Source organism: Bacillus sp. T17B1 (assembly GCF_026796395.1).
GTDB classification, from domain to species: domain Bacteria; phylum Bacillota; class Bacilli; order Bacillales; family Bacillaceae; genus Bacillus; species Bacillus spizizenii_A.
Genome location: NZ_JALAYA010000007.1, coordinates 1 through 57,671 on the forward strand (window position 1 = coordinate 1; position 57,671 = coordinate 57,671).

General features: G+C 45.5%; 60 protein-coding genes, 3 pseudogenes and 1 riboswitch (1 of these 64 running past the window's edge). Of the genes and pseudogenes, 50 read left to right on the forward strand and 13 right to left on the reverse strand.

Annotated features, from left to right (window positions below; genetic code table 11):
• Positions 1-265: 265 nt before the first annotated feature.
• From MOF34_RS04415 to MOF34_RS04445, 6 genes are all read left to right on the forward strand, one after another.
• On the forward strand, positions 266-1,702 hold the full coding sequence (locus MOF34_RS04415) for a PTS mannitol transporter subunit IICB (RefSeq protein ID WP_268398747.1): 1,437 nt from the start codon (positions 266-268) through the stop codon (positions 1,700-1,702).
• Positions 1,703-1,726: 24 nt separating this feature from the next.
• A complete protein-coding gene (locus tag MOF34_RS04420; protein WP_268398749.1) occupies positions 1,727-2,158 on the forward strand; it encodes a PTS sugar transporter subunit IIA in 432 nt (143 codons plus the stop codon).
• A gap of 1 nt (position 2,159) precedes the next feature.
• A complete protein-coding gene (locus tag MOF34_RS04425) occupies positions 2,160-3,281 on the forward strand; it encodes a mannitol-1-phosphate 5-dehydrogenase (RefSeq protein ID WP_268398750.1) in 1,122 nt (373 codons plus the stop codon).
• 87 nt (positions 3,282-3,368) lie between these two features.
• A complete protein-coding gene (locus tag MOF34_RS04430) occupies positions 3,369-4,433 on the forward strand; it encodes a tartrate dehydrogenase (RefSeq protein ID WP_268398752.1) in 1,065 nt (354 codons plus the stop codon).
• 131 nt (positions 4,434-4,564) lie between these two features.
• Positions 4,565-5,143 (forward strand): signal peptidase I sipU, encoded by a 579-nt coding sequence (sipU, locus tag MOF34_RS04435; protein ID WP_268398754.1) that lies wholly within the window; start codon positions 4,565-4,567, stop codon positions 5,141-5,143.
• Positions 5,144-5,359: 216 nt separating this feature from the next.
• Positions 5,360-5,752 carry a 3-hydroxyacyl-ACP dehydratase FabZ family protein gene (locus MOF34_RS04445; RefSeq protein ID WP_268398756.1) on the forward strand — a complete coding sequence of 131 codons (393 nt, stop codon included), beginning with the start codon at positions 5,360-5,362 and terminating at the stop codon, positions 5,750-5,752.
• A gap of 35 nt (positions 5,753-5,787) precedes the next feature.
• On the opposite strand, the gene MOF34_RS04450 is transcribed toward MOF34_RS04445, so the two are convergent.
• The gene (locus MOF34_RS04450; protein ID WP_268398758.1) at positions 5,788-5,952 is read right to left on the reverse strand and encodes a hypothetical protein; all 165 of its coding nucleotides are present in this window, start codon (positions 5,950-5,952) and stop codon (positions 5,788-5,790) included.
• 132 nt (positions 5,953-6,084) lie between these two features.
• On the opposite strand from MOF34_RS04450, the gene MOF34_RS04455 reads away from it, so the two are divergent.
• The 10 genes and pseudogenes from MOF34_RS04455 to MOF34_RS04500 all read left to right on the forward strand — a co-directional run bounded on the left by MOF34_RS04455 (position 6,085) and on the right by MOF34_RS04500 (position 13,485).
• Positions 6,085-6,834 (forward strand): phosphoglycolate phosphatase, encoded by a 750-nt coding sequence (locus tag MOF34_RS04455; protein ID WP_019713339.1) that lies wholly within the window; start codon positions 6,085-6,087, stop codon positions 6,832-6,834.
• A gap of 206 nt (positions 6,835-7,040) precedes the next feature.
• Positions 7,041-7,814: a 5-oxoprolinase subunit PpxA gene (gene pxpA, locus MOF34_RS04460; protein ID WP_268398760.1), complete on the forward strand. Its 774-nt coding sequence runs from the start codon at positions 7,041-7,043 to the stop codon at positions 7,812-7,814.
• Positions 7,815-7,830: 16 nt separating this feature from the next.
• Positions 7,831-9,045, forward strand: a complete 1,215-nt coding sequence (locus tag MOF34_RS04465) for an NRAMP family divalent metal transporter (protein WP_268398761.1) — start codon at positions 7,831-7,833, stop codon at positions 9,043-9,045.
• Positions 9,046-9,085: 40 nt separating this feature from the next.
• Complete coding sequence (locus MOF34_RS04470) at positions 9,086-9,316, forward strand: hypothetical protein (protein ID WP_237708007.1); 231 nt, start codon at positions 9,086-9,088, stop codon at positions 9,314-9,316.
• A pseudogene (locus tag MOF34_RS04475) lies at positions 9,313-9,836 on the forward strand (D-glutamate cyclase family protein). Before MOF34_RS04470 ends, MOF34_RS04475 begins: the two are co-directional and overlap by 4 nt.
• Positions 9,837-9,862: 26 nt before the next feature.
• Positions 9,863-10,585, forward strand: a complete 723-nt coding sequence (gene pxpB / locus MOF34_RS04480) for a 5-oxoprolinase subunit PxpB (protein WP_268398763.1) — start codon at positions 9,863-9,865, stop codon at positions 10,583-10,585.
• Between the two features lie 2 nt (positions 10,586-10,587).
• The gene (locus tag MOF34_RS04485; protein ID WP_268398844.1) at positions 10,588-11,595 is read left to right on the forward strand and encodes a biotin-dependent carboxyltransferase family protein; all 1,008 of its coding nucleotides are present in this window, start codon (positions 10,588-10,590) and stop codon (positions 11,593-11,595) included.
• 14 nt (positions 11,596-11,609) lie between these two features.
• Positions 11,610-12,362: an IclR family transcriptional regulator gene (locus MOF34_RS04490; protein WP_029316985.1), complete on the forward strand. Its 753-nt coding sequence runs from the start codon at positions 11,610-11,612 to the stop codon at positions 12,360-12,362.
• A 63-nt stretch (positions 12,363-12,425) separates the two neighbouring features.
• Entirely contained in the window at positions 12,426-13,067 is a 642-nt protein-coding gene (locus MOF34_RS04495; RefSeq protein WP_019713345.1) for an SGNH/GDSL hydrolase family protein, read from the forward strand.
• A 172-nt stretch (positions 13,068-13,239) separates the two neighbouring features.
• Entirely contained in the window at positions 13,240-13,485 is a 246-nt protein-coding gene (locus MOF34_RS04500; RefSeq protein WP_268398766.1) for a YczI family protein, read from the forward strand.
• A 2-nt stretch (positions 13,486-13,487) separates the two neighbouring features.
• Here the strand turns inward: MOF34_RS04500 and MOF34_RS04505 are convergent, their stop codons facing one another.
• Positions 13,488-13,778, reverse strand: a complete 291-nt coding sequence (locus tag MOF34_RS04505; RefSeq protein WP_019713346.1) for an antibiotic biosynthesis monooxygenase family protein — start codon at positions 13,776-13,778, stop codon at positions 13,488-13,490.
• Positions 13,779-13,929: 151 nt separating this feature from the next.
• On the opposite strand from MOF34_RS04505, the gene pbpC reads away from it, so the two are divergent.
• The 4 genes from pbpC to MOF34_RS04525 all read left to right on the forward strand — a co-directional run bounded on the left by pbpC (position 13,930) and on the right by MOF34_RS04525 (position 20,941).
• The gene (gene pbpC / locus MOF34_RS04510) at positions 13,930-15,936 is read left to right on the forward strand and encodes a penicillin-binding protein 3 (protein WP_268398768.1); all 2,007 of its coding nucleotides are present in this window, start codon (positions 13,930-13,932) and stop codon (positions 15,934-15,936) included.
• Positions 15,937-16,037: 101 nt separating this feature from the next.
• Positions 16,038-16,940: an aldo/keto reductase gene (locus MOF34_RS04515; RefSeq protein WP_268398770.1), complete on the forward strand. Its 903-nt coding sequence runs from the start codon at positions 16,038-16,040 to the stop codon at positions 16,938-16,940.
• Between the two features lie 187 nt (positions 16,941-17,127).
• A complete protein-coding gene (locus MOF34_RS04520) occupies positions 17,128-19,218 on the forward strand; it encodes a BglG family transcription antiterminator (protein WP_268398771.1) in 2,091 nt (696 codons plus the stop codon).
• 211 nt (positions 19,219-19,429) lie between these two features.
• Positions 19,430-20,941, forward strand: coding sequence for a class I adenylate-forming enzyme family protein (locus MOF34_RS04525; RefSeq protein ID WP_268398772.1), 1,512 nt, complete (start codon positions 19,430-19,432; stop codon positions 20,939-20,941).
• A 16-nt stretch (positions 20,942-20,957) separates the two neighbouring features.
• On the opposite strand, the gene MOF34_RS04530 is transcribed toward MOF34_RS04525, so the two are convergent.
• A complete protein-coding gene (locus tag MOF34_RS04530; protein ID WP_268398774.1) occupies positions 20,958-21,554 on the reverse strand; it encodes a class I SAM-dependent methyltransferase in 597 nt (198 codons plus the stop codon).
• Positions 21,555-21,704: 150 nt separating this feature from the next.
• Between MOF34_RS04530 and MOF34_RS04535 the strand changes: the two genes are divergently transcribed.
• The 5 genes from MOF34_RS04535 (at position 21,705) to amj (ending at position 25,537) form a co-directional block, all read left to right on the forward strand.
• The gene (locus MOF34_RS04535; RefSeq protein WP_268398776.1) at positions 21,705-22,565 is read left to right on the forward strand and encodes an SDR family oxidoreductase; all 861 of its coding nucleotides are present in this window, start codon (positions 21,705-21,707) and stop codon (positions 22,563-22,565) included.
• A gap of 15 nt (positions 22,566-22,580) precedes the next feature.
• The gene (lyxE, locus tag MOF34_RS04540) at positions 22,581-23,084 is read left to right on the forward strand and encodes a D-lyxose ketol-isomerase (protein ID WP_268398777.1); all 504 of its coding nucleotides are present in this window, start codon (positions 22,581-22,583) and stop codon (positions 23,082-23,084) included.
• Between the two features lie 87 nt (positions 23,085-23,171).
• Entirely contained in the window at positions 23,172-23,723 is a 552-nt protein-coding gene (locus MOF34_RS04545) for a GNAT family N-acetyltransferase (RefSeq protein WP_268398779.1), read from the forward strand.
• 77 nt (positions 23,724-23,800) lie between these two features.
• Entirely contained in the window at positions 23,801-24,223 is a 423-nt protein-coding gene (locus tag MOF34_RS04550) for a pyridoxamine 5'-phosphate oxidase family protein (RefSeq protein ID WP_268398780.1), read from the forward strand.
• A gap of 504 nt (positions 24,224-24,727) precedes the next feature.
• A complete protein-coding gene (amj, locus tag MOF34_RS04555; protein WP_268398782.1) occupies positions 24,728-25,537 on the forward strand; it encodes a lipid II flippase Amj in 810 nt (269 codons plus the stop codon).
• A 44-nt stretch (positions 25,538-25,581) separates the two neighbouring features.
• On the opposite strand, the gene MOF34_RS04560 is transcribed toward amj, so the two are convergent.
• Complete coding sequence (locus MOF34_RS04560) at positions 25,582-25,872, reverse strand: DUF3817 domain-containing protein (protein ID WP_019713357.1); 291 nt, start codon at positions 25,870-25,872, stop codon at positions 25,582-25,584.
• Positions 25,873-26,056: 184 nt separating this feature from the next.
• Here MOF34_RS04560 and lrpC point away from each other — a divergent pair, with 184 nt between their 5' ends.
• The 10 genes and pseudogenes from lrpC (at position 26,057) to MOF34_RS04610 (ending at position 38,496) form a co-directional block, all read left to right on the forward strand.
• A complete protein-coding gene (gene lrpC / locus MOF34_RS04565; protein ID WP_268398784.1) occupies positions 26,057-26,491 on the forward strand; it encodes a transcriptional regulator LrpC in 435 nt (144 codons plus the stop codon).
• Positions 26,492-26,555: 64 nt separating this feature from the next.
• A complete protein-coding gene (locus MOF34_RS04570) occupies positions 26,556-28,742 on the forward strand; it encodes a DNA topoisomerase III (protein WP_268398786.1) in 2,187 nt (728 codons plus the stop codon).
• Between the two features lie 202 nt (positions 28,743-28,944).
• Positions 28,945-30,033, forward strand: a complete 1,089-nt coding sequence (locus tag MOF34_RS04575) for a lipoprotein YdaJ (protein WP_268398788.1) — start codon at positions 28,945-28,947, stop codon at positions 30,031-30,033.
• Entirely contained in the window at positions 30,014-30,865 is an 852-nt protein-coding gene (locus tag MOF34_RS04580; protein ID WP_268398790.1) for a diguanylate cyclase domain-containing protein, read from the forward strand. Before MOF34_RS04575 ends, MOF34_RS04580 begins: the two co-directional genes overlap by 20 nt.
• Before the next feature lie 10 nt (positions 30,866-30,875).
• The gene (locus tag MOF34_RS04585; protein ID WP_268398846.1) at positions 30,876-32,585 is read left to right on the forward strand and encodes a DUF2334 domain-containing protein; all 1,710 of its coding nucleotides are present in this window, start codon (positions 30,876-30,878) and stop codon (positions 32,583-32,585) included.
• Complete coding sequence (locus MOF34_RS04590) at positions 32,578-33,840, forward strand: glycosyltransferase (protein WP_268398791.1); 1,263 nt, start codon at positions 32,578-32,580, stop codon at positions 33,838-33,840. Before MOF34_RS04585 ends, MOF34_RS04590 begins: the two co-directional genes overlap by 8 nt.
• Positions 33,841-33,845: 5 nt before the next feature.
• Positions 33,846-35,957: a cellulose biosynthesis cyclic di-GMP-binding regulatory protein BcsB gene (locus MOF34_RS04595; RefSeq protein WP_268398792.1), complete on the forward strand. Its 2,112-nt coding sequence runs from the start codon at positions 33,846-33,848 to the stop codon at positions 35,955-35,957.
• 96 nt (positions 35,958-36,053) lie between these two features.
• Positions 36,054-36,199 (forward strand): annotated as a pseudogene (locus MOF34_RS04600) (hypothetical protein); the annotation flags it as partial.
• A gap of 56 nt (positions 36,200-36,255) precedes the next feature.
• Entirely contained in the window at positions 36,256-36,705 is a 450-nt protein-coding gene (locus MOF34_RS04605; RefSeq protein WP_268398793.1) for an NUDIX domain-containing protein, read from the forward strand.
• 66 nt (positions 36,706-36,771) lie between these two features.
• A complete protein-coding gene (locus tag MOF34_RS04610) occupies positions 36,772-38,496 on the forward strand; it encodes a pyruvate oxidase (RefSeq protein WP_268398794.1) in 1,725 nt (574 codons plus the stop codon).
• 298 nt (positions 38,497-38,794) lie between these two features.
• Here MOF34_RS04610 and MOF34_RS04615 read toward each other — a convergent pair whose 3' ends face one another.
• From MOF34_RS04615 to MOF34_RS04630, 4 genes are all read right to left on the reverse strand, one after another.
• A complete protein-coding gene (locus MOF34_RS04615) occupies positions 38,795-39,061 on the reverse strand; it encodes a hypothetical protein (protein ID WP_268398795.1) in 267 nt (88 codons plus the stop codon).
• 103 nt (positions 39,062-39,164) lie between these two features.
• On the reverse strand, positions 39,165-40,442 hold the full coding sequence (locus tag MOF34_RS04620) for an Nramp family divalent metal transporter (RefSeq protein ID WP_032728031.1): 1,278 nt from the start codon (positions 40,440-40,442) through the stop codon (positions 39,165-39,167).
• Between the two features lie 229 nt (positions 40,443-40,671).
• On the reverse strand, positions 40,672-40,929 hold the full coding sequence (locus tag MOF34_RS04625) for a GlsB/YeaQ/YmgE family stress response membrane protein (protein ID WP_268398797.1): 258 nt from the start codon (positions 40,927-40,929) through the stop codon (positions 40,672-40,674).
• 77 nt (positions 40,930-41,006) lie between these two features.
• The gene (locus MOF34_RS04630; protein WP_268398799.1) at positions 41,007-41,459 is read right to left on the reverse strand and encodes a DUF2188 domain-containing protein; all 453 of its coding nucleotides are present in this window, start codon (positions 41,457-41,459) and stop codon (positions 41,007-41,009) included.
• Between the two features lie 118 nt (positions 41,460-41,577).
• Between MOF34_RS04630 and MOF34_RS04635 the strand changes: the two genes are divergently transcribed.
• The 5 genes and pseudogenes from MOF34_RS04635 to MOF34_RS04655 all read left to right on the forward strand — a co-directional run bounded on the left by MOF34_RS04635 (position 41,578) and on the right by MOF34_RS04655 (position 44,248).
• Positions 41,578-42,396, forward strand: a complete 819-nt coding sequence (locus MOF34_RS04635; RefSeq protein ID WP_268398800.1) for an EcsC family protein — start codon at positions 41,578-41,580, stop codon at positions 42,394-42,396.
• Between the two features lie 127 nt (positions 42,397-42,523).
• On the forward strand, positions 42,524-42,895 hold the full coding sequence (gsiB, locus tag MOF34_RS04640; RefSeq protein WP_003225126.1) for a glucose starvation-inducible protein GsiB: 372 nt from the start codon (positions 42,524-42,526) through the stop codon (positions 42,893-42,895).
• Between the two features lie 133 nt (positions 42,896-43,028).
• Entirely contained in the window at positions 43,029-43,370 is a 342-nt protein-coding gene (locus tag MOF34_RS04645; RefSeq protein WP_268398801.1) for a cupin domain-containing protein, read from the forward strand.
• Positions 43,364-43,723 carry a YdbC family protein gene (locus MOF34_RS04650; protein ID WP_311766029.1) on the forward strand — a complete coding sequence of 120 codons (360 nt, stop codon included), beginning with the start codon at positions 43,364-43,366 and terminating at the stop codon, positions 43,721-43,723. Before MOF34_RS04645 ends, MOF34_RS04650 begins: the two co-directional genes overlap by 7 nt.
• A 138-nt stretch (positions 43,724-43,861) precedes the next feature.
• Positions 43,862-44,248, forward strand: a pseudogene (locus MOF34_RS04655) (VOC family protein).
• Positions 44,249-44,289: 41 nt separating this feature from the next.
• Here the strand turns inward: MOF34_RS04655 and MOF34_RS04660 are convergent.
• A complete protein-coding gene (locus MOF34_RS04660; protein WP_268398802.1) occupies positions 44,290-45,111 on the reverse strand; it encodes a manganese catalase family protein in 822 nt (273 codons plus the stop codon).
• 85 nt (positions 45,112-45,196) lie between these two features.
• Positions 45,197-46,249, reverse strand: a complete 1,053-nt coding sequence (locus MOF34_RS04665; protein WP_268398803.1) for a TRAP transporter substrate-binding protein — start codon at positions 46,247-46,249, stop codon at positions 45,197-45,199.
• Between the two features lie 69 nt (positions 46,250-46,318).
• On the opposite strand from MOF34_RS04665, the gene dctS reads away from it, so the two are divergent.
• The 9 genes from dctS to MOF34_RS04710 all read left to right on the forward strand — a co-directional run bounded on the left by dctS (position 46,319) and on the right by MOF34_RS04710 (position 56,156).
• Complete coding sequence (gene dctS, locus MOF34_RS04670) at positions 46,319-47,926, forward strand: two-component system sensor histidine kinase DctS (protein WP_268398804.1); 1,608 nt, start codon at positions 46,319-46,321, stop codon at positions 47,924-47,926.
• The gene (dctR, locus tag MOF34_RS04675; protein WP_268398806.1) at positions 47,916-48,596 is read left to right on the forward strand and encodes a two-component system response regulator DctR; all 681 of its coding nucleotides are present in this window, start codon (positions 47,916-47,918) and stop codon (positions 48,594-48,596) included. The genes dctS and dctR overlap by 11 nt, the downstream gene beginning before the upstream one ends.
• 119 nt (positions 48,597-48,715) lie before the next feature.
• Positions 48,716-49,981, forward strand: coding sequence for a C4-dicarboxylate transporter DctP (gene dctP, locus MOF34_RS04680; protein WP_019713377.1), 1,266 nt, complete (start codon positions 48,716-48,718; stop codon positions 49,979-49,981).
• A gap of 148 nt (positions 49,982-50,129) precedes the next feature.
• A complete protein-coding gene (locus MOF34_RS04685; protein ID WP_019713378.1) occupies positions 50,130-51,182 on the forward strand; it encodes an AI-2E family transporter in 1,053 nt (350 codons plus the stop codon).
• Between the two features lie 48 nt (positions 51,183-51,230).
• A riboswitch (cyclic di-AMP (ydaO/yuaA leader) is annotated at positions 51,231-51,361 on the forward strand.
• Positions 51,362-51,434: 73 nt separating this feature from the next.
• Complete coding sequence (locus MOF34_RS04690) at positions 51,435-52,673, forward strand: dicarboxylate/amino acid:cation symporter (RefSeq protein ID WP_019713379.1); 1,239 nt, start codon at positions 51,435-51,437, stop codon at positions 52,671-52,673.
• Between the two features lie 91 nt (positions 52,674-52,764).
• A complete protein-coding gene (locus MOF34_RS04695; RefSeq protein WP_268398808.1) occupies positions 52,765-53,691 on the forward strand; it encodes an ABC transporter ATP-binding protein in 927 nt (308 codons plus the stop codon).
• Positions 53,684-54,451, forward strand: a complete 768-nt coding sequence (locus tag MOF34_RS04700) for an ABC transporter permease (RefSeq protein WP_268398810.1) — start codon at positions 53,684-53,686, stop codon at positions 54,449-54,451. The genes MOF34_RS04695 and MOF34_RS04700 overlap by 8 nt, the downstream gene beginning before the upstream one ends.
• 94 nt (positions 54,452-54,545) lie before the next feature.
• On the forward strand, positions 54,546-54,881 hold the full coding sequence (locus MOF34_RS04705) for a hypothetical protein (protein WP_003225151.1): 336 nt from the start codon (positions 54,546-54,548) through the stop codon (positions 54,879-54,881).
• 129 nt (positions 54,882-55,010) lie between these two features.
• Entirely contained in the window at positions 55,011-56,156 is a 1,146-nt protein-coding gene (locus tag MOF34_RS04710; protein ID WP_268398813.1) for an acyl-CoA dehydrogenase family protein, read from the forward strand.
• Positions 56,157-56,179: 23 nt separating this feature from the next.
• Here MOF34_RS04710 and fbpB read toward each other — a convergent pair whose 3' ends face one another.
• Together fbpB and MOF34_RS04720 are read right to left on the reverse strand one after the other, a co-directional pair.
• Positions 56,180-56,359 (reverse strand): Fur-regulated basic protein FbpB, encoded by a 180-nt coding sequence (fbpB, locus tag MOF34_RS04715; RefSeq protein WP_080010237.1) that lies wholly within the window; start codon positions 56,357-56,359, stop codon positions 56,180-56,182.
• Positions 56,313-56,477: a Fur-regulated basic protein FbpA gene (locus tag MOF34_RS04720; protein ID WP_268398814.1), complete on the reverse strand. Its 165-nt coding sequence runs from the start codon at positions 56,475-56,477 to the stop codon at positions 56,313-56,315. Before MOF34_RS04720 ends, fbpB begins: the two co-directional genes overlap by 47 nt.
• Before the next feature lie 245 nt (positions 56,478-56,722).
• On the opposite strand from MOF34_RS04720, the gene MOF34_RS04725 reads away from it, so the two are divergent.
• Positions 56,723-57,595 carry a cation diffusion facilitator family transporter gene (locus MOF34_RS04725; RefSeq protein WP_268398815.1) on the forward strand — a complete coding sequence of 291 codons (873 nt, stop codon included), beginning with the start codon at positions 56,723-56,725 and terminating at the stop codon, positions 57,593-57,595.
• A gap of 14 nt (positions 57,596-57,609) precedes the next feature.
• Here the strand turns inward: MOF34_RS04725 and MOF34_RS04730 are convergent, their stop codons facing one another.
• On the reverse strand, positions 57,610-57,671 hold the final stretch of the coding sequence (locus MOF34_RS04730; protein WP_019713385.1) for a thioredoxin family protein. Its footprint extends 259 nt past the window's final position; only the last 62 of its 321 coding nucleotides appear in the window; the start codon falls outside the window, past its right edge; the stop codon is at positions 57,610-57,612.

A 57,671-nucleotide genomic window follows, 5' to 3' on the forward strand; every position in this document is an offset into this window, starting at 1 on the left:
TTCTCGCCATAAAAAATCCCCTCCAAGTATAGTGTAACAGCCACTTTTGAAAGTGGGCTTTTTACACTGTCTACTTAGAGGGGATAATATCAATACCAGGAGCCTTTTTATTTTTAAAAAACTGTCACACCCCCGTGCCAAAGTCCTCTTTACTTTCAATTGTATAGGGACTGTAAGCGTTTTAACATAGAGTCAAAGGGAAGACGATTCTCTGAAACACATTTTCATATCTTACAACGACAAACAAAACAGGGAGGATTTATATATGCAGCAGCAAGAACAGCAGCAAGGCGGCATGAAGGTGAAAGTGCAGCGCTTCGGGAGTTATTTGAGCGGAATGATCATGCCGAATATCGGTGCGTTTATCGCGTGGGGCATCATTACCGCGCTGTTTATTCCAGCGGGATGGATTCCGAATGAACAGCTGAATACACTTGTCAGCCCGATGATCACGTATTTACTGCCGCTTTTGATAGCGTATACAGGCGGAAAAATGATTTACGACCACCGCGGCGGAGTCGTCGGGGCGACAGCGGCAATCGGGGTGATTGTCGGGTCGGATATTCCAATGTTTTTAGGTGCAATGATGATGGGGCCGCTTGGCGGTTACCTCATTAAACAGACTGATAAATTATTCAAGGATAAAGTCAAACAAGGCTTTGAAATGCTCATCAACAACTTTACGGCAGGGATTGTCGGTGCGGCTTTGACGATTCTCGCGTTTTACGCCATCGGCCCGGTTGTCCAGACGTTAAACAAACTGCTGGCGGCTGGTGTGGAAGTCATTGTACACGCGAATTTACTGCCTGTAGCCAGCGTTTTTGTGGAACCGGCGAAAGTGTTGTTCCTCAATAACGCCATTAACCATGGAATCTTAAGCCCAATCGGAATCGAGCAGGCAGCCCAAACGGGAAAATCAATTCTATTTCTAGTAGAAGCAAACCCTGGACCGGGGCTCGGCATTTTGCTGGCGTACATGTTCTTTGGCAAAGGCTCTTCAAAATCTACGGCTCCCGGTGCGGCGATCATTCACTTCTTCGGCGGAATTCACGAGATTTACTTCCCGTACATTTTGATGAAGCCGGCCTTGATTCTGGCGGCCATTGCCGGCGGAGCAAGCGGACTCTTAACGTTCACGATCTTTAATGCCGGACTTGTCGCAGCATCGTCACCGGGAAGCATAATCGCATTGATGGCGATGACGCCAAGAGGAGGATACTTTGGCGTATTGGCGGGTGTATTGGTCGCTGCTGCTGTTTCGTTTATCGTATCAGCAGTGATCCTGAAATCTTCAAAAGCAAGTGAAGATGACCTCGCTGCCGCAACAGAAAAAATGCAGTCCATGAAGGGGAAGAAAAGCCAAGCTGCCGCTGCTTTAGACGCAGAACAAGCAAAAGCTGGAGGAGCGTCTGAGCTGTCTCCTGAAAGCGTAAACAAGATTATCTTTGCGTGTGATGCGGGAATGGGATCAAGCGCCATGGGGGCATCCATCTTAAGAAACAAAGTGAAAAAGGCGGAGCTGGATATCAGTGTGACCAACACGGCCATTAACAATTTGCCAAGCGATGCGGACATTGTCATCACCCATAAAGATTTAACAGATCGCGCGAAAGCAAAGCTGCCAAACGCGACGCACATATCAGTGGATAACTTCTTAAACAGCCCGAACTATGACGAGCTTATTGAAAAGCTTAAAAAGTAATCTCATAGAAAGAGAGTGATACTCATGCAAGTACTCACAAAGGAAAATATTAAACTCAATCAAAAGGCATCATCAAAAGAAGAAGCCATCAAAATGGCAGGCCAGACGCTGATTGACAACGGCTATGTGACAGAAGATTACATTGGCAAAATGTTTGAACGGGAAGAAACGTCCTCTACTTTTATGGGGAATTTCATTGCCATTCCACATGGCACCGAAGAAGCGAAAAGCGAGGTGCTTCACTCAGGAATCTCAATCATACAGATTCCTGATGGTGTCGAGTACGGAGAAGGCAACACGGTAAAAGTGGTATTCGGCATTGCTGGCAAAAATAATGAGCATTTAGACATTTTGTCTAACATCGCCATCATTTGTTCAGAAGAAGAAAATATTGAACGCCTGATCTCAGCGAAAAGCGAAGAAGATTTGATCGCCATTTTCAACGAGGTGAACTGACATGATCGCCTTACATTTCGGTGCGGGAAATATCGGGAGGGGGTTTATCGGCGCGCTGCTTCACCACTCCGGTTATGATGTGGTGTTTGCGGATGTGAACGATATGATGGTCAGCCTTCTCAATGAAAAAAAGGAATACACAGTGGAGCTGGCTGCAGAGCGTCATTCATCAGAAGTGATCGGCCCGGTCAGCGCCATTAACAGCGGCTGTCAGCCAGAGGAGCTGTATCGGCTGATCAATGAGGCGGCGCTCATCACAACAGCGGTCGGCCCGAACGTGTTAAAGCTGATTGCCCCGTCTATCGCAGAAGGGTTAAGACGAAGAGACGCTCCAAACACATTGAATATCATTGCTTGTGAAAATATGATGGGCGGGAGCAGCTTCCTGAAGAAAGAGATATACAGCCATTTAACGGAAGCGGAGCAGGAGTCCGTCAGTGTAACGGTCGGTTTTCCGAATTCCGCCGTTGACCGAATCGTGCCGATTCAGCATCATGAAGATCCGCTCAAAGTATCGGTTGAACCGTTTTTTGAATGGGTCATTGATGAATCAGGCTTTAAAGGGAAAACGCCGACCATAAATGGAGCGCTGTTTGTTGATGATTTAACACCGTACATCGAACGGAAGCTGTTTACGGTCAATACCGGACACGCAGTGACAGCGTATGTCGGCTATCAGCGCGGACTCAAAACAGTCAAAGAAGCAATCGATCATCCGGAAATCCGCCGTGTCGTTCATTCAGCGCTGCTTGAAACGGGTGACTATCTCATCAAAACGTATGGCTTTAAACAAGCCGAACACGAACAATATATCAAAAAAATCATCGGACGCTTTGAAAATCCTTTTATTACGGACGATGTGACCCGCGTGGCGAGATCACCTCTCAGAAAACTGGGGCAAAATGATAGACTCGTAGGCCCGGCAAAGAAAATAAAAGAGCCGAATGCACTGGCGGAAGGGATTGCGGCAGCCCTGCGCTTCGATTACACTGGAGACCCTGAAGCGGTTGAACTGCAAGCGCTGATCGAAGAAAAAGGATACAGCGCCGTGCTTCAAGAGGTATGTGGCATTCAATCTCATGAACCGCTGCATGCCATCGTTTTAAAGAAACTGAATCAATAGCCGACCCGTGACAGCATGTCACGGGCTTTTTTTACCATCTCGCAATCTAGTATAATAGAAAACGCTTACGATAACAGGGAGAGGAGAATGACAATGAAACAATTCGAGGTTGCGGCAATACCGGGAGACGGAGTAGGAAAAGAGGTTGTGGCGGCTGCCGAAAAAGTGCTTCATACAGCGGCTGAGGTGCACGGGGGTTTGTCATTCTCATTTACGTCTTTTCCATGGAGCTGTGATTATTACATGGAGCACGGCGAAATGATCCCTGAAGACGGAATACATACGCTTACTCAATTCGAAGCGGTTTTCTTGGGGGCGGTCGGAAATCCGAAGCTGGTCCCTGATCATATTTCGTTATGGGGGCTGCTGCTGAAAATCCGGAGGGAGTTTGAGCTTTCCATTAATATGAGGCCTGCCAAACAAATGGCGGGCATAACGTCGCCGCTTCTGCATCCAAATGATTTTGATCTTATGGTGATTCGCGAGAACAGTGAAGGTGAATATAGTGAAGTCGGCGGACGCATTCACAGGGGCAATGATGAAATCGCCATTCAGAATGCCGTATTTACGAGAAAAGCAACAGAGCGTGTCATGCGCTTTGCCTTCGAATTGGCGAAAAAACGGCGCGGCCATGTGACAAGTGCGACAAAGTCTAATGGCATTTATCACGCGATGCCGTTTTGGGATGAAGTCTTTCAGCAGACTGCCGCTGATTACAGCGAAATCGAAACGTCATCCCAGCATATTGATGCGTTGGCCGCTTTTTTTGTAACGCGTCCGGAAACGTTTGACGTCATTGTGGCAAGCAACCTGTTCGGTGATATTTTAACGGACATCAGCTCAAGCCTGATGGGAAGCATCGGTATTGCGCCCTCTGCGAACATCAACCCGTCCGGCAAATATCCATCCATGTTCGAACCGGTTCACGGCTCAGCTCCCGACATTGCCGGCCAGGGCCTTGCCAATCCAATCGGCCAGATTTGGACTGCGAAGCTGATGCTTGACCATTTCGGAGAGGAAGAACTGGGAGCAAAGATTCTCGACGTGATGGAACAAGTAACAGCTGACGGCATCAAAACACGCGACATTGGCGGACAAAGCACAACGGCTGAGGTCACGGACGAAATCTGTACGCGTTTAAGAAAACTTTGATGAAACAGGCCAGGGCGATTGGTTGCCCCGGCCAAACAATTTCCTTACAAAAATGTCCACAAGACTAACCAAGAAGATCCAAATGCTGTATAATGATTTGGAATTCTTAGGAAGGTTTTGGGTGAAGGAAGTTGAATGCAAAATCAATTACGTTAAAGCAAAAAATAAAAACCAAATGGATCGTTGTACTCAGTATTGTTTTTATCGCAGCGCTCGTTTTTACGATCAGAATGGTATTTTACAAGCCTTATCTCGTTGAAGGCTCATCAATGGCTCCGACTCTTAGAGATTCAGAAAGAATTCTGGTTGACAAAGCAGCCAAATATACAGGCGGATTTCACAGAGGGGACATCATAGTCATTCATGATAAAGTGAGCGGCCGTTCATTTATCAAACGATTAATCGGTTTGCCTGGTGACAGCATTAAAATGAAGGATGATCAGCTATACATAAATGGTAAGAAGGTGGAAGAGCCGTACCTATTGGAGCAAAAACAAGAGGTCAAAGAGTTGGGTGTACCCTTAACAGGTGACTTCGAAGTTGAGGTTCCATCAGGGAAATATTTTGTAATGGGAGATAATCGTCTCAATTCGTTGGATAGCAGAAACGGAATGGGGATGCCAACTGATAAAGATATCATCGGTACTGAATCTCTCGTCTTTTATCCGTTCGGTGAGATGAGACAAGCAAAATATAACGATATCAGCTGACATCACTGATAAATCTGTACGCGTCTATGAAAACTTTGATAAAACAGAGCGGACGGTTTTTCTGCCTTGTATTTGATGATGGAAAGCGTTTTGAAGAAGAGTGGCCTGTCAAAATAAACGACTCAGAATTGGCAAAGCCATGAAGAGCTTCAAACTGTAAATCTCCAAATTGATCAGCTCAAAGCTGATATATAATAGTCAAAAAGGAGAAATATTATGAACTCATTATCTTTGCCACATCGCTATCCGTTTTTGTTTATTGATGGCGTAAAGGAAAGCGAGCCCGGCAAACATGCGGAAGCGTATAAGCTGATCAGTGAGAACGACTGGTATATCACTGATACGCAAACAGAAATGCCGTTTTCACTTGTGATTGAAGCACTTGCGCAAACCGCGGCTTTTACAGGGGTTACGGATGAGAACAGCTTAGGCTTATTGTCTTCCGTGAAGAAAGCGGAAAAACTGGGTGCGGCCATGCCCGGTGACCGGCTTGATCTAACGTTTGACGTTACACGCAATCGCCGCGGGTTTGTGTTTGGACATGCCAAGGCGTCAGTGGGCGGGCAGCCTGTTGCTGAAGCTGAAATCGGCATTTATATTGAAAAATGAAAAAAACCCTTCACAACGATTTGTGAGGGGTTCTATTATTTCGTATCGTAGTCCCGTTCGCTTTGTGAGTCATCTCTTTGCTGCCGTTTGTGTTTTACATCCTTCATGTTTTCCTTTAGCTCTTCATTCGGAATCGGATCGGTTAAGTCATTGTGTTCGGGGTTTTCATTTGGCCGGTTTTGCTGTTTTCTTTCTGTCATGTTTCATCACCTCACCGTTTGTTTTCCTCTTATCAGCGCACTTCAAACATGTGAAATCGCTTTTTTGTTCCGCTGGGTATAATGTATTAGAATAGAAAGAAGAACAACTAAAAGGCAAAGAGAGGTACATATATGTCTATTCAAAGAGAAGATGTAGATATCAAGCTGATCGCAATTGATATGGATGGAACGCTGCTGAATGACGAGCAGCTGATCTCGGATGAAAACCGTAAAGCCATTCGTGAAGCCGAGGATAAGGGCGTGTACGTGGTGATCAGCACGGGCAGGACACTGATGACGTGCCGGGAGCTGGCGGAATCGCTGAAGCTGTCATCCTTTTTAATCACGGCAAACGGCAGCGAAATCTGGGACTCGAATTTTAATCTGGTGGAACGCAAGCTGCTTCATACAGATCATATTCAAATGATGTGGGATTTGCGGAATAAGCACAACACCAATTTCTGGGCTTCTACCGTAAATAAAGTATGGAGAGGCGAGTTTCCGGAAAACATTACAGATCATGAATGGCTCAAATTCGGCTTTGACATTGAGGATGACGACATCCGAAACGAAGTGCTGGAGGAGTTGAGAAAAAACAAAGAGCTCGAAATCACAAATTCAAGCCCGACAAACATTGAAATCAACGCGCTTGGCATTAACAAAGCCGCAGCCCTTGCGAAGGTTTCTGAAAAACTCGGCTTTACGATGGAGAATGTGATGGCGATGGGTGATAGCCTTAATGACATCGCGATGATCAAAGAAGCGGGTCTGGGCATCGCGATGGGCAATGCGCAAGACACTGTGAAAGAAACGGCTGATTGGATTACGGATACTAATATTGAGAATGGTGTCGCAAAAGCGATCTGCCATTGGGTACTATAAAAAAGGGAGTCCTAAGATGGACTCTCTTTGTTTTTAGTTTGGCAGGTTATCTTTTGGGACCATGGTAGGTTTTCTGACAAAAGTATTTCACAAACTGATATGATTGATTATAATTGAAGCAAAGTTCAAAAATTCGGAATAGTCATTCCGAATTTCGGAACAATAAATATATAAAGCATATCGTTTGCTTTGGCAGGAGGGATTCTGTGTTTCAGGTTGATTTGAACTGTGATTTAGGAGAAAGCTTCGGAGCCTACACGATAGGCCTTGACCAAGATATTTTAGAATATGTCACATCAGCGAACATCGCATGCGGATTTCATGCAGGAGATCCTAGCGTCATGCGGAAAACAGTCGCGCTTGCGGCAGAAAAAGGCGTGAAAATTGGCGCACATCCAGGCTTGCCGGATTTACTCGGTTTTGGGCGCCGTAATATGGCGATTACCCCTGAGGAAGCGTATGATCTCGTCGTCTATCAAATTGGCGCACTCTCTGGTTTTCTAAAAGCAGAGGGACTTCACATGCAGCACGTCAAGCCGCATGGCGCTTTATACAATATGGCGGCAGTCAATCAAAAGCTGTCGGAGGCTATCGCGAAAGCTGTCTATAAGGTTGATCCCGATCTGGTTCTTTTCGGTCTTGCTGAGAGCGAGCTCGTAAAAGCGGGAGAACGGATCGGACTTCAGACGGCAAATGAAGTGTTCGCCGATAGAACATACCAAGCGGACGGTACGCTGACACCGCGCTCCCAGCCGGATGCACTCATTGAAAGTGATGATGCCGCCGTCACCCAGGTAATCAAAATGGTGAAAGAAGGGGCGGTCACATCTCAGCAAGGACATGATGTGTCATTAAAAGCAGATACCGTTTGCATCCATGGAGATGGAGCCCGTGCGCTGACATTTGCGCAAAAAATCAGAAAACAACTCAACGCGGCAGGAATTGAAGTGACGGCTATCTCAGCACAGAAGTCAACATAAAGGAGGATCACTCTAGATGGAGCAGCAGAAAAAAAATGCAGGAAAAAAAGCGGGCAGCTGGTCATTGCTGATGGGTGCCGCCTTTTTAATGGCCACCTCGGCAATCGGCCCAGGTTTCCTGACACAAACCGCAACATTCACAAACACACTCGCGGCAAGCTTCGGTTTTGTTATCTTAATCTCTATTATTTTAGATATATTCGCTCAAACCAATGTCTGGCGCATTATCGCAGTGTCTGGAAAACGCGGTCAGGAAATTGCGAATATGGTGCTTCCGGGACTGGGATATTTCATCGCCATTCTTGTCGTGCTTGGCGGACTAGCTTTTAATATCGGGAATATCGGAGGTGCCGGTCTCGGACTTCAAGTTCTGTTCGGCATTACACCAGAAACAGGCGCTTTGATCAGTGCTGTTGTTGCCATTTTAATCTTTTTAATTAAAGAAGCAGGAAAAGCAATGGACCGCTTTACGCAAATTGCGGGCTTTGCCATGATCATCTTAACACTGTACGTTGCCATTACGTCTGCACCGCCAGTTGGACAGGCTGCGGCAAACACCTTTGCCCCTGAACAAATCAGTATATTTGCAATTGTGACACTTGTTGGCGGGACAGTTGGCGGATACATCACGTTTGCTGGGGGACACCGCTTACTGGATGCTGGCATTAAAGGAAAGGAAGCGATTCCGCAAGTAACAAAAAGCTCAGTTGCAGGAATTTTAATTACATCTGTTATGCGAATTGCCCTTTTTTTAGCTGTGCTCGGCGTTGTTTCAAAAGGCCTGCATATTGACGAGAGCAATCCGGCGGCTTCAGTGTTCCAGCTTGCAGCTGGAAATGTTGGTTATAAAATTTTCGGATTGATCATGTGGTCTGCGGCCATTACCTCTGTTATCGGGGCAGCTTATACGTCTGTTTCGTTCTTTAAAACCTTTTCTCCGAAAATTGAAAGGAATTCACGCGTCATTATTATCGGGTTTATCGTGATTTCTACGTTAGCTTTTGTCACAATCGGACAGCCTGCGAAAATCCTCGTGCTTGTCGGTTCACTGAATGGCTTGATTCTGCCGATTGCACTCGGAACGCTGCTTATTGCCGCATATAAGAAAAAGATTATTGGTGATTATAAACACCCGCTTTGGCTGACCGTTTCAGGTGCACTGGTTGTAATCGTAATGGCGATTATGGGAGTCTATACGTTATTTACACAACTTCCTCAATTGTGGAGCTGATAAAGGTGGAGCAATTAAATAAAATGGCGCGCCAAAGGATGTGCGCACCTTAATACGAGAGGGAAAAATAACCGGGCCGACCGCAGGATTGTCCGGCGGCTATGCCCAACCGAATCTTGTGATTTTAAAGAAAGACCTTGCGTTTGACTTCCTGCTGTTTTGCCAGCGGATTCAAAAGCCCTGTCCTGTGCTGGATGTGACAGAAGCTGGTTCGCCAGTGCCGTCGCTGGTCGCGCCGGATGCTGATATCAGAACAGGCAGGGTATCTTGACGGAAGAAGGATCTGATATTACGCCATATTGGGAGGATGACTTTATCGTCTTTCTAATCGGATGCAGTTTCTCTTTTGAACAGGCGCTGATCAATAATGGAATAGCTGTCAGGCATATTGATGAGTGGAGAAACGTCCCGATGTATCAAACGATTATCGATTGTGTTCCGGCAGGGCCGTTTCAAGGACAATGGTTGTCAGCATGAGACCCGTTCCAGAACGGCTGGCTGTACGCGCCGCACAAGTGACCTCACGTTTTCCGGCTGTGCACGGAGGGCCGATTCATATCGGCAATCCGGGAGCAATCGGCATTCGCAATTTGGACAAGCCGGATATTGGTGATGCCGTTTCCATTCGTGAAGGCGAGGTTCCTGTTTTTTGGGCGTGCGGGGTGACACCACAAGCCGTGGCTATGAATGTAAAACCTGAAATGGTCATCACACATGCGCCGGGCACATGCTCATCACAGATATCCGAGACGAGTCGCTTGCGGTGCTGTAACCTCTCGTCCTCCAAATGAACGAGAAATAAAAAGAGGTGAGAAAGATGACTGAACGATTTCAAATCGAGCAGCTCGGTGATTCTGCAATGATGATCCGATTTGGAGAAGAAATAAACGAGCAGGTTAACGGCCTTGTCCATGCCACGGCCGCTTATATAGAAGAACAGCCATTTCCGGGATTCATTGAATGCATCCCGGCTTTTACAAGTCTGACGGTATTTTATGATATGTATGAAGTATACAAGCATTTGCCTCAAGGCATAAGCTCACCTTTTGAGAAGGTCAAAAGCGATGTCGAAGAAAGACTGAGGGAAATCGCTATAGACTATGAGAACAACCGCCGTATTGTAGAAATCCCTGTCTGCTATGGCGGTGAATTCGGGCCTGATTTAGAAGAGGTGGCGAAGATCAATCAGCTGTCACAGGAGGAAGTCATCGACCTTCATACAAGCGGCGAATATGTAGTGTATATGCTGGGCTTTGCACCTGGTTTTCCTTTTATAGGCGGGATGTCCAAACGTATCGCCGCTCCGAGGAAATCTTCGCCAAGGCCGTCGATTCCCGCCGGTTCAGTTGGAATTGCAGGAATGCAAACAGGTGTGTATCCGATTTCAACGCCGGGCGGCTGGCAGCTGATCGGCAAAACGCCGTTGGCTCTGTTTCGGCCGCAGAACAACCCGCCGACGTTATTGAGGGTGGGAGATATTGTCAAATTCGTGCGTATCTCAGAGGATGACTATCACGCCTATAAGGAGGAGTCCAATTGAGCATGAAAGTGTTAAAGCCCGGACTGCTCACAACGGTTCAGGATATAGGCAGAACGGGGTATCAAAAATACGGCGTTCTGGCAAGCGGAGCCATGGATACGGTTTCGCTGCGCATTGCCAATCTGCTGATCGGCAACAGCGAAAATGAAGCCGGTCTTGAAATTACGCTGATGGGGCCCGGTCCGTCCTTTTATTTTTCAAAAACGACGTTGATTGCGGTGACAGGGGCGGACTTCACTTTGCGTATTAATGAAGAGGAAGCCCCTTTATGGAAGCCCGTGCTCGTCAAGGAAAACAGCACGGTCAGCTTTGGTCCCTGCAAACTCGGCAGCCGTGCGTATTTAGCAACAGCTGGTGGCTTCGATGTGCCTGCCGTCATGGAAAGCAAAAGCACGTACGTCAGAGCGGGGATCGGCGGACTTCATGGCAGAGCGCTTCAAAAGGAAGATGAACTATCCATTGGAGAGACGTCATCTCTTTCGCAAGCCATTCTTTCCCGATTAAGCCCGCAACTTGGAAAACAGGGATTTGCAGCGCCGAAATGGTCGGTCAGCCGCGGGAGGTTTCTGCCATTGAAAAAGAATCCTGTCATTCGGGTGCTGGAAGGAAAACAATTCGGCTATTTTACAGAAGAATCGAAAACGCGTTTTTATGAAGAAACATTTCGTGTCACGCCACAGTCCGACCGTATGGGTTACAGGCTCAAAGGAGAACCGCTCGAACTAAAGGAACCGCTGGAGATGGTGTCGGAAGCGGTTTCGTTTGGAACAGTTCAGGTGCCGCCTGACGGCAACCCGATTATCCTGCTTGCAGACCGGCAAACGACCGGCGGCTATCCGAGAATCGCGCATATCATATCCGCTGATCTTCCGATTGTCTCCCAAATCATGCCGGGCGAGCACATCCAGTTTGAGCCTATATCCCTTCAAGAAGCGGAAGCGCTTGTGATAGAACGGGAACAGCATATAAAAGAACTGAAAACGAGAATGAAGATGGAATGGCTGACTTAACAAAGGGGATGAATATGCAGAATAAAAACAAAACCGTAGTCAAATCTATGGCTCTGCTTCATTTGTTTTTGCATGAACCAAGCCTTACCTTAAGTGAACTGGTATCACTGTCAGGTATGCCGAAAACCTCTGTTCACCGGATGGTCAGCTCTTTAGAGGAAATGGGGTTCCTCAATCGTGATTCGTCCGGCTCTTATTCGCTGGGACTAGTGTTTTTGGAATTCGGACAGCTTGTCGCTGACAGACTGGATATCAGAAAAATAGCGAAACCGGTGATGGAAGAGCTGTGCCGGGAAGTGGATGAGGCTGTGCAATTGATCATGAGGGAGGGCAATGAAGCGATATATGTTGAGAAAATAGAAGGGACACAGACTGTACGGCTGTACACGGCGATCGGCAGGCGTTCTCCTCTGTATGCTGGAGCGTGCGCCAGAAGCATTTTGTCCTTTCTCCCCCGTGAAGAAATCGAAACATATATCAAACAAACTGAGCTCCTTGCAATTGGCTCCGGAACGATTACCGATCCTGAAAAACTGTTGCAGGAGATTGATGCCTCTGTGCAAAATGGCTATACCGTCAGCTATTCAGAGCTCGAAAACTATACAGCGGCTATCGGCGCCCCGATTTTTAACCATAAGCGTCAAGTGGCAGCCGGCATCAGCATTGCAGGCTTTGAAGCGAGATTTACAGAAGACAGGCTGCCTTATTTAACAGAAAAGGTGAAGGCTGCCGCTTTACAGATTTCCAGAAAAATAGGGTATTCATAAGTAGCCGATCTTTTCTTCGCTGCGTACATTAACGTATCGACGTTCAGGAGTGGAGGAAAGAACATGGTGCTTCGATATACAGCACTGGGGGATTCTTTGACGACAGGGAGAGGCTCCGGGCTGTTTTCTCCCGGCTTCGTCCACCGTTTCGGAGACATGATGCAAGCCGACTTGAAAACAAAAACGGCAATTTCTATCTTTGCCAAATCAGGCTTAAATACAGAAGAAATTCTGGGGCTTCTGTCCTATCCCTATGTGCAAAAATGTATTCAAGACGCTGACGTGGTGACCATCACAGGGTGCGGAAACGATCTCATCGATTCGGTCTTAGCCTACCAGACGTCTAAGGACGAAACGATCTTCAGCCGTGTATCCGCCCATTGCCATGAGAATTTTGAAAAGATGATTGCCAAAATCGCTGAAATCAAAGGAGTAAACCCGTCCCCGTACGCCATCCGTGTGTTCAACTTATACAATCCGTTTCCCGGCATTGAAATCGCTGGCAAATGGATCACATCTTTTAATTCACATTTAGAAAAACTAGCATTAGCGCCCCGTGTCAAGATTGCGGATGCCTACAGCATTTTCAAAGGTAAAGAACAGGAATATCTGTCCTTTGACGGTGTCCATCCGAACAGCAAGGGCTATCAAGCGATGGCTGAAGCAGTGCACAAGTTAGGCTATAAAGAATTGTCAGTTTCATAGAAAACGCGCCTTATGGCAAGGCGCGTTTTTATGTGTGAATGAAATATTAAAAGAAACTTAAAATTCCCTTTCTTCTGTTCTACAGACAAAAAAAGTGCGCTAGAATAATGGAGGGCGTAGGCAAATATAGCCATGTCGTTCAATATTTCGTATATAAGGAAGGATGGTCCTTTTGTTTCGGATTTTTAAAATGTCTTTTGCTGTTATCATTATTGTACTGGCGCTTATTGCTTTTAAATATACGGAACACACCTCTGTTATCCAATCGGTCATGCTCATCTTTCTTGGCGCCGTCATGTTTATGCAGGGGCTTGAAGAGCGCAAAAAAGAAAACGACGGATCAGGCGCTTTTAATATTTATACCGCCGTTTTCGTATGGTCTGTCTCTCTCATCGGTTTTACACTTCATATTATATAAATCTATTGCACATCCTGAAAATGCTCGACCGTCGGGAATGGGGTATAGAACCGATGAAGCAAGGCTTTCCACTCTTGATACTCTGAAGAACCGCGAAAGCCTTCCGTATGGTCCTCAAGTGTTTCCCACTCCACAAGCAGCAGATATCTATGTGTTTCTTCCATGCATTTTGATAACGAGTGAGTGATATAGCCCTTCATGGCGGAAATAATCGGCGCCGCTTGCCGAAACGCCTCCTCAAACTCTTGTTCAAGCCCTTCTTTAATGTGAAGCATTGCTGCCTCTCTGACCATGTCATCCCTTCTTTCCTTCTTTTCAAATAGTCTACAGCAAACGACAGGAGATTTCTGCAAAATTGAAGAACCTTTTCCTTCATTTTCAAAAAAATCTTGCACGCACCAATTCATTTAAGAGAAAATAATAGGTGGAAGGCAGGGGAAAGTCATGTTAAAAAAGTGTATTCTACTAGTATTTCTATGCGTCGGATTGATCGGGTTAATCGGATGCTCCAAGACAGATTCACCAGAGGATCGCATGGAAGCATTCGTAAAACAGTGGAACGATCAGCAATTCGATGACATGTATCAAAGCCTGACCAAAGATGTCAAAAAAGAAATCTCCAAAAAAGATTTCGTCAACAGGTATAAAACCATCTATGAACAGGCAGGCGTAAAACATCTGAAAGTCACTGCGGGAGAAGTGGATGAAGACGATAAAGACAACAAAACGATGAAGCATATCCCGTATAAAGTCAGCATGGATACAAATGCGGGCAAGGTCAGCTTCAAAAATACCGCTGTGCTGAAATTAGAAAAAACAGATGACGAGGAGTCATGGAATATAGATTGGGACCCATCGTTTATTTTCAAGCAGCTGGCTGATGACAAAACGGTACAAATTATGAGCATTGAACCAAAACGCGGCCAAATCTACGATAAAAACGGGAAAGGCTTGGCCATCAATACAGATGTTCCAGAAATCGGAGTTGTTCCCGGAGAGCTTGGCGACAAAAAAGAAAAAGTCATAAAAGACCTCGCGAAAAAGCTTGATTTGACTGAAGGCGATATCAAGAAAAAGCTGGATCAAGGCTGGGTCAAGGACGATTCGTTTGTGCCTGTCAAAAAGGTCAAGCCGGACCAGCAAAAATTAGTGTCTGAGGCGACATCATTACAAGGTGTAACAAGAAGGAATATCAGCTCCCGATATTATCCGTATGGCGAAAAGACAGCCCATTTGACAGGCTATGTCCGCGCCATCACTGCGGAAGAACTGAAGAAAAAGAAAGACGGAACGTACAGCGATACGTCTAACATCGGCATCGCCGGTCTTGAAAATGTGTATGAAGACAAGCTAAGAGGCACAACCGGATGGAAAATCTACGTGCCGCAAACAGGAGAAGTCATCGCTGAAAAGAAAGCGAAGGACGGCGAGGATCTTCATCTTACAATTGATATCAAAACGCAAACGAAGCTGTATGAAGAATTGAAGGATGACAGCGGGACGGCAGTCGCACTGCAGCCGAAGACAGGCGAAACACTCGCACTTGTCAGCGCGCCTTCTTACGATCCAAACGGATTTATTTTCGGCTGGAGCGATAAGGAATGGAAAAAACTAAACGAAGATAAAAACAATCCGTTTTCAGCGAAATTTAACAAGACATACGCACCGGGTTCTACGATTAAACCGATTGCGGCTGCCATCGGAATTAAAAACGGCACCTTAAAAGCCGATGAGAAGAAAACCATCAAAGGAAAAGAGTGGCAAAAAGATTCAAGCTGGGGCGGCTATTCAGTCACACGTGTGTCAGAGAGCCTTCAGCAAGTTGATCTTGAAAATGCCCTCATCACGTCAGACAATATTTATTTTGCACAGAACGCGCTTGATATGGGAGCGGACACCTTCACAAAAGGCTTGAAAACGTTCGGCTTCTCAGAGGATATTCCATATGAATTCCCGATCCAGCAATCGTCTATCGCAAATGACAAGCTCGATTCAGACATTTTGCTTGCTGATACAGGGTATGGACAAGGACAAATGCAAATGTCTCCGATTCACTTGGCAGCTGCTTACACGCCATTTGTCGACAACGGAGATCTTGTCAAGCCGACGCTAATCAAAAAAGATTCGCAAACAGCTGATGTTTGGCACAAGCAAGTCGTCACGAAGGAAGGCGCGGCAGACATTACAAAAGGTCTGAAGGGCGTTGTGGAAGACGAGCGCGGATCAGCGTATCAGCCTGCCGTAAAAGGAATCACTGTTGCCGGAAAAACAGGAACAGCCGAGCTGAAATCATCAAAAGATGATAAAGATGGCGCGGAAAATGGCTGGTTCGTCGGCTACGATTACAAAAACAAAGACCTGCTTGTCGCCATGATGATCCAAAATGTGCAGGACCGTGGCGGCAGCCACTATGTCGTTGAAAAAGCGAAAAAACAATTTCAATCGAATTAAAATGCCTTTTTGACGGGAGCGAAAGGAAAAAGGGGATCTAAGGCCGAATGAACTAGTAAGGGGGCAAAACCCGGTTTATACAAAGGAAAGAGGGATTTTGCATGCAGCGTATTCAATTGGCGGAGGATCTTCAATTTTCAAGAGTCATACACGGGCTTTGGCGGCTGAATGAATGGAACTATTCAGATGCCGAGCTGCTCAGCCTCATTGAATGGTGTATCGATCACGGCATCACAACCTTTGATCATGCGGATATTTACGGTGGCTATACGTGCGAAAAGCTGTTTGGAAACGCCCTTGCCCTTTCGCCTGGATTAAGGGAAAACATAGAGCTGGTCACTAAATGCGGCATCGTTCTAGAATCACCTGAACGTCCCGCTCACAAATCGCATCATTATAATACAAGCAAGTCACATATTTTGGCATCTGTTGAGCAATCCCTTCTAAACCTTAGAACGGATTATATCGACGTGTTGCTGATTCACAGACCGGACCCGCTCATGGATCCAGAGGGAGTAGCAGAGGCATTTCAAGCGCTGAAATGCTCCGGCAAGGTCAGACACTTCGGCGTTTCAAATTTTAAAGATCACCAGTATCGCATGCTGGAATCGTATTTGCCTGAGAAGCTTGTGACCAATCAAATTGAGCTTTCTGCATATGAATTAGAAAATGTTCTGGACGGCACTTTGAATTTGTGCCAAGAAAAACGGATTTCGCCGATGGCATGGTCACCGCTGGCAGGAGGCAACGTTTTCACTGGGGACACGGAAAAAGACCGCCGCGTCCGCTCGGCGCTCGAATCCGTTCAGGCGGAAATCAGCGCCGCTTCATTGGACGAGGTGATGTACGCATGGCTGTTCACGCATCCGGCCGGCATCATGCCGATTGTCGGAAGCGGAAAACGCGAGCGGATTTCCGCCGCAGTAAATGCTTTGGAATACAAGCTTGACCATGATCAGTGGTTCCGTATTTTTACAGCCGTACAGGGTTACGATATTCCTTAACAAAAGCACCAGCTTAACAGCTGGTGCTTTTTCAATATTGTCACACCGCTTAGTGCCAAATGACCATTTATATTTGATTGAAACTCAATTGAAAGCGTTTTATATTATTAAGCAAACCTCTCTTTTTCCTCTCAGTATCTCCTTGCGACTTCATCCGCACATCACGACTGTCTAGGAGGCCTTTTTTATGTATATGACTGCCAGAGAACAAAAGCTTTTAAAGCACTTGTTATTACAAAATCGATATGTAACCGTAACTGAGCTTGCTGAGCTGATGGAAGTCAGCACGAGAACCATCCATAGAGAGCTCAAATCAATTAAGCCGCTAATGGAAACCGTCGGGATTACGCTGGATAAACAGCCTGGAAAAGGGCTGAAAGCAGTGGGCAGTCCCGAGGATAAACAAAAGTTGCTTACTGATTTATCATATGAACAGCATGAATATAGCGCGGACGAACGGAAACTGCTCATTCTCTGTTCGTTATTAGAGTCTCAGGAGCCCGTCAAGCTGTACACGCTAGCCCATGACCTGCAGGTGACGAATGCCACAGTCAGTTATGACTTAGACGATCTGGAGAAATGGATTTCTCCCTTCGGATTGACACTGATCCGTAAAAGAGGGTTTGGCATCCAGCTCATTGGACCGGAGAATGCAAAACGTAAAATTGTCGGCAACCTGATTGTGAACCGTCTCGACATCCAAGTGTTTTTGGAAGCGGTTGAATTAAACATTAAAGGTAAAGCCGATTCTTCAGAATCAGAAAAAATGTTTGGCGTAGTCAGCAAAGGCGAGCTGTTAAAAATGGAACGGATTCTATTTCAGTTGAAAGAAGAAATCGCTTTTTCATTGTCCGACAGCTCTTATATAGCGCTCGTCGTCCATCTGACGTTTGCGATTGAACGAATCAAGCTTGGGGAAACCATCACCATGGAGCAAAATGAGCTTGAGGAACTGAAAAGTGTGAAAGAATACAGCTCCGCGCTTGCAATCGCTGGCGAGCTTGAACGTGCCTTTAGTGTGACAATTCCAGAGGCAGAGGTCGGCTATATCACCATCCACCTTCGAAGCGCCAATCGCAAATATAAGACAGAATACAAAACGCAGGAAATCGAACTGGAAACAGCCCTGCAAACAAAGCGGCTCATAGCTTTTATTTCGGACAAAATCAGAATGGATCTCACGAAGAACTACTCTTTATATGAAGGCCTGATCGCCCATTTGGAGCCTGCCGTCAGCCGCATAAAAGAAAATATCGAGATATACAATCCGATGAAGGAACAGATCAAACGCGATTATTTTCTGCTTTATATGGCGATCGAAGAAGGCGTGGAAAAGTATTTTCCGGGTATGTCCTTTTCTGATGATGAGATCGCTTTCATCGTCCTTCACTTCGGGTCCGCCCTTGAAATCAAAAAAGAAGAAGCAAAACTGAAAGCGCTTGTCGTATGCTCAAGCGGGATCGGCTCTTCGAAAATGCTTGCTTCAAGACTGAAGAAAGAGTTGCCGGACATTGAATCGTTCTACATGTCGTCCTTGATCGAGCTGAAGGGCAGGGATGTTCAATCCTACGATTTGATTGTTTCCACCGTTCCGATTCCTTACGAATCCATTGATTACATTATGGTCAGCCCGCTTTTAAATGAGGAAGACACAAACCAGGTGAAGCAGTACATCAAGCGGAAAATTCCTCTCATTCTTGACAAGAATAGAAATTCAAAGGAAGACACGCAGCATGCTGATGTACCCGACATGCTGGCAGCGGCGGAAAGCATGGGGCGGTACATGGCCGTCATTCAAGATGTTCTGCGCCACTTTACACTAACTCACCTCAAAACAAGCCCGGTTCATAGTATGCTTCTGTTAGAGCTTTTTCAACAGCTGAAGAAGGATGGCTTGATATGTGATCCGAAAAAAGCGGCGGTTTGCCTGGCAGAGCGGGAGAAACAAGGGGGATTGGGAATACCGGGGACGAACATGGCGCTTTATCATCTCAAAAATGATGAAATCGTCCTACCTTTTTTCAAAATGTATGATCTCAGCACCTCTTATGAAGTGAATGGCATGGACGGAGATACCCTCAGCATGACACGCATCCTCGTTATGATGGCCCCGGGCTCATTATCTGCTGAAGGATCGGAGATTTTAAGCGCTATCAGCTCCGCAATAATCGAGAGCAGAGAGAGCATGGCGGGGTTTCAGGAAGAGGGAGAGCAAGAACTGTATCAGCGGTTAAATCACATATTTTTCACATGGATGAAGGAAAAAAAACTCTTGTAATCCGGCATGGCACACGTCAAAAGATTGGCGTGTGTTTTTATGTGGATAGGGTGCAAAATAAGAAAAAGTAGGACTATTTTATCATTCATCAATGGAATAATTCCAAAATGAAATAGTTTTACAAGTTATCCTTTTTGGGTTAAAATGGGTGAGGTAAGGAAGATAATCTAACAAATAATTGAAGATTCAAGAGAATATAGGAGATGACAATATGGAAACATTACAGCATCTGATTCTGCATGACATGCCGAATAGCGAAGAAATAGAGGCTGTAAAAAGCGGAAACCATACCCTGACATATGCAGGTTACCGTAAACGGATTAATCAGCTGGCGAATGCCATGCTTCAAAAAGGAATTCAAAAGGGCGACCGTGTCGCATTGCTTTGCAAAAACGGCCATCCTGCATCAACTGTTATGTTCGCGGCGCTTGAAATAGGTGCTGTTGTGGTACCTGTCAGCTGGCAGCTGAAACCATATGAAATGACAGGCATTTTAAAAGCAAGTGAACCGAAAGCGATGTTTTACGGAGCGGAGTTTAAAGAGACACTTGGCGAAGTTCTTCCCGAACTGTCTACATTGCATATAACAATAGAAACAGGAACAGCTTACGAAACGTCTGCTGAGTTTGAAGCTCTGTTTGCCGGTTCTGATCATTTGCCAGAAACTGAAATGGTTTCCCCAGATGATACAGCGCTACTGATGTTTACGTCTGGTACTACAGGAAACCCGAAAAGATGCATGATCACACATGGCGGCATCTACAGATACGTCCAAAGATCCAGCAGCTCAGCAGCACGCATGAAGGGGCTTCGTTTCCTCGCGTGCCATCCGATTTACCATACGAGTGCGCTCATTTGCATCATGCTTGGAACGTTTGCAGGAACAACATTTGTATTTACAAAGGATCAAGACCCTGTTCACATGCTGAAGGTCATTGAAGAAGAAAAAATTCAGACTGTGATGGCTCTTCCTGTGTTTTACACGTACTTGCTTGAAGCGTGGGAAACGCACCAAACTGACTTATCTTCGCTTGTGATATTAATGACAGGCGGAACAAAAGTGCCAAGCAGCCTGATCCGCCGCTATCTTGATATTGGCATTCCGCTCGCGCACGGCTATGGAAGCACTGAGGCTTGGGGAATCAGCACATGGATGCCTGATATGGGAATGGATAAAGCGGCCTCTGCAGGAAAGCCTGTGGCAGGTGTTAAAGTCAAAGTGGAAGATCCTCAGACGGGAGAAGAACTCCCTCAAGGGGAAATTGGCGAAATCGTTGTTCATACCCCATTCTTATTTAAAGGCTATGAAGACAATCCTGAAGCAACAGCGAAAGTGCTGCAAAACGGCTGGTTCAGAACCGGAGATTCAGGTTATGTAGATGAAGATGGTTTTATTTTCATCACTGGACGCTATAAGGATGTCATTATTTACGGAGGCGATAACGTCTATCCGGATCAGGTTGAAGAAGTCATCCAGCAGATTCCGGGAATCCTTGAAACAGCTGTGGTCGGTATTCCAGATCCGCTGTACGGTGAAAAGCCGAAAGCTTTTATCGTGACAAACGCCGGCCAGCTTATAACGGAAGAGGATGTCATCGCATTCTGTAAAGAACGATTATCCGCATACAAAATACCTGAAGTCGAATTTGTTAAAGAACTGCCGAAAAACAACCTCGGCAAGGTAAAAAAAGACGTCTTGCGCAAGCAGGCTGTACATTCATAAAAAGAAGCCCGCCACTTTATATGGCGGGCTTCTTTGCTGTTGCACAGACGGAGAGCTCAGGCTTAATGTTTTTAAATTGCAACTCAATGTCTTCGAAGCCGGCTGCTTTGAAGTCTGCAATCATCTGTTTTCCAAATGATTTGGTTTTCTTGGGACTCGCATCCGCTTCTCGCGGCTGCATCGTAATCGCTGCTTTGCCGCCGGGCTTTAGCGCCTGGTAAATCTGTTTTATGCCTTTTTCCTGGTCATTCCAGATGGTGTAGTTGTTAACGGAAATTACTTTATCATAAAACGAGGTGGTGAGAGGAAATGTCTCGACACTTCCTTGTATCAGGCGCACTTCCTTCAATTTTACTCTGCGGGCGGCCAGTTTCAGCATGGTCTCTGACACATCAATCCCATGAAGATGAATGTCCTTTTCACGTTTTAGCATCTGTTCCATGCAGTATCCCGGCCCAAACCCCACTTCTAAAATGTTGTCCCCGCGTGTGATCCCCAGCAGATCTATTGTCCACTGATTCAATGTTTTATTTTCAGCAGCCATGATGTACCCGGCAATCATGCCGAATACGCCCTTTGGCTTGCTGAATTTTTCTGAAAGCATATTAATCATTCAGCAACCCCCTTTGTAAGTTATTTCCTCCTTGCGTTTCATGTGAAACATTTTTCTGATAAAACATTACGAAGATGCCAACCCATGTTTATCCAACGAACATGTGAGGTACACAACAAATAGACATGAAAACAAAGGAGGAGAATTATCATGGCCAATTATCCAAAAGAACTGCCGGCCCAAACCCAAAATCGCCAACCGGGAATTGAAAGCGAAATGAATCCAAGTCCGGTGTATGAGTATGAGGATTATAAAGGAGCGGACAAATTAAAAGGGAAAGTAGCGCTCATTACAGGCGGTGACAGCGGGATCGGGCGCGCGGTATCCGTTGCTTACGCAAAGGAAGGAGCTGACATCGCCATTGTGTATAAGGATGAGCATGGAGACGCCGAAGAGACGAAGAAACGTGTAGAACAAGAAGGCGTCAAATGCTTGCTGATTGCTGGTGACGTAGGCGAAGAGGAATTCTGCAATGAAGCGGTTGAAAAAACGGTCAAGGAATTAGGCGGCCTTGACATACTTGTAAACAATGCCGGTGAACAGCATCCGAAGGAAAGCATCAAAGACATTACAAGCGAACAGCTTCACCGCACATTCAAAACAAACTTTTATTCTCAATTTTATTTAACTAAAAAAGCAATTGACTTTCTGAAACCGGGCAGCGCCATCATCAATACGACTTCCATCAACCCGTACGTAGGGAATCCGACCCTGATTGATTATACAGCGACAAAAGGGGCGATCAATGCCTTTACAAGAACAATGGCGCAGGCGCTTGTCAAAGATGGCATCCGTGTGAATGCAGTCGCGCCGGGGCCAATCTGGACGCCATTAATTCCAGCTACATTCTCTGGTGAAACAGTCGCCCAATTTGGGCAAGATACGCCGATGGGCCGTCCTGGACAGCCTGTTGAGCACGTCGGCTGTTATGTGCTGCTGGCATCAGATGAGTCATCTTACATGACAGGCCAGACACTGCATGTCAACGGCGGAAATTTTGTGACGACATAAGTGGGAGTGAGACATATGGGCATCACGAAAGAAGAAGTTAACAGCTACTATCAAAAAGCAGGCATTGTATTAACGGACGAGGAAGTAGACCAAATTCAGCTCATGGACTACGGCTTAGGGAAAGAAAGAAAAGTCGGGCTCCAGCTTTTCGTCTACGTCAATACAGACCGTTATTGTTCAAAGGAACTGGTGCTGTTTCCGGGACAGACTTGCCCGGAACACCGCCATCCGCCGGTTGACGGCCAGGAAGGCAAGCAGGAAACCTTCCGCTGCCGCTACGGAAAGGTGTATCTTTACGTAGAAGGAGAAAAAACGGAGCTTCCAAAGGTCCTCCCACCGCAGGAGGATAGAGAACACTATACGGTCTGGCACGAAATTGAACTTGAACCGGGCGGGCAATATACCATTCCCCCAAACACCAAGCATTGGTTCCAGGCCGGGGAAGAAGGTGCCGTGGTGACGGAAATGTCTTCGACGAGCACAGATAAACATGATATCTTTACCGATCCAAGAATATAAGGATGAGGCGTAACAGCCCATCCTTTTTTGTATTGAAAAAAATAAAATCACCGCTATAATGGGTAAAAAAGGAAAGAGGGCGAGGGAATGTTTACCTGCAAGGTAAATGAGCACATCACCATCCGATTACTGGAGCCAAAGGATGCGGAGCGGCTTGCCGAACTTATTATAGAAAATCAGCAGCGGCTTGGCCAGTGGCTGTTTTGGGCGGAAAATCCAAGCAGTGCTGAAACGTACAGTGAAACGATCATCCCAGGTTGGCGGCGGGAGTATGCCGACCTAAGCAGCATCGAAGCGGGGCTCTTTTATGACGGCAGCCTATGCGGCATGATCGGACTTCATCATCTAGACCAGATCAATCGAAAAGCGGAAATCGGCTACTGGATTGCCAAAGAATTTGAAGGCAAAGGCATCGTTACCGCCGCCTGCCGAACACTCATCACATATGCTTTTGAAGAGCTTGGGGTGAATCGCGTTGCTCTCTGTGCTGCTGTCGGGAACAAAAAAAGCAGAGCGGTCCCGGAACGGCTCGGCTTTCAAGAGGAAGGAAAGGCACGGGACGGCTTATTCGTTAATGGCAGGTATCATGACCTTGTTTATTACAGTTTGCTGAAGCGTGAATGGAAAGATTCAAAATAAAGCGCGCATTTTCTTGTTTAAATCTTACCCAGATGTGGAAAAGTAACAGCGGAGACGTTAAAAAGGAGTGATTCGAGATGAATCAGCAAGACGTTAAGCAAAAAGTACTTGATGTTCTAGATCACCATAAAGTAGGTTCGCTCGCAACGGTTCAGAAGGGCAAACCGCATTCCCGCTACATGACTTTTTTTCATGACGGGCTGACGATTTATACACCGACAAGCAAAGACACTCATAAAGCCGAAGAAATTGAAAACAACCCCAACGTTCACATTTTATTAGGCTATGATTGTGAAGGCTTTGGCGACGCGTATGTTGAAGTTGAAGGAAAAGCCAAAATCAACAACTCGGCAGAACTGAAGGACAAAATATGGAGTTGCAAATTAGAGCGCTGGTTTGACGGTAAGGATGATCCGAATCTGGTGATTCTTGAAATTGAACCGGAGGATATCAGGTTAATGAATGCCGGAGAGAAAACACCGGTCTCACTCGAATTATAAAAAACTTGTGTTTTCAGGGGCGATATGTTATCATGAATAGCTAGTAAGAAAAATAAGCAAATAAAAAAGAAAGTAAACTTCTTTTTTCTGTTTTGAGAGAGAAGCTTACCGCTTCCCAAGCAGCATAACCAGCTGCCCTTATTCTTTTCCTTCATAACAAATCGCCCCTAACGATGAGATGGAAAAAAGACTTTTTTGTTTTACAATTCACACCGGCGCGGCTTCGGAGCCGCAGTGACGATTGAGAGGTAGGGCTTTCGTTGTCTTGTGTTCAAGAAATTTCCATGGTGTTTACTTTCCAGAATGATTCTTCGGAACAATGCTTTATGAATCTAACCCGCCCGACTTGGCGGATGATATAATCTTTATTTGCGTATAGAAAAGAATAAGACAAACCGCTCGGCATACGCCGGCGGTTTTTTATTGTTAAAAAACACCCCGCACTGAAACCTCTTTGTCTTCTTTTCAGTCTTATCTCTAGGATGAAATTGGAGGAAGAATAACGTGCATGTCATGACAACACAAGTGCTTTTTATTTTCTGTTTTTTATTACTGATTCACTCAATAGAAACCTTAGCTTATGCCACAAGGCTTTCCGGGGCACGCGTAGGATTTATTGCGTCCGCGCTTTCCCTATTTAATGTCATGGTCATCGTGTCCAGGATGTCGAACATGGTGCAGCAGCCCTTTACTGGACATTTAATCGATAATGCTGGAAAAAATGCCCTTGCGATTGTAGGCGAGCAGTTCCGCTTCTTGATATTTGGATCGACAGTCGGCACCATCCTGGGCATTATCCTGCTCCCGTCTTTTGTTGCTCTTTTTTCACGGGCGATTATTCACTTGGCGAGCGGCGGCGGCTCCGTTTTTCAAGTGTTTCGAAAGGGATTCTCGAAGCAAGGGTTCAAAAATGCTCTTTCCTATTTGCGTCTGCCGTCTCTTTCATATGTAAAGGGATTCCACATCCGCTTGATTCCGAAGCGTTTGTTTGTCATCAACATGCTGATCACATCGATTTATACGATTGGCGTGCTCTCAGCTTTGTACGCAGGCCTTCTGGCGCCGGAGCGCAGCACGACAGCCGTTATGGCATCGGGCTTGATTAACGGAATTGCGACGATGCTGCTGGCGATTTTTGTTGATCCTAAGGTATCCGTTCTTGCCGATGATGTGGCAAAAGGAAAACGAAGCTATACGTATTTAAAATGGACCTCTGTAACGATGGTCACGTCAAGGGTGGCGGGCACTCTCCTCGCCCAGCTGATGTTTATTCCGGGCGCCTACTATATCGCGTGGCTGACAAAGTGGTTTTGATAAGAAAGGCTGGATTATAAAAATCCAGCCTTTTTCGCGCTTACTTATTTATATTTCCTTAATCCGCGGTCGTACAAAAAGTTTCCGAACGGGACAAAAGCGGCGATGAAGCCAGCGGCTGACCATTTCAGCGGCCATTTGACAGAGAAGGTTGCATACGCCAAGACTAGCAAATACAAAATGAACAACCCGCCGTGAACCGAACCGACAATTGTCACCGCAAGCGGAAGGTCCGCCCAATATTTTAGCGGCATGGCGATGAACAGCAGGATTAAGAGTGACATTCCTTCAATAAAACCCATTGTGCGAAGTTTTCCGATCGGCGTTTGCAGCATAAATCACCCTCCTTGTGGACACGTTTTCATTCTATACTATAAACAATCCAGAGAGCGCATATGACAGCTTTAGAAAATGTTCGGAAAATATTCATTTTTAGATGCTATTTCTAGGGGACTGTACTTGTCATTTACAAAAATACCCGAGATAATGTGTACAAAATCATAAAAGAAGGATGTTGAAATGAAACTTGATCAGATTGATCTGAATATCATTGAGGAGCTGAAGAAAGACAGCCGTTTGTCAATGAGGGAATTAGGCAGGAAAATTAAGCTGTCGCCGCCATCCGTGACAGAACGCGTAAGGCAGCTTGAATCGTTCGGGATCATTAAGCAATACACGCTGGAGGTCGATCAGAAAAAGCTGGGGCTTCCTGTTTCCTGCATTGTGGAAGCAACCGTCAAAAACGCGGATTACGAGCGGTTTAAAAGCTATATTCAAACATTGCCGAATATCGAATTTTGCTACCGGATTGCGGGAGCAGCCTGCTACATGCTGAAAATTAACGCTGAAAGCCTCGAAGCGGTAGAAGAATTCATTAACAAAACATCGCCCTACGCGCAAACCGTCACTCACGTTATTTTCTCAAGGATTGACACGAAGAACGGGCGCAGTTAGAGAAGGCTTGTTCAAGTCTGTTATAATAAAAGGATGAGCGTGAAAGAAAGAGAAGTGATCAAGCATGTCAAAAATAGTTGTATTAGCTGAAAAACCTTCAGTCGGCCGGGATTTGGCCCGGGTGCTGAAGTGCCATAAAAAAGGAAACGGTTATCTTGAAGGCGATCAATATATTGTTACATGGGCTTTGGGCCATTTGGTGACACTTGCTGATCCGGAAGGCTACGGAAAAGAATTTCAATCATGGCGTCTGGAGGATCTGCCGATTATCCCAGAACCCTTAAAGCTTGTTGTGATTAAGAAAACCGGGAAACAGTTCAATGCGGTCAAATCCCAGCTTACCCGTAAAGACGTCAATCAGATTGTCATCGCGACTGACGCAGGCCGGGAAGGAGAGCTTGTAGCGCGCTGGATTATTGAAAAAGCGAATGTCCGCAAGCCGATCAAGCGGCTGTGGATTTCTTCTGTGACAGATAAAGCGATCAAAGAAGGCTTTCAAAAGCTGCGCAGCGGCAAAGAATATGAAAACCTGTACCATTCTGCCGTCGCCAGAGCGGAAGCGGATTGGATTGTGGGGATCAACGCGACCCGTGCACTGACCACAAAATTCAACGCCCAGCTCTCATGCGGCCGTGTGCAGACACCGACGCTTGCCATGATTGCAAAGCGGGAGGCGGACATTCAAGCGTTTACGCCGGTTCCTTATTACGGCATCCGCGCTGCGGTCGATGGCATGACGCTGACGTGGCAGGATAAAAAATCAAAGCAGACGAGAACATTCAATCAAGACGTAACAAGCCGTTTGCTAAAAGACCTCGAAGGAAAGCAAGCGGTTATTGCTGAGCTGAAAAAAACAGCAAAAAAAAGCTTTGCACCTGCGCTTTATGATTTAACGGAGCTTCAGCGTGACGCCCACAAGCGCTTCGGATTTTCAGCCAAAGAAACGCTTTCTGTGCTGCAGAAGCTGTACGAGCAGCATAAGCTTGTCACATATCCGCGGACGGACTCAAGATTTTTATCCAGTGACATCGTCCCGACGTTAAAAGACCGTCTGGAAGGCATGGAAGTAAAACCGTATGCCCAATATGTCAGCCAAATTAAAAAACGCGGCATCAAATCTCATAAAGGGTATGTCAATGACGCGAAGGTATCAGACCACCACGCGATTATTCCGACCGAAGAGCCGCTTGTTCTCAGCAGTCTGAGCGATAAAGAACGAAAGCTGTATGACCTGATTGCGAAACGTTTCCTTGCTGTTTTAATGCCTGCATTCGAATATGAGGAAACAAAGGTCATCGCAGAAATCGGCGGAGAAACCTTTACGGCGAAAGGCAAAACCGTGCAGTCACAAGGGTGGAAAGCTGTTTATGACATGGCAGATGAGGATGACGAGCAGGAGGATGACAGAGACCAGACACTCCCTAAACTTCAAAAAGGCGACACACTTGCCGTCAGCATGTTAACTGAAACAAACGGCCAAACGAAGCCGCCTGCCCGCTTTAACGAAGGGACCCTGCTGTCAGCGATGGAAAACCCAAGCGCCTTTATGCAGGGAGAAGAAAAAGGCCTCGTCAAAACGCTTGGTGAAACAGGTGGCCTCGGCACGGTGGCAACACGTGCCGACATTATTGAAAAACTGTTCAACAGCTTTTTAATCGAGAAAAAAGACAAGGATATTTTTATCACTTCTAAAGGAAAACAGCTCCTGCAGCTTGTTCCAGAGGATCTGAAATCACCGGCCTTAACGGCAGAATGGGAGCAAAAGCTGTCTGCGATCGCTGCTGGCAAATTAAAATCATCTGTCTTTATTAAAGACATGAAGGCTTATGCTAACCAAACAGTACAAGAAATCAAAAACAGCAGCCAAACCTTCAGACACGACAACATGACGGGCACGGCATGTCCGGAATGCGGCAAAATGATGCTGAAGGTAAACGGCAAACGCGGCACGATGCTTGTGTGCCAAGACCGTGAATGCGGAAGCAGAAAAACGATTTCCCGAAAAACAAACGCGCGCTGCCCGAACTGCCATAAAAAAATGGAGCTTCGCGGGCAAGGTGAGGGCCAGACCTTTGCGTGTGTATGCGGACACCGTGAGAAACTTTCCGTATTTGAAAAACGAAAAAACAAAGATAAAGGGCGCGCTTCCAAACGGGACGTTTCCTCTTATATGAAAAAACAAAATAATAAAGATGAGCCGATTAACAACGCCCTGGCAGAACAGCTAAAGAAACTCGGTTTGGATAAATAATAGAAAAACCTGTGCATATTGCACAGGTTTTTATATTGGACTTAGGTCCTGTTTTTTAAATGTTCAAAAAAGGGGATAAAAGCTAGCAATTTGCATTTTTTTCTTTTATAGTAAGTGTACTTTGTAACATGGCAGTCATATTTTCGTCTATATATATTTGTGAGCGTCTGATTCGCTTCAGGCGACAAAGGGGGATTTGCCTGTGAGGCATGTATTATTTGCTGTCATCTTATTCTTCTTATCTATCGGACTTTCCGCAGGGTGCGCTGAAGATGGAAACAAAACCCAAAATCAATCGGCGGCCGAAATGAATGCCGGCCCGCTCCAGCCGGCGGAGTATTTCATCTATCACAATCTAATGAATGACCAAGGGTTCATCAAAACCGACTTTTCAGACCAGCCTTCATATCTATCAGAATCTCTTGGACTGTGGATGGAGTTTCTGATCAGCAAAAATGACGCTGCGCATTTTGAAGAGCAATATCAGCACCTGACTAATTCATTTCTGATGAGCAATCACTTGGTGACGTGGAAGATTCAAAACAGCCAAGCGAGCGGGACGAATGCGCTAATAGATGATATGAGAATTATGCTGTCTCTTGACCAAGCCGCCGCAAAATGGGGCCGCAGCGACTACGCGCAAACGGCCCGGGATATCGGCACAGCTTTGAGGACATACAATATGAACAACGGGTTATTTACAGACTTTTACGACTCACAGGCCGCCTCTAAGGTTGTGACGATTTCATACGTCATGCCTGATGCATTAGCTGTCTTAAAGAAAAATGGAATCATAGACGAAGAAGCGGAACAACGAAATGCCAATGTTCTCTATTCAGCGCCTTTAAAAAATGGCTTTTTGCCGAAAACATACAACTCTGTCACGAATGAATACACGTATGATAGTGACATCAACCTGATTGATCAGGTGTACGCTGCTTGGCATTTGCAGGAAGGGAATGAAAATGCGGCTGTTCTAGCGAACTGGATTAAGCAGGAATTTCAGGCAAACGGAAAGTTGTACGGACGATATTCGGCAGATACGAAGGAGCCTGCCGTCCAATATGAATCGCCATCCGTTTACGCATTAGCCGTATTATTTTTAACGAAACAGCATGGAGACAGCTCTGTCATCAAACACATATATGACAGAATGAATGACTTTGAAATTCTTGATCCGGTGAAAACGTATTATGGAGGTTATATGAGCGGCACCCAGACGCATTCTTTTGACATTCTGCTGCCACTGTTAGCTGAAAGGAAGCTTTTTAATGAAAATATCATTCAGTGAATCACATACATTATTTGCTTATATTTCAGGGCTCATCGCAGCCCTGTCACTGTTTATTTATTATGTGCCGGCCCAGCAATCTGAAGGCGCTCTGATTCTTTGCATCACGTTTGTCGTCATCGCCGCAGGCATCTGGTTCGGCCCGATTTACGCGCTGGCAGTGACCTTAATCGTACTCTTTGTTATCGGCACGCTCATGATGTTTTTCCAGACCGGACAGGCTGCGTTGTTTCCGGCTGAGGAAGGGCTGCGAATGCTTGTCGTGTGGGGAATCGCACTTTTGCTTTTTTCTTTTATCGCAGGAAGAATCCACGATATTACAGCAGAGCTTCGGCGCTCAGTGACACGGCTTCAATCCGAAATCAAAAGCTTTGTCGCTGTGGACAGAGTGACCGGCTTTGATAACAAGCAGAGGATGAAGCTGGAACTTTCAGAAGAAATCAAACGGGCGGAGCGCTACGGCAATTCTTTCGTGTTTTTGCTGCTGCATATGCACTATTTCAAAGAGTTTAAGTCTTTGTACGGCGAAAAAGAAACAGACCGTCTCTTCCAATATGTCAGCCAGCAAATCAGGTCTAGCGTCAGGGAAACGGATAAGAAATTCCGCCCCTCTGACGAGCGTATCGGAATTGTGCTGACGCACACGCCTGCTGAACATATGCCGGCCGTCCTGACAAAGCTAAAAAGACAATTGGACACGTATCAGCTTGCAAACGGAAAGTATGTGTCGCTCACGTTCCACGTCTGCTATTTGCCTTACCGCAACGATATCCAAACAGTTGATCAATTTTTAGAAGAACTGGAAGACGAGATGATGATGAATGAACTATAAAGGAATCAAGCTGCTCTGCGTCACAATGCTTCTGCTTTCAGCCAGTGCATCTTTTCCCGTTTCTGCACAAGCGAAGGAGCAGGATGCTGGCATCCTCATTATCTATTCAACCTTAGACGGCAAAGAGTCGTCTCAAGTCAAAATGCTGGATTTGCTTGCGGGCCACTTTACTTCTCATGTGACAGTCAAAAATGATTCGGATGTTGGAGCGTCCGATTTCAAAGGCAAAGACCATGTGATATATTACGGCCAAACAAAAAGAAAGATCAGCAAAAAACTGGTGTCTCTTATCGGCAGCATAAAGGAACCAGTTGTCGCGATCGGCTATAATGCAGGACAAATCAGCCAATTTGCCGGGCTTTCATTAGCCCGAAAAGAAAATGTGTTTCAGGTCCACAACAGGTCGGAAAAGTCCGATATGTCACTGGAGAGCGGGCTTAACGTGCTGAGCGTATCAGGCCTGAAAGGAAAGGCGCTCTATACCTTTAAAGCCAGTGACGGCAAAACGCATTCTTTTATATGGAAAACAAAAAAAGACAATGTGTACATTGGATTAACAAATTTGTTAAATGACAATTTGATCGTGGCGAAACAGCTCAGAGAAGCTTTCGGAGAGAAGGCGGGGACAACGCTATTGTATTTGCGTCTCGAGGATATCAGCCCGATGTCTGATGAAAAATTACTGCTTCAAGCCGGTACATATCTGCATAAGAGGCATGTTCCTTTTATTTTGGCAGTGATTCCTGTTTATTTGAATCCGGAAACAGGCGATAAAGTGTATTTGTCTGATAAACCGAAGATGGTCAAGGTGCTGAAAAAGCTGCAAAGCATGGGCGGCAGCATCATTGTTCACGGATACACACACGCCTATCGCCACAGTGAAACAGGAGAGGGCTTTGAATTCTGGGATGCAAAGGCGGATCAGCCGATCACTTCAGAAAAGGCCGATGACACCCCGTCCATTTTGGCAAAGGAACAGGCTTTTCCGAATGAACAAGCCTATAAGAGCTATTTGAAGCCGTTTCAGGAAAAGGAAGAAATGTATACAAAGCAAAAACTGACCCGCGCCATTGAGGATTTAACATCATCGGGTCTCTACCCGCTCGCATTTGAAGCGCCGCATTATACGATGTCCGAATATGGCTATCAAATCGCCTCGCAGTATTTTACAAGCATATTCGGCCAGGTTCAGCTCAGCAGCAAAACGTGGAAAACATCCGGTGCACCCCCGTTTGTGAGTGCTCCTTCGATGCTGCACGGCATGACGCTGTATCCGGAAACGATCGGTTTTGTCGATACTTCAAAGCAAAACCCGCTCGGCAATATGGAGGAGCACATCTCCCAGATGGTTGATTTTGAAGGCGGAGTAGCCGGAGGATTTTATCACCCGTATCTCGGGATGACATATCTGCCAGAGCTGGTTGATCAAATGGAACGCATTCCGGACAGTGAATGGCTTGATTTAAAGAAAACAAAACAAACCGTCAAAACAGACAAAGTGGACATTCACACAAGCGGTGACGGAACGATTCAGGTGAAAAACGGCGTAAGCGCCATTGACGAGTTTTTCGATCATCATCGGCAAACCCCTCTGGAAAAGGCGTTATGGATTCTCTCCGCAATCGTGCTCTTATATGTCATCATGTTTGTCAGTTATACGTTTTACTTGAGAGCCACATTGAAAAAACGAATTTTTAAGGAGAGAAGAAGCCTTGGGTAATACGCTGTTCTTTATCTCACTAAGTTTAATATGGGTCATGCTTCTCTACCACATGTTTCTCATGCAGGGCGGATTTCGCCACTATATGACCTTCGAACGGAACATCCCGAAGTGGAGAGAAAACATGAAGGAGCTGCCAAAGGTCAGTGTTCTCATCCCGGCGCATAACGAAGAGGTTGTGATTCGGCAGACGCTGAAGGCGATGGTCAACCTTTATTATCCGAAGGATCGGCTGGAGATTATCGTCGTTAATGATAATTCATCTGACCGGACCGGTGATATCGTCAATGAATTTTCCGAGAAATACGATTTTATCAAAATGGTGATGACAAAACCGCCTAACGCCGGAAAAGGCAAATCCTCTGCACTGAACTCTGGTCTTGCCGAATCGAACGGCGATGTGATCTGTGTATATGATGCAGACAACACACCTGAGAAAATGGCCGTATATTACCTCGTGCTTGGCCTGATGAATGACAAAAAGGCAGGTGCCGTGGTTGGGAAATTCCGTGTCATCAATGCTGCAAAGACGCTGCTGACGAAGTTTATTAATATCGAAACGATCTGTTTTCAGTGGATGGCGCAGGGGGGCAGATGGAAGTGGTTTAAAATCGCCACCATTCCAGGCACCAACTTCGCGATCCGCAGAAGCATTATCGAAAAGCTCGGGGGCTGGGATGACAAGGCACTCGCTGAGGATACTGAGCTGACGATCCGGGTGTATAATCTCGGTTATCACATCCGCTTTTTTCCGGCCGCCATCACCTGGGAGCAGGAACCGGAAACGTGGAAGGTGTGGTGGCGCCAGCGCACCAGATGGGCGCGCGGCAATCAATATGTCGTGCTGAAATTTTTGGCGCAATTTTTCAAGCTGAAACGAAAACGGATAATCTTTGATTTGTTTTATTTTTTCTTTACGTATTTTCTGTTTTTCTTTGGCGTGATCATGTCAAATACGATATTCGTAGTGAATCTGTTTTATGATTTGCATTTGTCGGTTGGATTTTTGGCAATGATTCTTTGGATTTTAGCTTTCTTCTTATTTATGACAGAGGTCATGATTACGTTGAGCATTGAAAAAACAGAAATGAACAGGCAAAACTTTTTTATCGTATTTCTCATGTACTTTACATACTCGCAGGCATGGATTGTGCTGGTCATCTATTCTTTATTCGTAGAAATCAAGCACCGTTTATTCAAGCAGGAGGTCAAATGGTACAAAACAGAACGATACAATCAACATAAAAGCGGGTGACCTTTTTGAAACAAATAATGATTTTTCTCACAAGCCTCATGCTCATGGCGATGACTGGACCAGCGGCATTTGCCAAAGAGGTGGAGGTCAGCGGTTCGCTCCTCGGAAAAAACAGCCAAGAACAAGCTAAACAGCAGATGCTGACAAGCGACCTGATTACACTATACGGATCAAAAGACAGCGCGGAGCTGACATATCAGATCCCGGCAGGCGCCTCTTCCGGCAACCAGCAATTGGTGATTGAATACGAGGCATCAAATCTTTTAATTTCTCCATCGTCGTTAACGGCTGTCATTGACGGTGAACCGGTCAAAACGGTAAAGCTTGATGGTGATTCGAAACGGAAAACAGTAAAGCTGAACCTGAATAAAAGCCAGTCTGCCCAAGGCTATCACAACGTATCGCTGACATTTTACGGTGTCATGAAAGAGGGCGTCTGCGTCAGACAGGATACGTCCGGAAACTGGATCAAAATTTATCCGGACAGCCGCCTGACGCTGGCGGACAGCAGTGAAGCGAAGGGAACGTCGCTGGACCATTATCCATATCCTTTCGCCCAATCGGAAAATACAGCGGAAGAAACCGCCATTGTCATTCCGGATGACCCAAGTTCGGCGGAAATTGAAGCTGCAGTAAAAACAGAAGGCTATTTGAAAACGGTGGACAGCAGTGTCAGCATGTCGTATGTAACGGAATCTGAACTGAAGAAAATCGACAAGCCGACGATTTTCATCGGTGTGGACAAGCATTGGAACGGCAAGGTGAAAATGCTGATGAAACAAGCCGGCATACAGGCAAAAGGAGAAAAGCTCCTGCTTGCGGAGCGGGTGCTGAAAGCAGAGGGCAAGCGGCAGCCGGTTCTGTTTGCTCAAGCCGCGTCCGATGACGTGCTCACTGAAAAAATCAGTGTCATCACGGATCAGACTTATACAGGCCAGCTCAGCGGTGATACACTCTCAATCAGCAAGCTTAAGAAGGCTGAAAAAAAAGAAAGCAATAAGCTGACTCTCGAGAATTTTGGAGCGGATGATATCACCATTGGATCTGACAAAACTTCCTCTGCACATTACTTTTATCCAGTTTCGGCTGTTTTAGACCAAAACCAATCTGCAAAGCTGTCGCTCAAGCTGAAGAAGTCCGAAACGATTCAAGCCTTAACAGCGGAAAACGAATCGGTTTCTCAGGCGGCAGAACTGAAGATCATGATCAACGGCCAGCCGCACTCGGTCGGACTTGATCAATTGGGAAAAGAAGATAAAAATGGATTCTATCATGTTATGGTCAAAGTGGACCCTAAGCTGCTGCAAAAAAACCGCTACATTGATATTCAGTTCGTTACGACTGGGCTAAAGGAAAACAATCCCTGCAACACGATTGATGAAGGCAAGTGGGTCTTTATTGATAAAAGCAGTACATTGACTTACGCCATAAAAGGCATGTCTCCGTCAGCAGATTTTAAAGAGTGGCCGCTTCCTTACGCCGGACATCAGGAACAGACAACGCTGATTATGCTTCCTGATAACGTAAGCCAATCGAAGCTTAAGGAGCTTACTCTCGTAACGGAGTCCTTTGGCAGCGAAGCGCAGCATTCATATACGGTCAAGAAATCATCTGACGTAACAGCAAATGATGCCAAAGGACGGAACCTCATTTTCATAGGGGGTATCAATCAATTTCCTCTCCTGAACGAGAAATCATCAGATCTGCTTGTTCCGCAAGCGAAGAACGGCTCATTTGATGTATCAGGTTTTGAGATGCTGAATGAGACGACAAAACAAGTGGCATTTACCCAAGCATCTCTTTGGGATTCACGCTACACAATGGCCATCTTTGCACCGTCAACAGGAACTGGCTCGGCTGTCACGAAAGAGATCATTAATTATTTGACCAGCACCGATGTCTTATCAACCGTCGTGAATGAAACAAACAGCCAGCAGGTGTTTACAAATCACCAGCAGCTTAAATCAGAAGCAAACAGTTCCAGCGCAGACCAGCCATCACAGGATCATAACCAGAAATGGCTGTATATTGGTGTGCTGGCACTTATTATGTTGATTGCGGCAGTGTTCATTTGGGTTGCCGTAAGACGAAGAAAAAGAAAGACAGACAGAGAATAAAACAGAGGCAATCTAGCCTCTGTTTTTTTATTTTCGAAATGTAAATTCCATTTGTGGAACAATCAGAGTGCGTCTCGCCACGCTTTACTTCTCTTACAGAAGTTTTCCGTCAAGGTGCTGTTTATGACGAAAAATGCTGGCACACCATTCTTCACAACCAATCAGCCTTCCTCCTCAGAGTCTGGCTGTTCTGGAAAAAGGACATACTGGTTGCCGCGCTGCCGTATCATTTTAAAAAGTAAAGCTCTAGGACCAAGGGAAGACCTTGGTCTTTTTTTGCGGGAAAAGGAGAAATGCAATGTTTACACAAGGTGCATTTGTGATCGTGTTGAACGAAAATCAACAAATTCTGCTGGTTAAACGTAAGGATGTCCCTTTATGGGATCTGCCGGGCGGCAGGGTCGATCCAGGGGAAACTGTTGAGGAAACGGCAGTTCGGGAGATATTGGAAGAAACGGGATACAGCGCAGCGCTTTCTGTGAAAATAGGTGTCTACCAAAGGCCAAAGTTTCAAGATGAGCAGCATGTATTTGCTGGACACATAACAGGCGGACAAGCGATAGCGAACGGGATGGAAACAGCGCGATTGAAGTGGTTTTCTCCGCTGCGCTTGCCGATTCTTATGGTGCCGAACCGAAAAAGGCAAATCAAAGATTTTGTTAATGGCGCTTTAGATACAACCATCACCCTCAAGGACAGAGGTATGGTTGCGGCGATTGACCTGTTGAAAAGAAGACTGGGCAAGTGATAAAGATCTCCGTGTTTTAAAGCTATTCTCCAGTGGTATTGAAAAAAGGAAAAAGGAGGATACGGCATGGCACATAAAACGGCAGGACAAGCAATGACAGAACTGCTTGAACAATGGGGAGTTGATCATATTTATGGCATTCCCGGAGACAGTATAAATGAGTTTATCGAAGAATTGAGACACGAAAGAAATCAATTGAAATTCATTCAAACCCGCCATGAAGAGGTGGCGGCGCTGGCGGCCGCGGCTGAGGCAAAACTCACCGGCAAGATCGGCGTCTGCCTGTCAATTGCAGGGCCGGGAGCAGTGCACTTATTAAATGGTTTATATGATGCAAAAGCGGACGGCGCCCCTGTGCTGGCAATTGCAGGACAGGTTTCATCAGGCGAAGTCGGACGGGATTATTTTCAGGAGATCAAGCTTGAGCAAATGTTTGAAGACGTGGCTGTGTTCAACAGAGAAGTACATAGTGCGGAATCACTGCCAGATCTCTTGAATCAGGCGATCCGCACCGCCTACAGCAAAAAAGGCGTTGCGGTATTAAACGTGTCTGATGATTTGTTTGCGGAGAAAATTAAACGTGAGCCCGTGCACACCTCACCAGTGTATATTAAAGGGAACCTTGAACCGAAAAAAGAACAGCTTGTCACTTGCGCGCAATATATAAATAACGCTAAGAAGCCGATTATCTTGGCGGGACAGGGAATGAAAAAGGCGAAACGGGAACTCCTGGAGTTTGCGGACAAAGCTGCAGCCCCGATCGTTGTCACGCTCCCGGCAAAAGGCGTGGTCCCCGATAAGCACCCGCATTTTCTCGGCAACCTTGGGCAGATCGGCACAAAGCCGGCTTACGAGGCAATGGAGGAATGTGATTTATTAATCATGCTCGGTACTTCATTCCCGTACCGCGATTATTTGCCTGATGACACGCCGGCGATCCAGCTCGATTCAGATCCGGCGAAAATTGGAAAACGCTATCCGGTAACGGCGGGACTTGTCTGTGATTCGGCTCTTGGCCTGCGCGAGTTGACGGAGTTTATTGAACGGAAGGAAGACAGAAGATTCCTGGAAGCCTGCACTGAACATATGCAGCATTGGTGGAATGAAATTGAAAAAGATGAGACTGAGGCTGAAACACCGCTCAAACCCCAGCAAGTCGTGGCACGTCTTCAGGAAGCGGCAGCCGATGATGCGGTGCTCTCTGTAGATGTCGGCACTGTAACAGTCTGGATGGCGCGTCATTTCAAAATGAACGCGAACCAGGATTTCATCGTTTCCAGCTGGCTAGCGACAATGGGCTGCGGCCTGCCGGGAGCGATCGCATCAAGCTTGGCCGAACCGGAGCGCCAGGCGATCGCTGTCTGCGGTGACGGGGGCTTTTCCATGGTCATGCAGGATCTCCCGACTGCCGTTAAATATAAGCTCCCAATTACCGTTGTCATTTTAAACAACGAAAATCTCGGCATGATTGAGTATGAGCAGCAGGTCAAAGGCAATATTGACTATGTCACCAAACTTCAAAATGTCGACTATGCCTCATTTGCAGAAAGCTGCGGAGCAAAGGGCATAAAGGTGACTAAAGCGGAAGAGCTTGCGCCTGCTTTCCATGAGGCGCTGCACTCAGATCAGCCGGTCGTCGTAGACGTCATGATCGGAAACGAACCGCCTCTGCCCGGCAAAATCACCTACGGGCAGGCAAAAGGCTTCAGCAAATATATGCTGAAAAATCTCTTCGAAAATCAAAAAATCGACATGCCGTCACTGAAGAAAAGTTTAAAACGGTTATTCTAACAAAACAGGGGCCTATTCAGACCCCTGTTTTTTAGGTGTTGGAACCAAATGATATTGAGTTATCATAGCAATATATTGAATGATAGGAGGAAAGCATGTTTGAATTCACAAAATTAGTGGTGTACTTATTGGGATCTCTAGGGATGATCTATGCAGCGTGTCAAGATGTTCGCCATGCTCAAAACGGACAAAAGGACAAATGCATCTTCTTTCAAAACAAAAAGATTAGCGCATTTGTCCTTGTATGTTTCATATGTTTATTTTTATCAAATCTTACAGCGTTCATGTCTCTATGAGTTTAGTTCTCTTTCTTCTTAAGCCCAAAAAAGAAGGGGAAAGCAGAACCAACCAAGAAGGTGCCGAATAAAAACATTCCGCCGATAAACACGTGGAAATTCGTGTGTCCGGCCGTAAACGCGGTGATCAAGGAAATGATACTGAGCACGATCATGGCAATGCCGGGCGCGACTCTCATTTTTCCTTTGGATTTATAGGCAATAACAGAACATAAGATTCCGACTACAATAGGAACAATCCATAAATAAAACAGAATAAATATTGACATGATCAAAACTCCGATTTTTTCTTCTATCATAACAAATTTCTGTCAAAAAGGGTATCAATGAGCTTTTGCGACAAATCAAAAACCGGCTGCTAAGCCGGTTTTTTTAACGAAACGTATCTACAATTAAAAATACATTCAACGCGACGATCAATACTGCGATCAGCCAAGATACCACCGTGACCCATTTGGCATTGATCAGGGCTCCCATAATCCGTTTATTGCTTGTAAACATAATAAGCGGGATTAAGGCGAAGGCGATGCCGAAGGACAGGACGACCTGGCTCATTACGAGAGCGGTTGTCGGATTGACCCCTGATGCGATAATCAAGATCGGTGGAATGATCGTGATAAAACGCCGTACATACAGCGGAATGCGGTAGTTGATAAATCCTTGCATAATCACGTCGCCTGAAAGTGTGCCGACTGACGAACTGGATAGTCCGGCAACGAGCAGTCCGATCCCGAACAAAACGGCTGACATCGGGCTGACAAGATGTCCGAATTGTTGAAACGCGACATCAAGATCCTCGACAAACAGCCCGTTTTTGAAGAATAATGCGGCAGCCACGATCAGCATGCTCGCATTAATCGCACCTGCGATCAGCATCGCTATTAAAATATCAATAAATTCAAATCTGAAGATTTTTTTGCGTTCAGTATCAGTTTTGCCGACAACCCGCCGCTGTGTAAGGGCTGAGTGTAAATAAATGGCGTGCGGCATAACCGTTGCACCGAGAATACCTGCTGCAAGAAGCACACTGTCAGTGCCTTGAAACGCCGGGACAAAAAGGCCTTTCATCACTGACACGGCATCAGGCTTTGCGAAAAAGGTCTGCAGCGCAAAGGCGATCACCACCACAAATAGCATGCCGGTAATGCCAGCTTCAAGTGAACGATATCCGCGGCGCTGAAGCTCCAATATCGCGAAAGAACCGATCGCCGCTATAATAGACGCTTCAAGCATCGGAATGCCAAACAGCAAATACAGTCCCAGAGCCGCCCCGATAAATTCCGCCAAATCAGTTGCGATAATGACCAGCTCGCCCTGAATCCATAATCCGATGGAGACGGGCTTTGGAAATTCTTCGCGGGCAACCTCAGGCAGATTTTTGCCTGTCGCGATGCCGAGTTTGGCGGATAGTGATTGGATTAAAAGCGCCATGATATTAGAAAATAAAATCACCCATAGCAACATATATCCGTATTTAGAACCCGCCGATATATTCGTTGCGAAGTTGCCGGGATCAATATAGGCGATGGCTGCTATAAATGCAGGACCCAGAAAGGGGAGCAGCCCTCTGAATCCTCTGATTTTCCCGTCAAGCGCATCTTGGACTGCTTTGGAACGGGGAGATTGTGCTGTGATGTCCTTGTTCATCATGTCTCACCTGAATTCTGATTGTTTTTGCCAAACAACAAAGAGTTTCCTTAAGGCAAATTATTTTATCTACATCATATGACCGAACCGGTTTCTTGTCAACCGAAAATGTTCAAAGTATATTCCTAAATTTTTCCCTGTTATGCAACATGATATGTAGAGAATCTGATAAAGGTCCCATAAAAAAAGACATCGTTTCTGTTCGAAACGATGCCTCCTGTATGAAATGAGACTAGGCTTCCTTACGCAGCCCGCGGAATACGAGGCTCAGCAGGAACACGAAGATGGCCGCCCCGATGATGGCTGGGAAAATAGCAAAGCCAGCGAGGCTTGGTCCCCAAGTGCCAAGAAGTCCGTGACCGATCCAAGCGCCGATCAGTCCGGCAATCATGGAACCGAAAATTCCTCCCGGCATCCGGTTGCCGACAATGGCGCTTCCGATAAGTCCAATTAAGATAGCGATAACTAATGAAACCAAAAAGCTAATCATTATATTCACCTCTCCTTAGTGATTTATATATCAATAACCGTTCCAGCCAGTCCCGAAACGTACAAAAGCATATTGGCTTATGATTCTGTTTTTATCTTTCTCTGCACACTGCCATCAGCCAAATGAACAATTACGTCTGTGCCTTTATGTTCCGCAATTTCCTTTGCCCGTTCAATCGCTTCCTTTTTCGTCTCCTTGATGTCAGATACACGTTTGGCATCCTCAGCTTTGACTGCCCAGCCATTTTTATGCTTGATGACATGCTCCGCTTTATTCATTAGCTCCGGTCTGGCGTCATCGTTTGCCTCCTCATCGCGTTCTGTCTCATTAGCATGCTTGAGGAAATCATCAATTTCTTCTTTAGAGGCGTTTTCCGCCCATTCCTTTGCTTTGCTTGTCGCAATCGGAATCGCGCGTCCGTCCTCATAACCCTCATCCATCATCGCATTAGCAATTTCAATTGCTTTTTTCCTTACCGGCTTCTCAAGATTTTTTAATGAAGCGGGATAATCCTTCATCGACCAAGGCATGTCCATCACTCCTTTTTCCTTTTATAAAAATGGTACCCGTAGGTGAAAAATAAAAACGTTTCCGAGAAAATGAAGGTATACTATATAGTAGAAAAAACGGAAGGGAAGTGCGAGTTGGGTGACAGCAGAACGAAAAGAAGACTTACATCAGCAATTAAAAGAAATAGAAAAATGGGAAAAAGCTCAGCAAAAAGTCTGGTTTTGGGAAAAGCTCAGCCGTCTCCCGTTTCAACTGCTGGACAAGCTGACGCCGGAATTCATTCAGAAAAAGATCGGGAAGCTTTTGGATGAGGTCGGCAGCTTTGTTCAAACAGGAGGACAGTATCTGACATCGGAAAAACAGATTATCAAGATGTTTCAAAAGAAACTGCCGGAAGATACCTTCGAATCACTGGAGGACATCCGAAAAGCGCCTCTGCCTGTCATGGATGAAATTGCGGAAGGAATGGGCAAAAACAGAATCAACACGGCAACCGTACAAGGTGCGGCAACGGGTGTTGGCGGTGTGTTTACGCTGGCGGCAGACATTCCGGCCGTGCTTGGTCTTTCGTTAAAAACGTTACAGGATATCGCGGTTGCTTACGGCTATGACCCAAAGGAGAAAAAAGAGCGTGTCTTCATCGTAAAATGTTTACAGCTGACATCGGCGGATGTTGTCGGCAAAAAAACGATTTTGCAAGAATTAAAAGACTATGATCAAGATCGTACATATAAGAATGTCGCTTCTCAAATCCAAGGCTGGCGCGAAGTCGTTTTAGGATATCGCGACACGTTTGGCTGGAAAAAGCTTTTTCAATTGGTGCCGGTCGCGGGAATGGTCTTTGGCGCGGCAGCCAATCGCTCAACATTAAACGACATTACTGAAACGGGCATGATGCTGTATAAAAAGCGGCGCATTCTTGAGCGGCTGAAAGAAACAGAACAAGAGCTTGAATAGAAGAAAGCAGACGGTCACCGGTTCCGCCTGCTTTTTTTAGTGGAAATACACCCAATGTGCTTTGTTTGTTTAAAAGAATGGATAGCGGGAATACAACAACCAACACCAATTAAAGGAGGAATTCAAAATGGCAGACGATAACAAAATGAGCAGAGAAGAAGCAGGTAGAAAAGGCGGAGAAACAACAAGCAAAAACCATGATAAAGAATTCTATCAAGAGATTGGTCAAAAAGGCGGAGAAGCCACTAGCAAGAACCATGACAAGGAATTCTATCAAGAAATTGGCGAAAAAGGCGGAGAAGCCACTAGCAAGAACCATGACAAAGAGTTCTATCAAGAAATCGGCGAAAAAGGCGGAGAAGCCACTAGCGAAAATCATGACAAAGAATTCTATCAAGAAATCGGCCGTAAAGGCGGAGAGGCAACAAGCAAAAATCATGATAAAGAATTCTACCAAGAAATTGGCTCAAAAGGCGGAAACGCCCGCAACAACGACTAATCAAAAGCACAAAGGCAGACAACCTGTAGATAAAAAGCGATCCGGCACATCAGCTGGATCGCTTTTTATTTTGGGAATTTTTCTCGATTAAGCCGGTATTGCGATACAATAAGTGTAAAAGGGGTTTTCGCTAATGTCCGAGATGCAAAATGTGCTCGCCATCGCCAATGAAGTCAAAGAAAAACACGCCAATTTTTTAATTTCAGAGGTCAACGATCACTGTGTGCGCCTCGCTGTGTTTACAGGAAAATATGACTGGCATCATCACCCTGACTCAGATGAATTATTCATTGTTCTTGAAGGTGAGCTGCTGATCGATTTTCAGGACAGAGAAACCGCGGTACTCAAAGCAAATGACAGCCTGCTGATCCCAAAGGGAACGATTCACCGCACGCGCTCTCACGTCAGAACGGTGAATCTCTATGTCGAGCATACACAAGCGAAAACAGTCATCATAGAGAAAGTGCCATGCTGATCAAAAGGATTGTATGTAAAGTAGACGCTGCAAACGCTGAAGCATTTGCAAAAGCGCAGTCACAGTGGGGAGCACTATCACATGTAAATGGCTTCATCAAACAGGCCGGCGGCTGGCGGAAAACAGCAGATGGGCTGTTCACCGCAGAGATCATCAGCGTTTGGGAGAACAGAGCTGCCTATGATCATTTTATGGAGAACGAACATGACGTTATCTATGAAGAAATCGGGCAAAAGGCTACGTTATCTTCAATAGAAGTGGCGCTTACTCAGGTTGATGCAGAGGGGGCCGCTTGCTTATTTGAGAACCGGAAAATTGAATACGAGCCTGGATGGACCGTGACAAAAGCGTAGTTATGGGAAGTCGTCCAAAAAAAGATGATAAGCTGATTTTATCGCTCATAATAACAATAAAGATATTCTCCTGTTATTTTGATTGAATTAGAATGAAGAAAATGGCATTCAATTGTGAAATCAGGGGGATTGATTCGGATGACTTTTCATTTTAATGAAATTGATCATATTCAGCTTGCGGCTCCTAAAGGCTGTGAAACTATTGCAAGACAATTTTACGGCGGCATATTAGGTTTTTCGGGAAATTGAAAAACCTTATGATTTAAAAGCCCGGGGCGGGGTCTGGTTCACTCCTGGGAATAAACAATTGCATATCGGGATAGAAGAACCTTTTGTTCCCGCTAAAAAGGCACACCCTGCCTTTGAGGTTGTGAATATAGAAGGTTTAAAAGAACATTTGAAATGCAATGGAATGGAATAGTTGAGGACAATAAACTTCCGGGAGCGGACAGATTCTATATTTCAGATCCATTTGGCAATCGTCTGGAGATGCTTGAGTGGCAGAAAATGCACAAAAAAGGATAGATCACGGTTGATGAGGATCTATCCTTTTTATATTAGTGTCTTTACTCGCGACCCGGAAGCGTATCATGAACAAAAGGCGGTGCTGGTTTTAACTCCGGTTTTTCTCCTAAAGCTTTAGCTTCTTTCACATATTCAAAGGCTTCTCCGTCCGGCGCTTTTTCGTTCAGCCAGTTTTGCTCGGAGCTTTCTTCGCCTTCAGAGAAATTGATAAGCTGATGCGAGAATTCTTGTTTTTCGAGTGCTTTCGGGAATGTTCCCGGCACAATCGGGCCTTCTTGTGCTTCTAATTCTTTAATGGCGGCGAGCCATTGATTTTGGTGCATGGTGTCACGCGCCAGCAGGAAGCTGAGCATATCTTTCACACCTTTGTCATCCGTCATTTCAAACAGGCGTGCAACCTGCAGACGGCCTTGTGATTCCGCATTCAGATTGGCGCGGAAGTCTGCCAGCAGGTTTCCGCTTGCTATGATATAGCCGCCGCTCCAAGGTACGCCTGTACTGCTTTCCGGCATAGCGCCAAGTCCTGATACAATGGCATGGTGAGGGTTCATGCCGCCCAGGATGGAGCCGATGACCGGATCTTCAGCGGCTTTTTCCTGCTGATCAAGCGGGGCATCCTCAAGAAGTCTGGCGATCATCGTAGCGATCATTTCAACATGCCCGAGTTCCTCAGTTGCCGTATCCATCAGCAAATCTTTATATTTTTCATTTCCTCTTGTATTCCAGCCTTGAAATAAGTATTGCATGGCAACAGAAATTTCTCCGAATTGCCCGCCTAAAATTTCTTGCATTTTTTTAGCGAATAATGGATCTGGACGATCTGGTTTAGCAGGATGCTGCAGCATTTTCGTATGCTTAAACATGTTCCCATCTCCTTTTTTCGTTTATCTCTTTTTATATTTCCGATCCATTGAAAGATAAACAGAAAACAGCGTATCGAGATGGGGATTACGAATTCTGTCGCAGCTCTAAAAGCTCCCGTATCAGCTTTCGGCCGAAGATGGGCTCGTACTGCCGGTAAACAGGATCAAGGCGCTTCATCCATTCTTTTTTCTCTTTATCTGACAGCTCGTAGATTTTAATAGATGAATTCTTTTTGATTTCTTCCAGCTGTTCCTTGTTCATTTCTTCGGCGTGCGTTTCGTTCCACTCCGTCGTTTCCTTCATCGCTTCAGTCAAAATACGCCTTGTTTCCGATGTTTGCGCGTTCCAGAAATGCTCATCAGTCATGACAGCATATCCGAGATACCCGTGGCTGCTTATTGTCAAATAGTCCTGAACATTATAAAATTTTTTAGAATAAATGTTTGAGATTGTATTTTCTTCACCATCGACTATATTGTTTTCTAACAGCTGAAAAGTAGAATTGAAGGATTCCTGATGAGGAGTTGCGCCAAGCAGCTTAAACTGATCCTCTATCACATCGCTTTGCATAATGCGGAGATCTTGTCCTTTTAAATCATCCGGGTCTTTGACCGGCCCTTGATTTGTCGTGATTTGCTTAAAGCCGTTTGTCCAATAGGCGAGGCCTTTTAATTGATTTTTCTTTAGAGAATCAAACAGCTGTGTACCGATGCTGCCGTTCAGCCCTTTTTTGACAGCATCATAATTTGTAAATACATACGGCAGATCCAGCAAGCCCCATTCAGGCGAGAGCATGCCGAGCTTCGATGTGGAGGGGGCGATAAATTGAACATCGCCGTTTTGCAATGCTTCAATTTCTTCAATGTCCGAATACAGGCTTCCATTCGGATACACTTCAATTTTTATTTTTCCGCCTGATTTCTCGTTTGCCAGCTCGGCGAATTTATTGGCGGCCAGCCCTTTCGGCGTATTTTCGGCAACCACATGGCTGAATGTAAACACGATTTGATCCTGTAAGCCTTCCTGGTCGTCATCATAAACAATCTCTTCACTGACGCTATGATCATGGAATCCGATAAATAAAGCGGTTGCAATTCCGGCGATCATCAGTGCGAGACATGCAAGCAAACTCTTCATGTAATGCCCTCCCCTTAGTTAAGGATAATGGGGGCAATGCCATTCGTAAAGACCTGAAAGGAGAAGCTGATGAACAAAAAGAAGCTCTCAATCCGTTGGAAAATCACGATCCTATCCTATATACTCGTCATTTTCTCCTTTTTGATCGGCGGCATTGTGCTCATTGGCAATATCCAGCATACAGAGGAGCGGGAGCTGAAAAAACGTTTGATGAATACGGCCCGGACGGTGTCAGAGATGACAGAAATGAAAGAGGCCTTGGCGCGAAACAAACAAACAGAAGCTGTTCGCCATGCGGTAGAAGAAATCAGGATGATTAATGAAGCAGACTATATTGTCGTCATGGATATGAATCACATCCGCTACACGCATCCTGTCAGTACAAGCATCGGCAAGAAATCTAAGGGGGCAGACGAAGAGGCGGCGTTTGCGGAGCACATTTATTTCTCAGAAGCAAAGGGCGAGATCGGCACGGCGGTCCGGGCTTTTTATCCGGTGAAGGATCATGATCTGAACCAAATTGGCGTGGTGCTTGTCGGGAAAACACTCCCAGGGATTGCAGACATCCTGCTTCATTTAAAGCGTGATATTACATTTATCGTTGTGCTGACCCTCGGCTTCGGCCTTGCAGGGTCCTTTCTGCTGGCCCGCCATATCAAAAAACAAATGTTTCAGCTTGAGCCACATGAGATTGTCCGAATGTATGAAGAACGGACAGCGACGTTCCACTCAATGAATGAAGGCGTCATTGCTATTGACAACCGGCTCATCATTACAATTTTCAATGAAAAAGCGAAACAGATTTTTGAGGTGCAGGGGGATCTGGTCGGGAAGGTGATATGGGACGTTCTCAAGGATTCGCGCCTGCCCGAAATCGTGGAGCGGAACAAAGCGGTTTATAATGAAGAAATTCGCGTTAGCGGAAAGGTCATCATGAGCAGCAGAATTCCGATTGTCATGAAGAAAAAAGTCATTGGCGCCGTCGCTATTTTTCAGGACAGAACGGAAGCCGCTAAGATGGCAGAGGAATTGACGGGCGTCAAAAACTTTGTGGAGGCGCTCCGCGTTCAAAACCATGAGCATATGAATAAGCTGCATACAATCGCCGGCCTCATCCAGCTGGGGAAATCTGAAAAAGCCTTGCAGCTTGCATTTCAGGCATCAACTGAGCAGGAAAATGTGACTGAATTTCTGCACCGTTCAATTCAAAATGACGCCGCGGCGGGCCTTCTATTAAGTAAAATCAGAAGAGGCAGGGAGCTTGGCATTGCTGTTCATATTGATGAAAACAGCAGTCTTCAGCAATTTCCAGAGCATGTTGACCAGCATGATATTGTCGTGCTTCTCGGCAACCTGATAGAAAATGCCTTCGGTTCATTTGAAACAGTTCAATCTGATGATAAACGAATTGATATCAGCATTGAACAAACGGATGATATCCTTGCCATTTTAATAGAAGATAACGGCTGCGGGATTGAACCGGCACATATGCCGTACCTTTACAACAAAGGATTCACGGTCAATAAAACAGGCGGCACAGGTTATGGCCTGTATTTAGTGAAACAAATCACAGACAAAGGATCGGGCACGATAGAAGTTGATTCACACGCGGGACAGGGGACATCTTTTTCTATCGTTTTTCCAATGAAGGGGGAGGAAGCACAGCATGGTTCGTAAGGAATGGAAGGTTCTGCTCATTGAAGACGATCTGATGGTTCAAGAGGTAAACAAGGAGTTCATCACAACTGTCAAAGGCTTTACTGTCTGTGCAACAGCGGGAAACGGAGAAGAAGGCATTAAGCTGATTAAAGAAGAACAGCCCGACCTCGTCATTCTCGATGTGTACATGCCGAAAAAAGACGGAATCAAAACCTTGCAGGAGATCAGAAAGCAAAAACTTGAAGTGGATGTCATCGTCGTCTCCGCTGCAAAAGACAAAGAAACGATCTCTCTTATGCTGCAAAATGGAGCGGCCGACTATATCTTAAAACCGTTTAAGCTTGAGCGAATGAGACAGGCGCTTGAAAAATACAAGCAATATAAACAAAAAATAGAAGCGAGCGATACGCTGTCCCAGGAACAGCTCGATGCGATCCTGAATATTCCGCAGCAGGTCGTACAGGATTTGCCGAAAGGGCTGAATCATTTCACGATGAATGAAGTCATAGCTTTCTTGAAGCAGCAAACCGCATCTCTTTCTGCGGAAGAGGTCGCCAAGGCGCTCGGCATCGCCAGAGTGACAGCGAGACGATACCTTGATTATCTAGAAAAAAACGGAACCATTAAATTGGACGTTCAATACGGCGGAGTCGGCAGGCCCGTCAACCGCTACGTGTTGAAAGGATAAACCTGAGACCAAAAAGACCAAAATGTCCGTTATGATCATAAACTTCCCCAGACCCCGTGAAAACGCTATCATTCTAGTAAGAAAGACACAAAGGAGAATAGGACAGGGGGATGCAGGATATGAAACTGTTTAAAAATTTAACAGTTCAGGTCATAACTGCGGTTATCATTGGGGTCATTGTCGGACTGGTCTGGCCGGATGTCGGCAAAGAAATGAAACCGCTTGGCGATACATTTATCAACGCTGTTAAAATGGTGATCGCTCCAATCATTTTCTTCACAATCGTTCTCGGGATTGCAAAAATGGGCGATATGAAGAAGGTTGGAAAAGTAGGGGGAAAGGCGTTTATTTATTTCGAGGTTGTCACTACGCTCGCACTCATTATCGGTTTATTTGTCGTCAATATCATGAAACCGGGCGCGGGTCTTGATTATAGCAAGCTTGAAAAGGGAGATGTATCCCAATACACGCAAAATGGCGGTCAGGGAATCGACTGGATTGAATTTATCACACATATTGTTCCGAGCAACATGGTTGATGCCTTCGCAAAAGGGGACATTTTGCAGGTCTTATTCTTTTCTATTCTATTCGGAGTCGGGCTTGCGGCATTAGGTGAAAAAGGGAAAAGCGTCATTGATTTCTTCGACAAGATTTCTCACGTCTTTTTCAAAATCATCGGCTACATCATGCGTGCCGCGCCAATCGGGGCATTCGGGGCGATGGCGTATACCATCGGGCACTTCGGTCTTGATTCCATCAAGCCTCTGGCAAGCTTAATGATGTCTGTTTATATTACGATGTTCCTGTTCGTGTTTGTTGTTTTAAATCTCATCTGCAAGCTTTACGGATTCAGCCTGTGGAATTACCTCCGGTTCATTAAAGATGAGCTTCTGATCGTGCTTGGCACAAGCTCTTCAGAATCGGTGCTTCCGCGAATGATGGATAAAATGGAGCGCTACGGCTGTTCGAAATCGGTAGTTGGGCTTGTTATTCCGACGGGCTATTCATTTAATCTTGACGGCACATCCATTTATTTATCAATGGCGACGGTTTTTCTGGCACAGGTGTTTGGAGTAGACCTCAGCATCGGCCAGCAAATTACAATTATCCTCGTTCTGATGCTGACATCGAAGGGAGCGGCAGGTGTGACGGGAAGCGGATTTATCGTCCTTGCCTCAACACTGTCTGCGCTTCAGGTCATTCCGCTGGAGGGCCTTGCACTCCTGCTTGGGGTCGATCGTTTCATGAGTGAAGGAAGAGCGATTGTGAACCTGATCGGAAACGGAATCGCCACGATCATTGTTGCAAAAAGCGAAAATGAATTCGATGAAGCAAAAAGCATAGAGGCTGTTGAAGGCTTGAAAAAAATGAAAACCGCAGTCTAAAAAAAACGGCCCCTTCATGGGGCCGTTTTTTTTAAATTGTTTAAGAATAATTAAGGTGAGGACAGAGACCTCAGCATTTTTTTGTTATATAATTTAAAAATGGATACTATATTGAATGAAGGACGTTTGTCCTAACAGGAGTGTATAAATGGCCGCTTTAGTTAAATTTTTTCAGCACCCGGGAGTAAGACGTTTTTCCATCTTTGTCGTGTTAACTGGTGTGTTATATCTATTTAAGAGCATGATCAACTTAATATTGCTTACCTTCATTTTCACATTTCTAATGGATCGTTTGGAGTTTGTCGTACGGCGGTTCGTAAGCCGGTTCTACCGCGTGAGCCAGCGGGTTGTCATTACGTTTCTTTACATGTTGCTGGCTGTGCTGCTTACAGTTGGTGGATTTGTTTTTTATCCGGTCGTCGCGGCGCAGATTCAGCAGCTGGTTAAGCAGATTAAACATATCGCGTATCACCCTGACACCATCCCTTTCTTTGACGAGATCACAAGTGTTTTCGGAGATATTAATATCAGTTCATATGTCAAAGAGGGTTTCAATGTGGTGTATACGTATCTGGCCGATATCAGCACATTCGGCTTGCAGATCGTAATGGCGCTCATTCTCAGCATGTTTTTCTTATTTGAGAAAAAGCGGCTTACTGAGTTCATGGCGAAATTTAAAACAAGCAAACTAAGGGTCTTTTATGAGGAAATTGCTTTTTTTGGAAGCAAATTTGCAAGAACGTTCGGCAAGGTGCTTGAGGCTCAATTCATCATTGCGCTCGTCAACTGTATTCTGACGCTGATCGCGCTTTGGATTATGCATTTCCCGCAGCTGTTTGGGCTTTCTATTATGGTGTTCTTCCTTGGATTGATCCCTGTAGCAGGCGTCGTCATTTCTCTGATCCCGCTCAGTATTATCGCGTACAGCACTGGCGGCGGAATGTATGTGCTTTACATGGTGCTTGTCATATTCGCCATACATGCGATCGAAACGTATTTCTTAAATCCGAAGCTGATGTCTGCGAAAACGGAGCTGCCGATCTTTTTCACCTTCACAGTACTCATTTTCTCTGAGCACTTTTTCGGCATTTGGGGTTTAATCATCGGGATTCCGATTTTTGTGTTTCTCCTAGATATTCTTGATGTCACCAACAAGGAAGAAGGACCCAAAAGATTCCAAGAAAAAAGTAACAAAAAATAGTTTACAAAATTGGATCTTTTCTGTATAAATAAACTAAATCATACAATAGTAAGCCACACGCTAAATCCTTTCATAAGGAGTGGGGGACCCAATCTTTTGGGGTTAATTTTTCATCTGAAAAACGGACATCTCTTCGTCCGAACCCGTCAGCTAACCTCATCAGCGTGAAGAGAGAGTCCTGTGGTTTGAAGATACAGCCAAAGCCCACGGGAGTCTCTCGCGGGCTTTTTTTCAAAAAAGGGAGGAATGCGGATGAAACTGGCTACAAAGATAATCATTGCATTGGTGCTAGGTGCGATAACGGGAATTATTCTTAACGTAACATCACCTGAATTATTTGAAAATTTAAATAAATTTATATTCGGGCCGCTTGGCACCATCTTTTTAAACCTCATTAAAATGCTTGTCGTTCCGATTGTCTTTTTCTCACTAACATTGGGAGTAGCCGGGCTGGGCGACCCTAAGAAGCTTGGCAGAATCGGTGTTAAAGCGATTTCTTATTTTCTCGTTACGACAGCAGTGGCGATTACCATTGCCATGATTTTAGCTCTTGTCATCAAACCGGGAGAGTTTGGAACGTATGATACATCGTCTGCCGAATTTACTGCTGAAAAAGCGCCAAGTATTGCGGACACCCTGTTAAACATTATTCCGGCCAACCCTGTTCAAGCGATGACGGAAGGAAATATGCTGCAAATTATCGCTTTTGCCATTTTTGTAGGGCTTGGGATTACAATGCTCGGAAAAAAAGCGGATATGCTTCTCAAGGTGGTTCAACAAGGAAATGAATTGATGATGTACCTGGTGAATCTTGTAATGAAGTTCGCTCCGTATGGTACATTCGGTCTGATTGCGACAGCTATTGGAAGCCAAGGGTTCAGTGCAATGAAAGCGATGGGCTTGTACATGATTGTGGTAACCCTTGCGCTACTGATACATGCGGTCGTTACCTACGGATCTACGGTTGCGCTTATAGCCAGAAGAAACCCGATTACGTTCTTTAAAAATTTCTCAGAGGTGATGGTCGTTGCATTCAGTACTTCCAGCAGCAATGCGACCCTGCCGGTATCCATGGATGTGGCACAGAGAAAATTAAAAGTGCCTGAGCCGATCAGCAGCTTCGTTCAGCCGCTCGGTGCTACAATTAATATGGACGGAACAGCCATCATGCAAGGGGTAGCCACCGTCTTCATTGCGCAGGTATTTGGGCATGATCTGACATTCACTCAGCTGCTGATGGTGATACTGACGGCAGTGTTAGCAAGTGTCGGCACCGCGGGTGTTCCTGGAGTCGGCTTAATTATGCTCGCCATGGTGCTTCAATCTGTCGGCTTGCCTGTCGAGGGAATCGGATTAATTCTTGGAATTGACCGCCTGTTAGATATGCTCCGGACAGTGGTGAATACAACAGGAGATGCGGCATGTGCCGTCATTATTACAGAAACAGAAAAGAACAAACAGCCTGAGCAAGCGCCGACTCTATCGGTTTAACCAAACATTTGGAAGCAACAAATGCTATAATACAAACAGTGCCTAATTTTTGGGCACTGTTTATTTTTTGTCGAAAAAGGAGGAAGGCTTTATGGCTGAGCCGATTTTACATATTGAAGGCCTCGATAAAAAGATTGGGTCTACACAAATCTTAAAACAAATCAGCATGGACATCATGGAGGGCGAAATCATCGGCCTGCTCGGTCCGAATGGTTCCGGAAAAACGACACTCATCCGTATCATCGTCGGGCTGTTAAAACAAAACAGCGGAAGTGTGACAATCAGTGGTTTTCAGCATGATACAGAGTTTGAAAAAGCGATGGGAGCGGTTGGAGCGATCGTCGAAAATCCTGAGTTCTATCCGTACCTGACAGGATGGGAAAACCTTAAGCACTTTGCGAATATGCACAAAAAAATAGCGGATGAACGGCTTGATGAAGTAGTGGAACGTGTAGGGCTGACATCGGCAATTCATGATAAGGTGAAAACCTATTCCCTCGGCATGCGCCAGCGTCTTGGTATTGCACAGGCGATTCTTCACCGGCCGAAGCTTCTTATTTTAGATGAACCGACAAATGGTCTTGATCCTGCCGGCATGAAGGATTTTCGCGATCATATTAAGGAGCTCGCAGAAAAGGAAGGAACAGCAGTCCTGTTCGCCACTCACCTGTTGCGGGAGGTTGAAGATCTGTGTGACCGTGTCATCATCATTCAAAAAGGCGAGATTAAAGCGGAAGTCAGCTTACATGGAACAGATCAAAAGACAGAAAAAGCGATCATTGAAGTGCAGCCGGAAGAAAAAGCGCTCAATTGGCTGGCAGGCAATCAATATCAGGCAGAGCGGCAAGGCGGGGCGATTGTTGTTGAGGTAGCAAAAGAAAACATTCCGGAGCTGAACCGTTCACTTGTCGGACAAGACCTGAATGTCTTTTCCATTACTCCTTATACGCAATCACTTGAAGATGAATTCATAAAAGCAACAACTGCTCATCAAGAGGAGGGAGAAGAGCTTGTCTAAATTAATTTGGAATGAACATATGAAACTTTTTAATCGGAAGGTCACGTTGGTATCTCTAATCCTGATGGCGGTCTTTCAATTTTTCATGGCCTTGATTATTAAACGGATAGTCATCAGTGCCGGAACGGATGAAAACTTCATCGGCTATTTATCGTATACACCGAGCCTGAACATCCTGCTGCAGGCCTTAACGATCGTGATTGCAGCGACAATTGTTTCGATGGAATTTGATAAAAAGACGGTCAAATTTTTGCTCATCCGTCCTGTTAAACGGCAAAAGGTTTTTTGGTCAAAATTAATCACAGTCGTGATGGTCAGCTTTTATTTGTATTTGGCATACTACATTTTGGCATTATTATTCGGTCTCGTCTTTTTCGGCACATCCGTGAGCGCGGAATCAAAGACATTGCTGATCAACACCTTGGCGCTGATCGGCTCAAATTGGCTTGAAGCCGTAATGATGGGATTATTCGGGCTGCTTTGTTCTTCACTGTTCCGCAACAGCGCGGTAGCAGTTGTCGTTTCTTTTGTCGTTTTATACGGAGCGAGTACACTTGTCCAGCTCATGAAGCTCTTTGAAAACAAATGGGGCAGCTTTTTGCTTTTTGCCAATACTGACTTTACACAATATAGTAGCGGAGCGACAGCTTTGTTCTCCGGCATGACACCATTATTTTCAGTAGGGATTATCATCATACATGCCATATTCTTCATCGCCGTTGGCTGGTGGTGCTTCTGTAAACGGGATGTCCGGGTGTAAAGGAAAGGAATGACATTTTTGTGAAAAAGCTCACGTAAATCAATATCATTTGATAATTTGGTTTATACTAAAGGTACTGACGGAGGTGTCTCGATTGAGGAACTTTATTACCGCTTTACCGATTGTATTGCTGCTTGGATTCTCATTTGTGTCATTCATGTTTCAGTTTGAACATCTTGTTTATTTCAGACTCGCGCTTGGGTTGTTTTCTCTCGTGGGGCTGTACATGATATATAAAATGAAGACGGGCATTCGTTATTTTATCATCTACCTGTATGCCAGCTGGATTGTGCTTGCGGCAGTGACTGCGTTTGAAGAGCCGATTTTTTCGAGCTTTTTCTTTGGCGGCCTGGTGATGACAATGGGTTACCTGACATATATGCTGATTTATCTCGGCATGAAACAAGACCGGGATGCAAATCCTGTGTAATCACGCTGTTCCCTTAGGGGAACGGCGTGTTTTTCTATACCGGACAAAAGGTTAACAGTTGCGGAATAATGGCAGGAAATCTATAATACATATTAAATTTATCGGAATTAAAACTTGGGGGTCTGCCGGATGTCATTATTTATACAAAACGATCAACAGCGGCAATGGATGGAGAAAATTGGACGGATTGCGGATGAGTTTCAGCAAACAGCAGCTGAAGATGACGAACAGGGACGTTTTCCAGCAGAAAAAATACAAAAACTGCGTGATGCTGGGTATACGGCATTAACATTGCCGGCATCCCATGGAGGGGGAGGCATTTCTGTATACGATATGCTCCTGTTTCAAGAACGGCTGGCACGGGGAGATGCTCCTGCAGCACTAAGCATCGGCTGGCATTTGAGCGTAATCGGAGAGCTTGGAGAAGGCAACAGCTGGGATAAAGACGTATTTGCGTATATTGCAAAAGAAGTTCAAAACGGAGCCGTCATCAACAGGGCGGCGACAGAAGTGAAAACAGGGAGCCCGACAAGAGGAGGGCGTCCCGGTACAAACGCCGTGAAAAAGGATGGCAAATGGACAGTGAACGGCAGAAAAACCTTTACGACGATGTCACAAGCACTGGATTATTTTCTAGTGACAGCATGGATTGAGGAGAAACAAACTACAGGCGTGTTTCTCATTCATAAAGATGATCCCGGTTTGTCGATTGAAGAAACGTGGGATATGATGGCGATGCGTGCGACTGGAAGCCATGACCTTGTACTGAGTGAGGTAACGCTTGATGAGCAGAAACTGGTTGAATTACTTCAAGGGCCTCGGGGAGCTAAGCCGAATGGTTGGCTGCTTCACATTCCGGCGATTTATCTTGGCATTGCTCAAGCGGCGCGAGACTATGCGGTGCAATTTGCATCTGAGTATTCCCCAAATAGTTTGAAGGGACCGATTAAGGATGTCCCAGCCGTACAGCAACGAACAGGCGAAATGGAGCTTGAATTGCTCAATGCCAGACATGTTCTTTTCCATACCGCTCAATTGTACGACGATCCGGAGCGCCGTCCTCGAATGAGAAGCGAGCTTGGCGCGGCGAAGCATATCGTCACAAATGCTGCGCTGTCTGTTGTCGATAAAGCGATGAGAATTGTCGGCGCCAAAAGCCTTGAACGAACCAACCCGCTTCAGCGCTATTACCGTGATGTGCGCGCCGGTCTCCACAACCCGCCGATGGATGACGCGGTGATCCAAAAGCTGGCCGCGGAAGCGTTTGAGTCATGAAAAAAGAGCCTTCCGGGCTCTTTTTATGTATTGCTTTGCTCTTGCAGATTTTTTTGATGCTTGCGGTCGATTCTGTCATAAATGACGTTCATCAGCTTTGGATTCCCCATAATCGCCTCTTTGTTTTCCTGGATCAGCTGTTGGTAGGTTTTTGCTTTACGCTTCGGCATGCTCCGGCGCCCTCCTGATATGTTTGTATTCACTTTCTAACTCCGTTAGCGACAATTCATACAAATGACGCTTTGACTTTTTGTATATACCATTCTGTATGAACAGATGAATGAGCTGTTTTTTTCTGATTTCTGCAGACTGAGGTGTCATTGTGTCACCAACCTCCAACCAAACGATATTGATAATCATTATCAATTAACCTTAGTATACAATGTCCACATTAGCCTGTAAAGGTGAAAACAGTCCTATTCATTGGCAAGTTGGCAAACTTTCAACAGATCGACAAAAATTCCCCGGGCAATAATTTGCTGTCGAAATGTGCCTCTTATGAATGTTTCCGCTCTATTTTTTATGTTTTGAACCATACTATGTAATAGAATGGAGGCTGGTATTCAATGGAGCGGACAGAAAATCTGAAAAAAGGAGAAAAAGGGGCGCTCCTCAATATTTTGGCATATGTCATCCTTGCTGTTGTGAAGCTTGTAATCGGAATTCTATATCATTCCGAAGCGCTGAGAGCAGACGGATTAAATAATGGAACAGATATCGTTGCGTCAATTGCTGTGCTAATTGGATTGCGTATTTCCCAAAGGCCGGCTGACAGCGATCATCCATATGGCCATTATCGGGCTGAAACGATTTCGTCTCTTGTTGCGTCTTTTATTATGATGGTTGTCGGCATTGAAGTGTTAATCGGCGGAGGCAGAGCGATTGCGGACGGAACAACGGAAACGCCAAGTCTTATCGCTGCATGGACGGCGTTAGGCAGTGCTGTGTTTATGTATGGCATCTATTTATATAACAAAAGGCTGGCATCATCGATTAAAAGCTCTGCTCTTATGGCAGCGGCAAAGGACAGCAGGTCAGACGCTTTTGTAAGTGCCGGAGCATTTATCGGGGTGTTGTCATCCCAGCTGCAGCTGCCGTGGATCGATCCGGTAACGGCTTTTGTCATCGGTATCATCATCTGCAAGACGGCGTGGGATATCTTTAAAGACGCTTCACATTCTTTAACAGACGGTTTTCATATAAAAGATCTTGAGCCTTACAAACAGACCGTCGGCAGAATTGAGAATGTACATCGACTTAAAGATGTGAAAGCGAGGTATTTAGGAAGCACTGTTCATATCGAAATGGTCATTACAGTTGATCCGAAGCTTACAGTAGAAGAAGGCCATGGAGTGGCGGATGAAGTAGAAGACAAAATAAAACATGAACACGATGTGACTCATGTTCATGTTCATGTAGAGCCTGACGACATAAAATAAGGCTGTTTAACGAATTAGCTTATATGTTCAGATAAAAATTCAGTCACTTCTTCAGGCGTTTTGGCATTGGCGCTGT

Bases quoted from the DNA above. Each gene is read 5' to 3' on its own strand.
- MOF34_RS04645 (WP_268398801.1), top strand. From the start codon at position 43,029: ATGTCCGAGATGCAAAATGTGCTCGCCATCGCCAATGAAGTCAAAGAA.
- MOF34_RS04525 (WP_268398772.1), top strand. From the start codon at position 19,430: ATGGAAACATTACAGCATCTGATTCTGCATGACATGCCGAATAGCGAA.
- MOF34_RS04665 (WP_268398803.1), bottom strand. From the start codon at position 46,249: ATGAAGAGTTTGCTTGCATGTCTCGCACTGATGATCGCCGGAATTGCA.
- pxpB (WP_268398763.1), top strand. From the start codon at position 9,863: ATGACTGAACGATTTCAAATCGAGCAGCTCGGTGATTCTGCAATGATG.
- gsiB (WP_003225126.1), top strand. From the start codon at position 42,524: ATGGCAGACGATAACAAAATGAGCAGAGAAGAAGCAGGTAGAAAAGGC.
- MOF34_RS04415 (WP_268398747.1), top strand. From the start codon at position 266: ATGCAGCAGCAAGAACAGCAGCAAGGCGGCATGAAGGTGAAAGTGCAG.
- MOF34_RS04450 (WP_268398758.1), bottom strand. From the start codon at position 5,952: ATGACAGAAAGAAAACAGCAAAACCGGCCAAATGAAAACCCCGAACAC.
- MOF34_RS04625 (WP_268398797.1), bottom strand. From the start codon at position 40,929: ATGATTAGCTTTTTGGTTTCATTAGTTATCGCTATCTTAATTGGACTT.
- MOF34_RS04430 (WP_268398752.1), top strand. From the start codon at position 3,369: ATGACAATGAAACAATTCGAGGTTGCGGCAATACCGGGAGACGGAGTA.
- pbpC (WP_268398768.1), top strand. From the start codon at position 13,930: ATGTTAAAAAAGTGTATTCTACTAGTATTTCTATGCGTCGGATTGATC.
- MOF34_RS04445 (WP_268398756.1), top strand. From the start codon at position 5,360: ATGAACTCATTATCTTTGCCACATCGCTATCCGTTTTTGTTTATTGAT.
- dctP (WP_019713377.1), top strand. From the start codon at position 48,716: ATGAAACTGTTTAAAAATTTAACAGTTCAGGTCATAACTGCGGTTATC.
- dctR (WP_268398806.1), top strand. From the start codon at position 47,916: ATGGTTCGTAAGGAATGGAAGGTTCTGCTCATTGAAGACGATCTGATG.
- MOF34_RS04720 (WP_268398814.1), bottom strand. From the start codon at position 56,477: ATGACACCTCAGTCTGCAGAAATCAGAAAAAAACAGCTCATTCATCTG.
- MOF34_RS04710 (WP_268398813.1), top strand. From the start codon at position 55,011: ATGTCATTATTTATACAAAACGATCAACAGCGGCAATGGATGGAGAAA.
- MOF34_RS04535 (WP_268398776.1), top strand. From the start codon at position 21,705: ATGGCCAATTATCCAAAAGAACTGCCGGCCCAAACCCAAAATCGCCAA.
- MOF34_RS04560 (WP_019713357.1), bottom strand. From the start codon at position 25,872: ATGCTGCAAACGCCGATCGGAAAACTTCGCACAATGGGTTTTATTGAA.
- MOF34_RS04455 (WP_019713339.1), top strand. From the start codon at position 6,085: ATGTCTATTCAAAGAGAAGATGTAGATATCAAGCTGATCGCAATTGAT.
- MOF34_RS04425 (WP_268398750.1), top strand. From the start codon at position 2,160: ATGATCGCCTTACATTTCGGTGCGGGAAATATCGGGAGGGGGTTTATC.
- MOF34_RS04530 (WP_268398774.1), bottom strand. From the start codon at position 21,554: ATGATTAATATGCTTTCAGAAAAATTCAGCAAGCCAAAGGGCGTATTC.
- MOF34_RS04695 (WP_268398808.1), top strand. From the start codon at position 52,765: ATGGCTGAGCCGATTTTACATATTGAAGGCCTCGATAAAAAGATTGGG.
- MOF34_RS04580 (WP_268398790.1), top strand. From the start codon at position 30,014: ATGAAAATATCATTCAGTGAATCACATACATTATTTGCTTATATTTCA.
- MOF34_RS04495 (WP_019713345.1), top strand. From the start codon at position 12,426: ATGGTGCTTCGATATACAGCACTGGGGGATTCTTTGACGACAGGGAGA.
- MOF34_RS04610 (WP_268398794.1), top strand. From the start codon at position 36,772: ATGGCACATAAAACGGCAGGACAAGCAATGACAGAACTGCTTGAACAA.
- MOF34_RS04570 (WP_268398786.1), top strand. From the start codon at position 26,556: ATGTCAAAAATAGTTGTATTAGCTGAAAAACCTTCAGTCGGCCGGGAT.
- MOF34_RS04620 (WP_032728031.1), bottom strand. From the start codon at position 40,442: ATGATGAACAAGGACATCACAGCACAATCTCCCCGTTCCAAAGCAGTC.
- MOF34_RS04660 (WP_268398802.1), bottom strand. From the start codon at position 45,111: ATGTTTAAGCATACGAAAATGCTGCAGCATCCTGCTAAACCAGATCGT.
- MOF34_RS04690 (WP_019713379.1), top strand. From the start codon at position 51,435: ATGAAACTGGCTACAAAGATAATCATTGCATTGGTGCTAGGTGCGATA.
- lyxE (WP_268398777.1), top strand. From the start codon at position 22,581: ATGGGCATCACGAAAGAAGAAGTTAACAGCTACTATCAAAAAGCAGGC.
- MOF34_RS04420 (WP_268398749.1), top strand. From the start codon at position 1,727: ATGCAAGTACTCACAAAGGAAAATATTAAACTCAATCAAAAGGCATCA.
- MOF34_RS04550 (WP_268398780.1), top strand. From the start codon at position 23,801: ATGAATCAGCAAGACGTTAAGCAAAAAGTACTTGATGTTCTAGATCAC.
- MOF34_RS04725 (WP_268398815.1), top strand. From the start codon at position 56,723: ATGGAGCGGACAGAAAATCTGAAAAAAGGAGAAAAAGGGGCGCTCCTC.
- dctS (WP_268398804.1), top strand. From the start codon at position 46,319: ATGAACAAAAAGAAGCTCTCAATCCGTTGGAAAATCACGATCCTATCC.
- MOF34_RS04505 (WP_019713346.1), bottom strand. From the start codon at position 13,778: ATGGTCAGAGAGGCAGCAATGCTTCACATTAAAGAAGGGCTTGAACAA.
- MOF34_RS04630 (WP_268398799.1), bottom strand. From the start codon at position 41,459: ATGCCTTGGTCGATGAAGGATTATCCCGCTTCATTAAAAAATCTTGAG.
- MOF34_RS04490 (WP_029316985.1), top strand. From the start codon at position 11,610: ATGCAGAATAAAAACAAAACCGTAGTCAAATCTATGGCTCTGCTTCAT.
- MOF34_RS04650 (WP_311766029.1), top strand. From the start codon at position 43,364: ATGCTGATCAAAAGGATTGTATGTAAAGTAGACGCTGCAAACGCTGAA.
- MOF34_RS04615 (WP_268398795.1), bottom strand. From the start codon at position 39,061: ATGTCAATATTTATTCTGTTTTATTTATGGATTGTTCCTATTGTAGTC.
- MOF34_RS04465 (WP_268398761.1), top strand. From the start codon at position 7,831: ATGGAGCAGCAGAAAAAAAATGCAGGAAAAAAAGCGGGCAGCTGGTCA.
- MOF34_RS04605 (WP_268398793.1), top strand. From the start codon at position 36,256: ATGTTTACACAAGGTGCATTTGTGATCGTGTTGAACGAAAATCAACAA.
- MOF34_RS04485 (WP_268398844.1), top strand. From the start codon at position 10,588: ATGAAAGTGTTAAAGCCCGGACTGCTCACAACGGTTCAGGATATAGGC.
- MOF34_RS04685 (WP_019713378.1), top strand. From the start codon at position 50,130: ATGGCCGCTTTAGTTAAATTTTTTCAGCACCCGGGAGTAAGACGTTTT.
- lrpC (WP_268398784.1), top strand. From the start codon at position 26,057: ATGAAACTTGATCAGATTGATCTGAATATCATTGAGGAGCTGAAGAAA.
- MOF34_RS04515 (WP_268398770.1), top strand. From the start codon at position 16,038: ATGCAGCGTATTCAATTGGCGGAGGATCTTCAATTTTCAAGAGTCATA.
- MOF34_RS04545 (WP_268398779.1), top strand. From the start codon at position 23,172: ATGTTTACCTGCAAGGTAAATGAGCACATCACCATCCGATTACTGGAG.
- MOF34_RS04520 (WP_268398771.1), top strand. From the start codon at position 17,128: ATGTATATGACTGCCAGAGAACAAAAGCTTTTAAAGCACTTGTTATTA.